The organism is Pseudomonas sp. PA-5-4B (assembly GCF_021606215.1).
GTDB lineage: Bacteria > Pseudomonadota > Gammaproteobacteria > Pseudomonadales > Pseudomonadaceae > Aquipseudomonas > Aquipseudomonas edaphica.
Map to the genome: position 1 here is coordinate 1 of NZ_WKDB01000009.1, position 57671 is coordinate 57671.

General features: G+C 60.9%; 46 protein-coding genes. 14 read left to right on the forward strand and 32 right to left on the reverse strand.

The genetic code is table 11. The features are described 5' to 3' along the window. Window positions 1–554 precede the first annotated feature (554 nt). Entirely contained in the window at window positions 555–1877 is a 1323-nt protein-coding gene (locus GIW28_RS06640; protein ID WP_017135620.1) for an OprD family porin, read from the forward strand. Here the strand turns inward: GIW28_RS06640 and GIW28_RS06645 are convergent, their stop codons facing one another. Further along, window positions 1878–2354 carry a winged helix-turn-helix transcriptional regulator gene (locus GIW28_RS06645; RefSeq protein ID WP_017135619.1) on the reverse strand — a complete coding sequence of 159 codons (477 nt, stop codon included), beginning with the start codon at window positions 2352–2354 and terminating at the stop codon, window positions 1878–1880. Between the two features lie 106 nt (window positions 2355–2460). On the opposite strand from GIW28_RS06645, the gene fabF reads away from it, so the two are divergent. From fabF to GIW28_RS06660, 3 genes are all read left to right on the forward strand, one after another. Beyond that, window positions 2461–3729, forward strand: coding sequence for a beta-ketoacyl-ACP synthase II (gene fabF, locus GIW28_RS06650; protein WP_236448166.1), 1269 nt, complete (start codon window positions 2461–2463; stop codon window positions 3727–3729). Window positions 3730–3794: 65 nt separating this feature from the next. Continuing rightward, window positions 3795–4175: a RidA family protein gene (locus GIW28_RS06655; protein ID WP_017135617.1), complete on the forward strand. Its 381-nt coding sequence runs from the start codon at window positions 3795–3797 to the stop codon at window positions 4173–4175. A gap of 195 nt (window positions 4176–4370) precedes the next feature. Next, on the forward strand, window positions 4371–6350 hold the full coding sequence (locus GIW28_RS06660) for a peptidase U32 family protein (protein WP_058420323.1): 1980 nt from the start codon (window positions 4371–4373) through the stop codon (window positions 6348–6350). Here GIW28_RS06660 and GIW28_RS06665 read toward each other — a convergent pair. Continuing rightward, window positions 6328–7233, reverse strand: coding sequence for a DMT family transporter (locus GIW28_RS06665; RefSeq protein WP_138449487.1), 906 nt, complete (start codon window positions 7231–7233; stop codon window positions 6328–6330). The genes GIW28_RS06660 and GIW28_RS06665 overlap by 23 nt on opposite strands. A 109-nt stretch (window positions 7234–7342) precedes the next feature. Here GIW28_RS06665 and GIW28_RS06670 point away from each other — a divergent pair, with 109 nt between their 5' ends. The 3 genes from GIW28_RS06670 (at window position 7343) to GIW28_RS06680 (ending at window position 9276) form a co-directional block, all read left to right on the forward strand. Continuing rightward, a complete protein-coding gene (locus GIW28_RS06670; protein ID WP_099549775.1) occupies window positions 7343–7783 on the forward strand; it encodes an Lrp/AsnC family transcriptional regulator in 441 nt (146 codons plus the stop codon). 101 nt (window positions 7784–7884) lie between these two features. Next, window positions 7885–8742 carry an NmrA family NAD(P)-binding protein gene (locus tag GIW28_RS06675; protein WP_236447933.1) on the forward strand — a complete coding sequence of 286 codons (858 nt, stop codon included), beginning with the start codon at window positions 7885–7887 and terminating at the stop codon, window positions 8740–8742. A 225-nt stretch (window positions 8743–8967) separates the two neighbouring features. Next, entirely contained in the window at window positions 8968–9276 is a 309-nt protein-coding gene (locus GIW28_RS06680) for a hypothetical protein (protein ID WP_138449488.1), read from the forward strand. Between the two features lie 43 nt (window positions 9277–9319). Here the strand turns inward: GIW28_RS06680 and xylB are convergent, their stop codons facing one another. The 6 genes from xylB to GIW28_RS06710 all read right to left on the reverse strand — a co-directional run bounded on the left by xylB (window position 9320) and on the right by GIW28_RS06710 (window position 15986). Continuing rightward, entirely contained in the window at window positions 9320–10780 is a 1461-nt protein-coding gene (gene xylB, locus GIW28_RS06685) for a xylulokinase (protein ID WP_017135611.1), read from the reverse strand. 7 nt (window positions 10781–10787) lie between these two features. Continuing rightward, on the reverse strand, window positions 10788–11789 hold the full coding sequence (locus tag GIW28_RS06690) for a LacI family DNA-binding transcriptional regulator (protein ID WP_026013574.1): 1002 nt from the start codon (window positions 11787–11789) through the stop codon (window positions 10788–10790). Window positions 11790–11807: 18 nt separating this feature from the next. Further along, window positions 11808–12740: an ABC transporter substrate-binding protein gene (locus GIW28_RS06695; protein WP_069787533.1), complete on the reverse strand. Its 933-nt coding sequence runs from the start codon at window positions 12738–12740 to the stop codon at window positions 11808–11810. Window positions 12741–12773: 33 nt separating this feature from the next. Continuing rightward, complete coding sequence (locus GIW28_RS06700; protein ID WP_236490387.1) at window positions 12774–13751, reverse strand: ABC transporter permease subunit; 978 nt, start codon at window positions 13749–13751, stop codon at window positions 12774–12776. Further along, entirely contained in the window at window positions 13744–15276 is a 1533-nt protein-coding gene (locus tag GIW28_RS06705) for a sugar ABC transporter ATP-binding protein (RefSeq protein WP_017135607.1), read from the reverse strand. The genes GIW28_RS06700 and GIW28_RS06705 overlap by 8 nt, the downstream gene beginning before the upstream one ends. A gap of 215 nt (window positions 15277–15491) precedes the next feature. Then, window positions 15492–15986 carry a hypothetical protein gene (locus tag GIW28_RS06710; RefSeq protein WP_236459001.1) on the reverse strand — a complete coding sequence of 165 codons (495 nt, stop codon included), beginning with the start codon at window positions 15984–15986 and terminating at the stop codon, window positions 15492–15494. Window positions 15987–16157: 171 nt separating this feature from the next. Here GIW28_RS06710 and GIW28_RS06715 point away from each other — a divergent pair, with 171 nt between their 5' ends. Beyond that, window positions 16158–16850, forward strand: coding sequence for an aspartate/glutamate racemase family protein (locus tag GIW28_RS06715; RefSeq protein WP_017135605.1), 693 nt, complete (start codon window positions 16158–16160; stop codon window positions 16848–16850). Here the strand turns inward: GIW28_RS06715 and GIW28_RS06720 are convergent. The 3 genes from GIW28_RS06720 to GIW28_RS06730 form a co-directional block, all read right to left on the reverse strand. Then, on the reverse strand, window positions 16847–17359 hold the full coding sequence (locus GIW28_RS06720) for a GNAT family N-acetyltransferase (RefSeq protein ID WP_017135604.1): 513 nt from the start codon (window positions 17357–17359) through the stop codon (window positions 16847–16849). The two genes, GIW28_RS06715 and GIW28_RS06720, sit on opposite strands and share 4 nt — an antisense overlap. 81 nt (window positions 17360–17440) lie before the next feature. Further along, on the reverse strand, window positions 17441–18586 hold the full coding sequence (locus tag GIW28_RS06725; RefSeq protein WP_170037169.1) for a glycerate kinase: 1146 nt from the start codon (window positions 18584–18586) through the stop codon (window positions 17441–17443). A gap of 91 nt (window positions 18587–18677) precedes the next feature. Next, complete coding sequence (locus tag GIW28_RS06730; RefSeq protein ID WP_017135602.1) at window positions 18678–19784, reverse strand: sugar diacid recognition domain-containing protein; 1107 nt, start codon at window positions 19782–19784, stop codon at window positions 18678–18680. Between the two features lie 196 nt (window positions 19785–19980). On the opposite strand from GIW28_RS06730, the gene GIW28_RS06735 reads away from it, so the two are divergent. Then, the gene (locus GIW28_RS06735) at window positions 19981–21291 is read left to right on the forward strand and encodes an MFS transporter (protein ID WP_017135601.1); all 1311 of its coding nucleotides are present in this window, start codon (window positions 19981–19983) and stop codon (window positions 21289–21291) included. 151 nt (window positions 21292–21442) lie between these two features. On the opposite strand, the gene GIW28_RS06740 is transcribed toward GIW28_RS06735, so the two are convergent. Continuing rightward, on the reverse strand, window positions 21443–23704 hold the full coding sequence (locus tag GIW28_RS06740; RefSeq protein WP_236447194.1) for an ATP-dependent DNA helicase: 2262 nt from the start codon (window positions 23702–23704) through the stop codon (window positions 21443–21445). Further along, complete coding sequence (locus tag GIW28_RS06745) at window positions 23701–25344, reverse strand: VRR-NUC domain-containing protein (RefSeq protein ID WP_236447193.1); 1644 nt, start codon at window positions 25342–25344, stop codon at window positions 23701–23703. The genes GIW28_RS06740 and GIW28_RS06745 overlap by 4 nt, the downstream gene beginning before the upstream one ends. 187 nt (window positions 25345–25531) lie before the next feature. Here GIW28_RS06745 and GIW28_RS06750 point away from each other — a divergent pair, with 187 nt between their 5' ends. After that, complete coding sequence (locus GIW28_RS06750; protein WP_017135598.1) at window positions 25532–25756, forward strand: YgdI/YgdR family lipoprotein; 225 nt, start codon at window positions 25532–25534, stop codon at window positions 25754–25756. Between the two features lie 127 nt (window positions 25757–25883). Here GIW28_RS06750 and GIW28_RS06755 read toward each other — a convergent pair whose 3' ends face one another. Further along, window positions 25884–26048: a hypothetical protein gene (locus tag GIW28_RS06755; protein ID WP_164487936.1), complete on the reverse strand. Its 165-nt coding sequence runs from the start codon at window positions 26046–26048 to the stop codon at window positions 25884–25886. 189 nt (window positions 26049–26237) lie between these two features. Between GIW28_RS06755 and GIW28_RS06760 the strand changes: the two genes are divergently transcribed. Beyond that, window positions 26238–26510 carry a hypothetical protein gene (locus GIW28_RS06760; protein WP_017135597.1) on the forward strand — a complete coding sequence of 91 codons (273 nt, stop codon included), beginning with the start codon at window positions 26238–26240 and terminating at the stop codon, window positions 26508–26510. On the opposite strand, the gene GIW28_RS06765 is transcribed toward GIW28_RS06760, so the two are convergent. The 10 genes from GIW28_RS06765 to GIW28_RS06810 form a co-directional block, all read right to left on the reverse strand. Beyond that, entirely contained in the window at window positions 26511–27941 is a 1431-nt protein-coding gene (locus GIW28_RS06765) for a polyurethane esterase (protein ID WP_017135596.1), read from the reverse strand. A gap of 192 nt (window positions 27942–28133) precedes the next feature. Then, window positions 28134–31241, reverse strand: a complete 3108-nt coding sequence (locus tag GIW28_RS06770) for an autotransporter outer membrane beta-barrel domain-containing protein (protein WP_236447192.1) — start codon at window positions 31239–31241, stop codon at window positions 28134–28136. A 169-nt stretch (window positions 31242–31410) separates the two neighbouring features. Further along, window positions 31411–34368, reverse strand: a complete 2958-nt coding sequence (gene eprS, locus GIW28_RS06775; RefSeq protein WP_236447191.1) for an autotransporter serine peptidase EprS — start codon at window positions 34366–34368, stop codon at window positions 31411–31413. A gap of 30 nt (window positions 34369–34398) precedes the next feature. Continuing rightward, window positions 34399–35733 (reverse strand): TolC family outer membrane protein, encoded by a 1335-nt coding sequence (locus GIW28_RS06780; protein WP_017135593.1) that lies wholly within the window; start codon window positions 35731–35733, stop codon window positions 34399–34401. Between the two features lie 2 nt (window positions 35734–35735). Further along, a complete protein-coding gene (locus GIW28_RS06785) occupies window positions 35736–37049 on the reverse strand; it encodes an HlyD family type I secretion periplasmic adaptor subunit (protein WP_186616909.1) in 1314 nt (437 codons plus the stop codon). Continuing rightward, window positions 37046–38803, reverse strand: coding sequence for a type I secretion system permease/ATPase (locus tag GIW28_RS06790; protein ID WP_017135591.1), 1758 nt, complete (start codon window positions 38801–38803; stop codon window positions 37046–37048). Before GIW28_RS06790 ends, GIW28_RS06785 begins: the two co-directional genes overlap by 4 nt. A 102-nt stretch (window positions 38804–38905) precedes the next feature. Continuing rightward, window positions 38906–39274 (reverse strand): protease inhibitor Inh/omp19 family protein, encoded by a 369-nt coding sequence (locus GIW28_RS06795; protein ID WP_026013573.1) that lies wholly within the window; start codon window positions 39272–39274, stop codon window positions 38906–38908. Window positions 39275–39323: 49 nt separating this feature from the next. Further along, window positions 39324–40772 (reverse strand): serralysin family metalloprotease, encoded by a 1449-nt coding sequence (locus GIW28_RS06800; protein WP_236459003.1) that lies wholly within the window; start codon window positions 40770–40772, stop codon window positions 39324–39326. Window positions 40773–41140: 368 nt separating this feature from the next. Continuing rightward, window positions 41141–42244, reverse strand: coding sequence for a DmpA family aminopeptidase (locus GIW28_RS06805; protein WP_099549790.1), 1104 nt, complete (start codon window positions 42242–42244; stop codon window positions 41141–41143). 9 nt (window positions 42245–42253) lie between these two features. After that, a complete protein-coding gene (locus tag GIW28_RS06810; RefSeq protein ID WP_017135587.1) occupies window positions 42254–43618 on the reverse strand; it encodes an APC family permease in 1365 nt (454 codons plus the stop codon). A 200-nt stretch (window positions 43619–43818) separates the two neighbouring features. Between GIW28_RS06810 and GIW28_RS06815 the strand changes: the two genes are divergently transcribed. Then, window positions 43819–44604 (forward strand): helix-turn-helix transcriptional regulator, encoded by a 786-nt coding sequence (locus GIW28_RS06815; protein WP_099549791.1) that lies wholly within the window; start codon window positions 43819–43821, stop codon window positions 44602–44604. Window positions 44605–44733: 129 nt separating this feature from the next. Here GIW28_RS06815 and GIW28_RS06820 read toward each other — a convergent pair whose 3' ends face one another. Genes GIW28_RS06820 through GIW28_RS06835 form a run of 4 tightly spaced genes read right to left on the reverse strand, consistent with a single transcriptional unit; the run spans window position 44734 to window position 48504 of the window. Beyond that, complete coding sequence (locus tag GIW28_RS06820) at window positions 44734–45813, reverse strand: polyamine ABC transporter substrate-binding protein (protein WP_236459005.1); 1080 nt, start codon at window positions 45811–45813, stop codon at window positions 44734–44736. 60 nt (window positions 45814–45873) lie between these two features. Further along, entirely contained in the window at window positions 45874–46215 is a 342-nt protein-coding gene (locus GIW28_RS06825) for a cupin domain-containing protein (protein ID WP_099549793.1), read from the reverse strand. Window positions 46216–46241: 26 nt separating this feature from the next. Beyond that, window positions 46242–47648: an NAD(P)/FAD-dependent oxidoreductase gene (locus GIW28_RS06830; RefSeq protein ID WP_236447103.1), complete on the reverse strand. Its 1407-nt coding sequence runs from the start codon at window positions 47646–47648 to the stop codon at window positions 46242–46244. Between the two features lie 49 nt (window positions 47649–47697). Further along, window positions 47698–48504 carry a helix-turn-helix transcriptional regulator gene (locus tag GIW28_RS06835; protein ID WP_017135582.1) on the reverse strand — a complete coding sequence of 269 codons (807 nt, stop codon included), beginning with the start codon at window positions 48502–48504 and terminating at the stop codon, window positions 47698–47700. Between the two features lie 256 nt (window positions 48505–48760). Between GIW28_RS06835 and GIW28_RS06840 the strand changes: the two genes are divergently transcribed. Next, window positions 48761–49033: a DUF1652 domain-containing protein gene (locus GIW28_RS06840; protein ID WP_026013572.1), complete on the forward strand. Its 273-nt coding sequence runs from the start codon at window positions 48761–48763 to the stop codon at window positions 49031–49033. Between the two features lie 139 nt (window positions 49034–49172). Here GIW28_RS06840 and GIW28_RS06845 read toward each other — a convergent pair whose 3' ends face one another. After that, the gene (locus tag GIW28_RS06845; RefSeq protein ID WP_236459006.1) at window positions 49173–51620 is read right to left on the reverse strand and encodes a UvrD-helicase domain-containing protein; all 2448 of its coding nucleotides are present in this window, start codon (window positions 51618–51620) and stop codon (window positions 49173–49175) included. A 220-nt stretch (window positions 51621–51840) separates the two neighbouring features. Here GIW28_RS06845 and GIW28_RS06850 point away from each other — a divergent pair, with 220 nt between their 5' ends. Further along, window positions 51841–52536, forward strand: coding sequence for a pirin family protein (locus GIW28_RS06850; RefSeq protein ID WP_169985964.1), 696 nt, complete (start codon window positions 51841–51843; stop codon window positions 52534–52536). A gap of 115 nt (window positions 52537–52651) precedes the next feature. Here GIW28_RS06850 and pgm read toward each other — a convergent pair whose 3' ends face one another. The 3 genes from pgm to GIW28_RS06865 form a co-directional block, all read right to left on the reverse strand. Then, entirely contained in the window at window positions 52652–54298 is a 1647-nt protein-coding gene (gene pgm, locus GIW28_RS06855; RefSeq protein ID WP_236447105.1) for a phosphoglucomutase (alpha-D-glucose-1,6-bisphosphate-dependent), read from the reverse strand. A 106-nt stretch (window positions 54299–54404) separates the two neighbouring features. Continuing rightward, window positions 54405–55811: an aminotransferase-like domain-containing protein gene (locus tag GIW28_RS06860; RefSeq protein ID WP_186616923.1), complete on the reverse strand. Its 1407-nt coding sequence runs from the start codon at window positions 55809–55811 to the stop codon at window positions 54405–54407. Further along, on the reverse strand, window positions 55808–57238 hold the full coding sequence (locus GIW28_RS06865) for a hypothetical protein (protein ID WP_236447106.1): 1431 nt from the start codon (window positions 57236–57238) through the stop codon (window positions 55808–55810). The genes GIW28_RS06860 and GIW28_RS06865 overlap by 4 nt, the downstream gene beginning before the upstream one ends. Window positions 57239–57671: the final 433 nt, after the last annotated feature.

Genomic DNA, 57671 nt, shown 5'->3' on the forward strand with positions numbered 1-57671 from the left:
CTGCTGCGCAGTCCAGCGGGAGCAAGCTCCCTCGCCACAGTGATGGTGTTGCGCCTTGAGTCAGTAATTGGCGTTGGGATTTCCCACGTCCACCTTCGCGCAGTGTGTCTTTCACGCCACTCTGGGAAGGATTATTGGAGCGCAACTGAAACTGTCTTGTTACAAACAAATAATTAGGCGCGCGCAAGCAAATCGCCACTACTGATGGCGACTTAAAAGTATCAACATGGATATATATTTATTGATATCAGCTTAAAAAATCCGCCGCAGAGCCTGCGGCGGCAAACCAAAGGTTTTGTCGAAGCAGAGCGGCTAAGACCCTGTCAACGCTACACCCATGGGACATTAAAAGAGGTGAAGTTTAATTAATCGAGTTTAATCCTCGGCACCGCTGCTGCCCTCGAAAAATATGATAAAAATCAGCTTCGACAACCACGTCGAGCACAATAAAAACAGCATTACGCTCACCTGAAACATCTGCCATACAACCTTAAGCACTATCCAAGCATGCGGTGTTTCTGTGCACGCGTTAATTATTCCGGGGAACTAACAACATGATCAAACAGTGGAGCCTGTTAACGCTGGCGGTGTGCGCCAGTATCAGCCAAGCGGCCCTCGCCGAGTCAGTCAGCGACCAGGCCGATTCCAAAGGTTTTATCGACGGCAGCAGCATTACCGGGTTATTGCGCAACTATTACTTCGACCGCGACCGCCAAAGTGGCAAGGCCGACAACCGCGACTGGACCCAAGGCGCGATGCTCAACTACGCCTCGGGCTTTACCCAGGGCACCATCGGTTTTGGCGTGGATGCCTACGCCTACGGCGCGATGAAACTCGACGCCACCCACGCCGATGCAGGCACCGGTGAATTACCGACCAACCGCAATGGCGACCCGGAAAATGGCTATGGCTCAGTGGGCGCTGCGGTAAAGATCAAGGTTTCCAAAACCCAGCTTAAATTCGGTGACATGCAACCCACCGCGCCGGTATTCGCCACCGGCGGCACGCGCATTCTGCCGCAGACCGCCACCGGGTTTGACCTGACCAGCAGCGAAATCGCAGGCCTGGACCTGGAAGCCGGGCACTTCACCAGCACCAACAGCGGCATGACCAGCAACCATGACCACGATATCTACGCGACCTACGCCAACGTGGCGGCCAACAGCGCAAGTTTTGTCGGCGGCAAATACACCTTTACCCCATCGTTGAGCGCGACCCTGTATGCCGGTCAGCTGGAAGACATCTGGCGCCAGTACTACACCAACCTCAACTACGTGATCCCACTGGGGCATGACCAGTCACTCGCGCTGGACGGCAACCTGTACCGCACCCTCGACACCGGCAGCGCCAAGGCCGGGGCCATCAACAACACCACCTACTCGGTGGCGGCGGCCTACTCGTTCCTGGCGGCGCATACCCTGACGCTGTCGTTCCAGAAAGTCCACGGCGACACGCCGTTCGACTACATCGGCACCGGCAACAATGGCGCGGGCGAAGGCGGCGACTCGGTGTTCCTGGCCAACTCGATCCAGTGGGGCGACTTCAACGGGCCGGGCGAACAGTCGTGGGGCATCCGTTATGACCTGAACATGGCCAGTTACGGCGTACCGGGCCTGAGCTTCATGACCCGCTACGTCAACGGCTCGGACATCAATGGCACCCACACCCCGACCAACAGTGCCTACGCCGGCGACTATGGCGCCGACGGCGACCACCACGAGACCGATGTGGAGGCCAAATACGTGCTGCAAAGCGGCCCGGCGAAAAACCTGTCGTTTCGTGTGCGTGACGCCATGGTTTCATCCAACGCCGACCAACGCGACGGCAAGTTGAATGAGCTGCGGGTGATCGTCGACTATCCGTTTACCCTGTTGTAATCATTCCAGGCTCAGCCGCTCGCGCATCCCTGCGCTGGCGGCTGGACCGGCCTGCACCACGCAGCGATCCCACCCCACTACCGAGCCTTCGGCGGTTGCCATCATCGGCTCCAGCAACTTCCCGGTCTCGCGCTCCACCACCTCCACGCTGCGGCCTTCTTCGGCGTAATGCCGATTGCCCCACGCCACCAATGCCATCAGCACCATACGAAAGTCCTCGCCCTTGGCTGTCGGCACGTATTCGTAACGTGGCGGCCGCTCGCTGTAGGCGCGGCGCTCAAGCATGCCGGCCTCCACCAAACCATTCAGGCGGCGCGTCAGCATGTTCGGCGCGATGCCCAGGCTGCGCGAGAACTCATCAAAACGCCGCAAGCCGTGCAGCGCGTCACGCATGATCAACATGCTCCACCACTCCCCTACCCGTTCAAGACTGCGGGCGATGGGGCATTCGTCGCTGATAAGGGATTTGCGTTGCATGGACGTTCCTGGCTGCGGGTGCAAAAGTGTGTGACCCCATGTTACTTTCATCATGATAGTGACGTCCACAGCTGTGTATCCCTCAAGCAACAGGAGTCGATTGATCATGAGTAAACGTATCGTCGTGACAGGCATGGGCGCGCTGACGCCGCTGGGGTCGAGTGTGGAATCCACCTGGCAGCGCTTGTTGAACGGGCAATCGGGCATTCGTCGCCTGCCCGAAGAATTGATCGGCGACCTGGCCGTCAGCATCGGTGGCCAGGTGCAAACTGTGCTGCAAGACCCCGAAGCCGGGTTTGATCCCGATCGACTGCTGGCCGCCAAGGAACAGCGCAAGATGGACCGTTTTATCCTGTTCGCCCTGGCCGCTGCGGATGAAGCCCTGAAGCAAGCCGGTTGGGCGCCAGAAACGCCGCAAGAGCAGGAACGCACAGCCACCATCATTGCCTCCGGCGTCGGCGGTTTCCCGGCGATTGCCGAGGCGGTGCGCACCACCGACAGCAAAGGCCCACGGCGGTTGTCGCCGTTTACCATTCCATCGTTTCTGAGCAACATGGCCGCCGGGCATGTGTCGATCAACTATGGCTTGAAAGGCCCATTGGGCGCACCGGTGACCGCCTGCGCGGCGGGTGTACAGGCGATTGGCGATGCGGCGCGAATGATCCGCGCCGGGGAAATCGATGTGGCGGTGTGCGGTGGCGCGGAAGCGGCGATTCATCGGGTCAGCCTTGCCGGCTTTGCTGCCGCACGGGCGTTGTCCAGCGACTTCAATGACACGCCGGAGCTCGCTTCGCGGCCGTTCGATCAGGCGCGTGATGGTTTTGTGATGGGCGAAGGCGCAGGGATCCTGGTCATCGAAGCGCTTGAGCACGCCCTGGCACGCGGCGCGCAACCCATTGCCGAACTGGTCGGGTATGGCACCAGCGCCGATGCCTATCACATGACCGCAGGCCCGGAAGACGGCGATGGCGCGCGGCGGGCAATGACGCAAGCATTGCGTCAAGCCGGTATCGAGGCGTCCCAGGTGCAGTATTTGAATGCGCATGCAACGTCGACACCCGTGGGTGACAAAGGCGAACTGGCAGCCATCAAGACCGTGTTCGGCGCCAGTGGCCACCCGGCCATCAGTTCGACCAAATCCGCCACCGGCCACCTGTTGGGCGCCGCCGGCGGCATTGAAGCGATCTTCACCGTCCTCGCACTGCGCGATCAGATTGCGCCGATGACACTTAACCTCGACAACCCGGATGCGCTGGCAGACGGCCTGGACATGGTGCGCGGTAAGGCGCGGCCCATGCCGATTGAATACGCGCTGTCCAATGGCTTCGGTTTTGGCGGGGTGAATGCCAGCGTGCTGTTCCGGCGCTGGGTGTAGTTTGCCCCTGCCGTAGATTTCGGGGACCATGGGCGCCTTTCTGCAACCGCCAACAAGAGGCGCCCATGGCCAACCACGACCTGTCCTTCACCCCCGACCCGGATGCCGACTCCATCTCCAGCGACGTCATCGGCTTCAATGGCATCCTGGTTTCCACCCAAATCCCGACGCACGCCGACGGCAGCCTGGAACTGGGCGATATCACCCTGCAAAGCGAATGCACCCTGCAAGCGCTGAAGGTCGCACTGGAGAAGGCCGGCAGCTCCATGGACCGGGTGATGCACCTGACTATCTACCTCACCGACATGGCTGACCGCGCGGCATTCAACGAAGTCTACAAACGCTTTTTCGCCAAGCCCTGGCCCGTTCGTGCCGCCGTTGGCGTGGCGGCTTTGGCGGTAGAAGGCATGCGCGTGGAAGTCACCGCGATGGCCGCCAAAGCCTGAGTTCCAAGCCTCAGCACACATCCACTGTGGGAGCTGGCTTGCCTGCGATGGCATCACCTCGGTATGCCTGATGTACCGGGTTGCCTGCATCGCAGGCAAGCCAGTTCCTACATGACAGCCCTGCGGTAGATGCCGGTCAGGCATTTCACAGCTACAATGCGCGCCTCAACCGTGACAAGCCTGACTAAAAAAACTATGTCCTTGCCCAAGCACCACCTGGAATTGCTCAGCCCTGCCCGTGATGTCGCCATTGCGCGCGAGGCTATCTTGCATGGCGCCGACGCCATCTACATCGGCGGCCCAAGCTTCGGCGCGCGCCATAATGCGTGCAACGAGGTGAGCGATATCGCTCAACTGGTGGAATTCGCCCGCCGTTACCACGCCCGCGTGTTCACCACCATCAACACCATCCTGCATGACAACGAGCTGGAACCTGCGCGCAAGCTGATCCATCAGCTCTACGACGCTGGTGTCGATGCCTTGATCGTGCAAGACCTGGGCGTGATGGAGCTGGATATTCCGCCCATCGAGTTGCACGCCAGCACCCAGACCGATATCCGCACCCTGGCCCGCGCCAAGTTTCTCGACCAGGCCGGTTTCTCGCAGTTGGTATTGGCCCGTGAGCTGAACCTGCAAGAGATCCGCGCCATCGCCGACGAGACCGATGCCGCCATCGAGTTCTTCATTCACGGTGCGCTGTGCGTGGCGTTCTCCGGGCAGTGCAATATCTCCCACGCACAAAATGGCCGCAGCGCCAACCGTGGCGACTGCTCCCAGGCCTGCCGCCTGCCGTACACCTTGAAAGATGACCAGGGCCGCGTCGTGGCCTTTGAAAAGCACCTGCTGTCGATGAAAGACAATAACCAGAGCGCCAACATCCGCGCCCTGGTCGAAGCCGGCGTGCGTTCGTTCAAGATCGAAGGTCGCTACAAAGACATGGGCTATGTGAAGAACATCACCGCCTATTACCGCCAGCGCCTTGATGATGTGCTCGAAGACCGCACGGACCTGGCCCGTGCCTCCAGCGGCCGTACCGCGCACTTCTTCCTGCCCGACCCGGAAAAAACCTTCCACCGTGGCAGCACCGACTATTTTGTCACCGACCGCAAGGTCGACATCGGCGCCTTCGATACCCCAACCTTTACCGGCCTGCCGGTGGGTGTGGTGGAAAAAGCCGGCAAGCGCGACTTGCAGGTGGTCACCCATGAGCCGCTGTCCAATGGCGACGGCCTCAATGTGCTGGTCAAACGCGAGGTCGTGGGGTTCCGCGCCAATATCGCCGAGCCTAAAGGCGAATTTGAGGAGGACGGTGAGAAGCGCTATCGCTACCGCGTCGAGCCGAATGAAATGCCGGCCGGATTGCATCAACTGCGCCCGAACCATCCGTTGAACCGCAACCTCGACCATAACTGGCAACAAGCGCTGCTCAAAACCTCCGCCGAGCGCCGCATCGGCCTGGCCTGGGTGGCACGTCTGCGTGAAGACCAGCTTGAAGTCACCGCCACCAGCGAAGAAGGCATCAGCGCCAGCGTCACCCTGCCCGGCCCGTTTGGCGTGGCCAACAAGCCGGAACAGGCGCTCGACACCCTGCGCGACCTGCTTGGCCAACTCGGCACCACCGAGTACCACGCCACGCACATCGAGCTGGATGCGCCGCAGGCGTTCTTCATCCCCAACTCGCAGCTCAAGGCCTTGCGCCGTGAAGTGATCGAAGCACTGACTGCCGCACGCGTTGCCGCGCACCCGCGTGGCGGGCGCAAAGCTGAAACCTCACCGCCGCCGGTCTACCCGGAAGCGCACCTGTCGTTCCTGGCCAACGTCTACAACCAGAAGGCCCGTGATTTTTATCACCGTCACGGCGTCAAGCTGATCGACGCGGCCTTCGAAGCCCACGAAGAAACCGGCGAGGTGCCGGTGATGATCACCAAGCACTGCCTGCGTTTCTCGTTCAACCTGTGCCCTAAACAGGCCAAGGGTGTGACCGGCGTGAAAACCAAGGTGGCGCCGATGCAGTTGATTCACGGCGACGAAGTGCTGACCCTCAAGTTCGACTGCAAGCCATGCGAGATGCACGTGGTGGGCAAGATCAAGGGGCATATCCTTGGGCTGCCGCAGCCGGGCAGTAAGGTGGAGCATTTCAACCCGGAAAACATCATCTTTCAGGGCACGCACTAGCCCTTGGGGCGCGGGGCCACCACCAGCCCCGCTGCAACCCCGCTGCCGCCAGCAGGATTGCGGCCACGCCCAGCCATTGCAGCCAGCCCAGGCGATGGCCGAACGCAATCCAGTCGACGAAAATCGCCGCAATCGGATAGATAAACGACAGTGCCCCGGTGATGGCAGTGGGCAGTTTCTGGATCGCGCCGTACAACAACACGTACATCAAACCGGTGTGCACCACCCCAAGCGTCACCAGTGCAGCCCACGCATTGGTTGACACCGGCAGGCTGTTCCAGGGCACCAGCGGCGCGAGTAACAGTGCGCCGGTTGTCACCTGGATCAACGCCATCAAATGCGGCGGCACTTCCTTCAGGCGCTTGATGATCAGCGCGGCAATCGCATACAAAAATGCCGCGCCCAAGGCCAGCGCAATACCTGCCAAGTAAGCCTCGCCACCGCTTTGCTGCTCACCATGGGCGGTGACAATCGCCAACATGCCGAGGAACGCGACGCTCAACCACGCCATTTTCTGCACGGTGATTTTCTCACCGAGAAATACCGCGGCCAGCATCACCAACATAAACGGCTGCACGTTGTAGACCGCCGTGCTGATTGCAATTGAGGCGTGGGAATAGGATTCGAACAACAGCAACCAATTGCCGACGATGGCCACGCCACTGAGCATCGCCAAGCCGAACTTGGCCCAGGTGAGCAATTCAAGCCGCAGATAACCCAGCAGAGCGCAGACCAGCAACAAGGCCAGCGCGCCGATCACGCAGCGCCAGAACACCACCTCGATCACCGATACACCAGAGACCAATACAAACCAGCCGATGGTGCCCGAAATCAGCATGGCGGCGACCATTTCCCACGACCCGCGACGGATAGATGTGTCCACGATGAAAGCTCCTCAAGTGAGGCGCAATTATGGCAATCTGCTGGTCAGCGGCTCCAGCGACTAAAAAAGGCAAAACCCTTTATTCACCTTTTGTTATTAGGCAGGCAGCATGATTGACACCATCGACCAGCAACTGATCAGCGCCTTGATGGACGACTCGCGCCTGTCGCTCAAGGCCTTGGCGGGCATTACCGGGCTGTCATCGCCCAGTGTCGGCGAGCGCTTGCGACGCCTTGAAGAGCGCGGCGTGCTCACCCACTACACGGTAGATATTGACCCCAAACACTTCGGCTACCTGCTGCAAGCCATCGTGCGTATCCGCCCCCTGCCCGGCAAGTTGCAGGAGGTGGAGCGCCAGATCCAGGCAATCCCCGAGTTCACCGAGTGCGACAAGGTCACCGGCGACGACTGCTTTATCGCACGCTTGCATGTGCGCACCATGGACCAGCTCGACAGCCTGCTCGACCGCCTTAACGTGTATGCCGAAACCAACACGGCCATCGTCAAGAAAACCCCGGTAAAACGCCGTTTGCCGCCTCTCGCCGATTAGTGATTTTGCGTCATTAAAGCAGTGACGCAATCGCTATTCTGTCATCACTGGCCGATCTTTATGCTGGGCTCCACTCAATGGAAACCACAGGTATAAAGCTCATGTATGTGATTACGGGTATTACCGGCAAAGTCGGCGGCGCACTCGCGCGTAACCTCATCAAAGCTGGCCAGCCGGTGCGCGCGGTGATTCGCGATGCGGGCAAAGCAGCTTTTTGGGCCGATCAAGGTTGCGAATTAGTGTTTGCGCAGATGGACGACGCACAGGCATTAACCGAAGCGTTCATGGGCGCAACCGGCGTGTTTATCCTGCCGCCTCCCGGGTTTGATCCGCAGCCGGGTTTTCCCGAAGCCCGTGCGGTGATTGCCGCAGTCAGCCAGGCGTTGCAGGCAGCTGCGCCGAACAAGGTGCTGTGCCTCTCGACCATCGGCGCCCAGGCTACTGAGGTCAACTTGCTGACCCAGCGTACCCTGATGGAACAGGCCCTGAGCGCACTGGACATTCCGGTGACCTTCCTGCGTCCCGCGTGGTTTATGGAAAATGCGGCGTACGACCTGATTACTGCGCGGGAAACCGGCGTGATCCACAGCTTTCTGCAACCTCTGGACAAGTCGGTGCCGATGATCGCCACGGCGGATATCGGCACCCTCGCCGCGCAGTTGCTGCAACAGGCGTGGGCCGGCCATCGGGTGGTTGAACTGGAAGGCCAGTGGGTCAGCCCCAACGACATCGCCCAAGGCTTGTCACAGGTGCTCGGCCGCGACGTGCACGCTGAAGGGGTGGCGCGTGACACCTGGGAAGCCTTGTTGCGCGCCCAGGGCGCTCAGAACCCACTGCCACGTATGCGCATGGTCGATGGGTTCAATGAAGGCTGGATCTGTTTTGAGCATGAGCAAGTGCTTAAGGGGGAAACATCGTTGCTGACGGTGCTGCGTGAGTTAGCCGATACAATCGTCTGAAACAGCGACGCTTATTGCCTTTGAATATAAAAAACTGTCAATTTTCACAGGTGCTCAGCTGAGTACGACTTGTTAGCGTTGTGCATCACTGGAGAGAATCCAATGCTCATAACTACGCTAAGGATGCGAGCTTTGAAGCACAAGTGCTCAAATCTGGCGGGCCTATGCTGGTGTATTACTCAACGATAGCCACAATGATCTATAACGCTGCAGAGGACGATCAACATGTCAAATCCTATCAACGGTTTTTACGACAGCGGTGTCAATGATGAATACACCTTGGAAATCGACTACTTTCGCGAGAAGGACGGCTATTTCAGTGGCTATTTTAGTGATCGGACCTTGGGGGAAAAGCAAAACGTGAATGGGCACTATCATTTTTATAGCGACGGCAGGCAGGAGACTGTACTTGAATTTTCAAGTAACGCCGGTTCCTGGAGGTTGGAGGCGGACTTCGTTAATGGCGAACCCTCTTTTACTGAGTGGAGTGCAATGTTGAGCGATGTGCAAAAAAGAAATTTTTATCGACGTTAATATCGGGGGCAACAAAGGAGTGCGTAACTACGAGACTCTTGAATCAAACGTTCAAAAATTTTGCAGCATCCAAGAGCCCCCTGAATTTACAGTGCCGAGCCTCTAACAGTTTCTGTTGCAGAGGGTTCGGCAAATACCTCGCCTTGACCGGCATCCCCGCCGTAAGCAAATCCGCGCCCTGCCCAATCGCCATAAACCCCAGCTTCGCCGCCCCCACAGACGCGCTCAATTCACTGCCGTGCAGCGTGAAGATCTCCCGCTGGAGGATATTGGCCAGCAACTGCGCCCAATACGCACTCCGTGCCCCGCCGCCGACCAAGGCGCAGGCGGTCACGTCGGCACCGGTCGACTGCACCGCACGCAGCGCATCGAGCAAGCCGAAACCTACGCCTTCCATCACCGCATAACCGAGCATCGCCGGGGTGCAGTCATGCCCCAGGTTCATAAACCCACCGCGCAATAACGGGTCGTTGTGCGGCGTGCGTTCACCGGCCAGGTACGGCAGAAACAACGGCGTCGACAGCGGCACCGGCTGCTCGATGGGCAACTGCGCCTGCACCTGATCCAGTAATGTTTGTTCATCCGGCTGGCCGGTCAAGCGCGTCACCCAGCGCAAGCAACTGGCCCCGGCGAGCATGGCGCCCATGGTGTACCAGCGGTTGGGCAAGGCGTGGCAGAAACTGTGCACGGCACTGGCCGGGTTGCCGGCGGCGTGGTCGGTGATGGCGACGATGGCCGCGCTGGTGCCCAAGGTGATAAAGCCGTCACCGGCATTGATCGCACCGATGCCGACCGCCGCCACCGGGTTATCGCCACCACCACCGGCAATCACTACCTCGGGCGACAGGCCTAACCCGCTTACATTCAGTACACCGCTCGCCGCACCGCCCTCCACCAGCCGGGGCATGTGGGCCAGCGTCAGGCCGGTGGCGTGGAGCATCGGCGCAAACCATTCACGCTGCGCGACGTCCAGCCACAGGGTGCCGGCGGCATCCGACATATCGCTGATGCGCTCGCCTGTCAGGCGTAACCGCAGGTAATCCTTGGGCGACAGCACACACTCAATCGCCTTGAATACCTCGGGTTCATGCTGTTGCAGCCACAGCAGTTTGGGCGCCGTCAGCCCGGCCATTGGCAGGCTGCCGGTGGTTTCGGCAAACCCGCTGCCCAGTTGCGTGGCCTGGGCCACTGCGCGCGCGTCATCCCACAGGATGGCCGGGTACAGCACGCGATCATCGTTGCCCAGCAATACCGCGCCATGCATCTGCCCGGACAGGCCGATGCACGCCACACGGGCAAACGCCGCATGCTCGCGCAGCTGCGCCAGCGCTTGCAAACAGGCTTGCCACCAGTCTTCGGGGGCCTGTTCGGACCAGCCGCTGTGGCGCCGTGAAACGCCAAGTCGCACACCGACGTGGGCCAGCACGCTGCCGTCGACGTCCATCAAAATCGCCTTGAGCTCTGAAGTGCCGAGGTCAATGCCGAGGGAAACAGGGTTGCGCATACGTCAGTTATTCCACTTCAATACAGCCACAGGAGTCACGCCGTTGCAGGCTCGGCGCCAGGCGCACGCTTTGGGTGGGTGCGCCGGGCGTGGCCATGCGTTGCAGCAGCATATGCACCGCGCGGGCGCCCAGTTCCTTGACCGGCTGGGCGATCAAAGTCAGGCGTGGCACGAAGAAATCCGCCCAGTCAAAATCATCAAACCCCACCAGGCCCATCTGGCCGGGCACCTCAATGCGTGCATCACGCAGGGCGTGCATGGCGCCCAGCGTCATCAGGTTATTGCCGGCCATGATTGCCGTGGGTGGCACCGGTAACGCCAACAACTGCGCGGTTGCTTGTCGCGCAGGCGCGCTGTTGGAACCGCCGTTGACCAGTAACTGTGGGTCGAACACCAGCCCCGCTGCCTGTAACGCCGCACGATAACCGGCCACGCGTTCATCGGTAGTGCTCAGCCCTTCGCGCCCGGCAATAAAGCCGATGCGCCGGTGCCCATGTTCAATCAAGTGTGCGACCAGCGCCTGGGTGGACTGGGTGTTCTCCACCCCAACCTGATCAAACTGCTCGCTCATCATGCGGTCCACCAGCACCGTCGGCATCTCGTTGGCCTGCAGATATTCCAACGCGCTGGAGCCGGTCGACGGCGCCAATAAAATCCCGTCGACCCGCCGGTGATGCAGCGCCGTGACCACCCGCAATTCCTGCTCCGGGTCGTCGTGCGGGTCGGCAAACAGCATCATGTAGCCGTGGCGGACGCACTCGGTTTCAATCGCTTGCACGGTTTCGCTGAAGTAATGGTTGGACAGCGCCGAGATCGCCACGCCAATGGTATTGGTGCTCGAACGCGCCAGCGAGCGCGCCAGGGTGTTGGGGATATAGCCCAACGCCTGGATCGCGCGCTGCACCGCCTGCACCGTGGCCGGGCTGACCTTGCGAGTGCCGTTCAACACGTGGGACACGGTCGAGGTGGACACCCCGGCCCGGCTTGCCACGTCATCCATGGTGACCACGACGCTTTCCCCTTTAACTCAATGTTTACTCGACCAGCCGCTGTACGTCGCAACGTTGTCGCGGGTAATCAGTTTTGGCGTGAGCAGGGTAACCGCTTCGGCCGGGGCTTTGTCATTGAGAATGTCATTGCCGACGTTGACGGCAGTCTGGGCCATGGCCCAAGGGTCCTGGCTGGCGGAGGCCTGGATTTGGGTGTCGGTCTTCAGCGCGTTTTCGATATCCGGCGCACCGTCCACCGAAGTAATAATGATGCCGCTGCGCTTGAGCTGTTTGGCCGCCAGGTCGCTGCCGATGGCTTGTGGGTCATTGATCGCGAACAAGCCGTCAATTTTCGGGAAGCGCGTGAGGTAACCCTGCATCACATTCAAGCCACCTTCGCGTGAGCCTTTGCCGTCCTGGTCATCGGACAGCACCTTGATGTCCGGTGCACCGGCCAATGCCGCTTTGCAGCCTTTGACGCGGTCGGTCACGGCGGTCACTTGCGGGCCGTTCTGGATAATCACATTGCCCTTGCCCGCCAGCTTGTCCACCAGGAACTGGCAGGCCAGCTTGCCAGCTTCGACATTGTCAGTTTGTACCGTGGCGTTTACGCCTTTGGCGTCCACATCCACCGCCACTACCACAATGCCGGCATCCCTGGCTTTCTTGATCGCCGAGGCCATGGCCGATGGGTCGACGGCATTGAGCAGGATCAGGTCAACCTTGGATGAGATGAAGTTGTCGATCTGGGAAAACTGCTTGCTCAAGTCATAGTCGGCCGACACCGAGGTGACCTTCACAGCAGGGTTCAGCTCTTTGGCCCGCGCGGCGGCGCCGTCGGCCAGGGTCACGAAATACGGGTTGCCGAGCGAGCCCATGCTGATGCCCAGGGCTTTGAGTTCGCGGGCTTCGACGCCATGGGACATCAGGGCAGCCAAGGCCATAACGGGAAAGATACGTTTGAAGTTCATACCGGTCTCTCTTGTGATTGTTGTTGAGGTGTATCAGGTTCGTGCGCCGGACTGGCGATAGCGATCCAGCGCCACCGCGCCGATGATCACGATGCCCTTGATGATGTACTGCCAGATATCCGATACCCCCAGCAGCACCAGGCCGTTGGTGAGTACCGCGATAATCAGTGCGCCGATCAGCGTGCCGCCGATAGTGCCCACGCCGCCGGTAAAACTGGTGCCACCCAGGATCACCGCCGCAATCGCATCCAGCTCATAGGATTGCCCCAGTTGCAGGCCGTTGGCGGCGAACAGCCGCGAGGCGCTCATCACGGCGCCAAGCCCGGCCAAAGCGCCGGACATGGCGTAGACAAACAGCAGCACTTTCCACACCTTGATGCCCGACAGCCGCGCCGCCTCCGGGTTGCCGCCCACCGAATAGATCTGCACGCCCATCACGGTGCGGCGCAATATGAACCAGGACAGCAGCACCACGGCCACGGCGATGATCACCAGCCACGGCACGCCGAGCACGGAGTCATTGCCGATAAACGCAAACGGCAGGTCGGGGTTGAACACGGTCTTGTCATCGGCCAATAACCGCGCCAGGCCACGCATGGCGGTCAGCGCACCCAGGGTGACGATAAACGGCGGCAGCCGCATGAAAGCGATCAGCCCGCCGTTGACCAAGCCCCGCAACAGGCCAAAACCAATGCCCGCCGCAATCCCGAACATGCCGAACTGCGGCGACATCGATGCCTGCAAGGCCACCACTGCAGACGCCGCCAGAATCGCGCCCACCGACAGGTCAATACCCGCCGTCAGGATCACAAAGGTCATGCCCGCCGCCAACACCACATTCACCGAAGCTTGCTGGGTGATGATCGACAGGTTCTGCACCGTGAGGAAGTTTTCGCTGGCCAGGGCAAAGCCCACCAGCAGCAAGACCAGCACGGGCAGCATGCCGACGGTGCGCATCAGCTCACGCACGCGTTCGGCCTTGCCAGTTGTTGCAATCATTGAATCAGCCATGGGCAGCCACCTGATCGCCACCAGTGGCGAGGTCGATAATTCGTTCCTGGGAAATGACGTGGCCCGAAGCCCCGCCGACTTCGGCCACTAACTGGCCTTCGCGCATGATCAGCACACGGTCGCAGGTGCCGATGATTTCCGGCAGCTCGCTGGAGATCACCACAATGCCCACACCGGCCAGCGCCAGTTGATTGATGATGCGGTAGATCTCGGACTTGGAGCCGATGTCCACGCCGCGAGTCGGCTCGTCGAGGATCAGCACATGCGGCTTGACCTCCAGCAGCCGCGCCAACAGCACCTTTTGTTGATTGCCGCCGGACAGTGCGCCGACATTGACCTTGCCCGACGCCACGCGAATCGACAGTGACTTGATCGCATCATTGGCACGTTGCGCCGCGTGCCCACGGTCCAGCACGCCACCGGCATGCGCATCCGGCACACAGGCGCACACGTTGATGTTGTCGGCCACGCTCATGTCCAGGAACAGGCCTTGAGCCTTGCGGTCTTCGGTGAGGTAGACGACACCTGCGCGAATCGCATCCGCCGGGTTTCGCAGTTGGGTGACGGTCTTGCCGACCACTTCCAGGGTGCCGCAGGTGCGCGGGTCGGCGCCGAAGATCAGCCGTGCCAGTTCCGTGCGCCCTGCCCCGACCAGCCCGGCAATGCCCAGCACTTCACCGGCGTGCAGGTCGAAACTGCAATTGCGCACGCGTTTGCCGTCGGCCATGTCGCGCACGCGCATCACCACGTTGCCGGGGTTGTACGCGGCGTGTTCCTTCTTGTAGAAGCCTGACAGATCGCGGCCGACCATCATCTTCACCAGCACTTCGGCCGACAGCGCATCGCGGGTCAGTTCGCCGATGTACTGGCCGTCGCGCAGCACCGACACCCGGTCCGACAGCTCGTAGATCTCGGCCATGCGGTGGCTGATATAGATGATCGCCAGACCCTGGCTGCGCAGTTGTTTGATCAAGGCAAACAGGCGGTCGGTTTCGCGCGATGACAGCGGCGTGGTCGGCTCGTCCATCACCAGAATGCGTGCGTGGGCATGCAGGGCGCGGGCGATTTCAACCAATTGGCGCTCGGCAATCGACAGGTTGCTGACGGGCGTGGCGGGTTTGAACTCGGCGCCCAGGCGTTGCAACACTTCGATGCAACCTTCCTGCATACCTTTGCGGTCGATGGTCCAGCCACGCCGCAGTTCGCGGCCCAGGTAGATGTTCTCGGCCACGCTGAGGTTTGGGCACAGGCTCAGTTCCTGGTAGATCACGGCGATGCCGAGGGTCTTGGCTGTGGCGGGGTCGAAGGTGGCGACGGGCTGGCCGTCGATGCGGATTTCGCCGCCGGGGTCGGCCTGGTAAGCGCCGGAAAGGATTTTCATCAAGGTTGACTTGCCGGCGCCATTCTCACCCATCAAGGCGTGGATTTCACCGGGGTAAACCTTCAGGCCGACATTCTTGAGCACGCGCAAACCATTAAAGGTTTTGCTGATGCCCTGCATCTCAAGCAAGGGTTCAAGGCTCATGGATGAGCTCCTGGATTTATTATTTTTGTAATCGAGTGTTGCCGACTCTATGCCAGATGCATTTCCGTACGCAAGCGCTTGCGCGTGCATTTTTTTGTTTGATTAAACGTTTCATCAAGCGCAAAACGAAGAAATTCGCCCTGCGCGCCCGAAAATGATTACCCGATCACGTCGACGCTCCACGCCCACATTTGACCGGGTCGAGCCAATAGCCTTCAGCCGCGCTCACGCGGGATCAGGCTCTGCAGTTGCGTGGCCAGGAAGTTGGCATCGAAGGCAAAGGTGTCCGGGTCTTTCAAACCATTGGTTTTCTTCCACAGCCAATCGTTTTTATCGGCCGGCAACACCAGCGACACACTGCCGTGCCGAGCAGCGGTAAGGCCCATCACCGACACCGATATCAAACCACCGGCCCCCATCACTTCCGGGACAAACTCCACGGGCTTGCCGGTGATATGCACGGTGAGCTTTTCGGTCTTGAAGGTCGAACTCTCGGCTGGCAAGCCCGGGCCGCTGACGACGTAGGCTTCACGCTGAACCTCGAGCAAACCAACGCGCTTGACCGGTTCCAGCCACTGTTCGATCTGCCCGAACAACTCACCGAGCTTTTGTGCCCAGCGCGCTGACTGCAGGTCAAATTGCTGTTTTTTATGCGCTTCGCTGTCGGCGTAATGACGAAGCATCTCGCCCAGTTGCTGTACATCGTCCATTGCCATTTTCCTTGGGTTAACCAGGTTGCGAGCGGTGATCATGGCAGATGCGGCGGCTGACCGTTTGATTAACGCCTGCGCAACTGCACCGGTAATTTCGCCGGCAACTGCGTATGACTAATCCGTGGCCTGTGGGTAAGGTGAGGCAACATTTCTGTTCCGGAGCATTGCATGCGCACCATCGGCCTTATCGGCGGCATGAGCTGGGAGTCCAGCGCCGAGTATTACCGCATCATCAACCAGCGGGTGCGCGACCAGCTCGGGCCGCTGCGCTCGGCGCAACTGTTGATGTACAGCGTGGACTTCGGTCCGGTGGAACAAGCCCAGCACGCCGGGCGCTGGGATGACACCGCGCTGATCCTTGAAGACGCCGCGCGCCGCCTGCAAGCGGGTGGCGCCGACTGTGTGGTGCTGTGTACCAACACCATGCATTTGGTCGCGCCGCGTATCGAGGCGGCGGTGTCGATTCCGTTCCTGCATATTGCCGATGCGGCGGGAGCGGCAGCGGTCGAAGCCGGCACCCTGACGGTCGGCTTGCTGGGCACCGCGTTCACCATGGAACAGGACTTTCTCAAGGCCCGTCTGGCCGCGCAGGGCTTGACCGTACTCGTGCCCGACGCGCGCGAGCGCGAGGCCGTGCACCGGATCATTTATGAGGAGTTGTGTGTCGGGGTGATCAGCGAGGCTTCGCGCCAGGTTTATCAACGCGTGATCGAGTCATTGGCGGCACAGGGTGCCCAGGCGATCATTCTTGGCTGTACGGAAATCGGCCTGCTGATCAAGCCACAACACAGCCACCTGCCGTTGCTGGACACCACCGAGCTGCATGCGCAGGCTGCGGTGGCGTTTGCACTGGCGGATTAGGCCGATTGGCGCAGGCGCGCCATGCTGACGGTGTCGACAAACTTGCCATCACGCAAAGCGTAATCGCGCAACAGGCCTTCGACTTCGAAGCCGAACTTTCGGTACAGGCCTTGCGCGGCTTGATTGTCGGCGTACACCGTGAGTTCCACGCGGTGCAGGTTCATCCAGTTATCCGCCACGTCCAGCGCGGCCGCCAACAACCTGGAACCCACACCCTTGCCCTGCCAGGCCGTGGCCACGCCCATGCCGAACGAGCCGACATGGCTGCGCCGCACCCGCAGGGTCTGCTCCAGGCCAAGCTGGCCGATGACCTCGCCGCCATGCACCGCCACCAGCTGTAGCCGCCGCTCATTATCCAACGCCAGCTTGTTGCGCCAGGCCTCCACCGATTGGTAAGGCATTTGCAGCACCTGACGGCACACGGCCGGTTCGTTATAGAGCGCAGCGACGCCTTCGAGGTGGGCTTCGGTAAAGCGCTGGATCACGATATGGGGTTCAGGTGTGTGCATTGCGTTTCATCCTATGAAAGACAAGTGGCCGGCCAGTGTAGGCGGCAAGGTTGCATGCTGGCTAGGGTGGGAGCTGGCTTGTTAACTGCGCTGGCTGAACGCTGTGCGCCATACCCGCGCTATGTCCGCCGCGCGCTCGCGCAACAGACGCGGCGCCTCGCTGCAAGCCTGTTCCAGGCTCATCGGGCCTGACGGCAAGGCGAAGGCGGCGTCAACACCATGGGCGTACATTTGCTCATAGCCTTCGCCCAAGGTGCCGGCAATCACGATGACCGGCACGCCATGACGTTGAGCAATCCGTGCCACACCAAAAGGTGTTTTGCCGCGCAGGGTCTGGGCGTCGAAGCGGCCTTCGCCAGTGATGACCAGGTCCGCACCACGCACGGCCGAGTCCAGGCCGACCAGCTCGGCGACCACCTCCACGCCTGCACGAAACTGTGCGCCGAGAAAGGCCTTGGCGGCAAACCCCAAACCGCCAGCCGCGCCGCTGCCCGGTTCATCGCGCACGTCTTTGGGCAGCACCTGGGCGCAGTGATCGGCAAAGTGCCCAAGCGCCGCGTCAAGCTGTTCGACTTGCTGTGGGTTGGCGCCTTTTTGTGGGCCGAAAATGGCAGAGGCGCCCTGCGGCCCGCACAGTGGATTGTTGACGTCGGCCGCGATTTCAAAACGCACCTGGGCCAAACGTGGGTCCAGTTGCTCCAGGCTGATCCGCGCCAGGCCTGCGAGAGCCAACCCGCCCGGTGCAAGTGCCTGGCCTTGGGCGTCAAGCAGCTGCACGCCAAGCGCCTGCATCGCACCCGCGCCGCCGTCGTTGGTGGCGCTGCCGCCAATCGCCAGGATGATGCGCTGCGCACCGGCATCCAGGGCGGCGCGGATCAGCTCGCCGGTGCCGAATGTGCTGCTGATGCAAGCATCACGCTGGCCCGTCGGTACACGTTGCAAGCCACTGGCTTCGGCCATTTCGATCATCGCGGTATGGCTGTCGGCAAGCCAGCCCCAGCGTGCCTCCACCGCCTCGCCCAGTGGCCCGCTCACCGTTTCGCGACGCAGCTCGCCATGGCAGGCGGCGAGAACCGAGTCCACCGTGCCTTCACCGCCGTCGGCCATCGGGCACTGGACTACCTGTGCATCCGGCCACACCTGCGCGAGGCCGTCGGCAATCGCCTGGGCTACGCCTTCGGCACTCAGGCTGTCCTTGAATGAGTCGGGGGCGATGATGATTTTCATGGGCTTTCTCCGGTTTTTATAACGCCCATGCTGCCAGTTGCCATCGACAATGACGCCGGTCCGATGCACAAGTGCGGGTGAGGTTTGTTGTTCATTGCGACAAAGCCTGGGGCAATAGCTGCACGCCAAGGTACAGCGCGAGCATGCCGTCAAGGGTCAGCGGGTCGACGCCGCTGAGTTCGGCAATGCGTTCCATGCGGTAACGCAGGCTGTTGCGATGAATGCCCAGGGCGTCGGCACAGGCCTGGCTTTGGCCATCGTGTTCACACCAGCTGCGCAAAGTAGCCAACAGCTGGCCGTTGGTGTCCCTGGCCAGGACTTTGCGCAAGGGGTTGAGCAGTTCGTCCAAGGCATCGTCGTTGCGATGACGCCAGAGCATCACCGGCAGGCGGTAGCGATTGAGGGTCAACAGCTGCGATTGCGGCAGGATATCGCGACCATAGGCCAGCAAATCCCCAACACGCCGGTAACAACGACGCAGCCCGGCGAGGCCATCGGCCTGCCCGCCGACGGCGACCCGCAAGATATTCCAGCCCAGACCCTGAAGCTTTTCCAGCAGCCTTGGGTTATCCACTTGAGCCAACGCAGGCCGGCACCACAACAACGAGAATTGTGCGGAACTCACGCACCAGCTATCCGGGTAACGGCTGGTCAGCCAGGCACTTAATGCCTCCGCCGATTGGCCTGCGCCCAACTCGAACAGGTAGGGCGTGCGGGCCAGCTGAGGCTTGAGCCCCAACTGCTGGGCTTCATCCACCAGGCGCGGCGAGTTACCGCTGTCGGCCAGCAGCAAGGCCAGCAGGTCATCACAGCGTTGGCGCCGCCATTGCTGCTCGGCTTGCTGATGGCGATGGCTCACCAGCATTTCGGCGGTCATGCGCACCAGTTGCGCGTAGGTGCGCAGCAACGCCGGCTCGCCGGTAATGCCCAGCACGCCGATCAGGCGCTGGTCGTGCATCAACGGCAAGTTGATACCGGGCTGCACGCCTTTCAGGTGTTTGGCGGTCTGGCCGTCGATTTCCACTACGCGACCATTGGCCAGCACTAACTGCGCACCTTCATGGCGAGTGTTGATTCGCTCCGGCTCGCCACTGCCCAGAATCAGCCCCTGGCTGTCCATGACGTTGACGTTATAGGGCAGGATCGCCATGGTGCGATTGACGATATCCTGCGCCAGGTCATGATCGAGCTCGAACATGAGGCTAAGTTCCTTGAAAGGCGCGGTTGTTCATGGGGTGTTCATGCTGTTGTTCATCCTGTTGTTCAGAGGCACAGCGCAAAGCCTGCTTGACTGTGCGCGGGCACAAAGACAGCACCCAGCAAGGTGGCCGAGACTCTTTGGGCGATCAACGTTACCCTCGCATCGCGAAAAATCATAATAAAGAGAGACTGCCATGTCACAGAGCGCCGCTGCCACACTGGCCACCGATGACGATAAAAACGCCATCTACAAGCGCATTACCCTGCGCCTGATCCCCTTCATTTTTATCTGCTACTTGTTCAACTACCTGGACCGGGTGAACGTTGGCTTTGCCAAGTTGCAGATGCTCGATGCGTTGAAATTCAGCGAGACCGTGTACGGCCTGGGGGCCGGGATCTTCTTTATCGGCTACGTGCTGTGTGGTGTACCGAGCAACTTGGCGCTGACCAGGTTCGGCCCTCGACGCTGGATTGCACTGATGATGATCGTCTGGGGCACGCTTTCCACCTGCCTGCTGTTCGTCACCACTCCCAGCCACTTCTACGGCTTGCGCCTGTTGACCGGTGCCGCAGAAGCCGGGTTCTTCCCCGGCGTGGTGCTGTACCTCTCGCAGTGGTTCCCGACCTTTCGCCGTGGGCGGATCATGGCATTGTTCATGTCGGCAATTCCGGTGTCCGGCCTGCTGGGCAGCCCATTTTCCGGCTGGATCCTCAACCACTTCGCCGCCGGCCAGGGCGGCCTTGCGGGCTGGCAGTGGATGTTCCTGCTGCAAGGCATTCCCACGGTGATCCTGGGCGCCCTCGCCTACTTCCTGCTCAGCGACAGCTTTGCCAACGCCAAGTGGCTCACGCCCCATGAACGTGCAGTGCTGGAAGCCGATCAGGCGACGGACTTGGCCAACAAACCGAAAACCACCACCGATTCGCTCGGCGAAGTGTTCAAGAACCCGGCGATCTGGGCGTTCGGCCTGATCTACTTCTGTATCCAGAGCGGCGTGTACGCCATCAACTTCTGGCTGCCATCCATCATCAAGAACCTGGGCTTCAGCGATAACCTGGTGATTGGCTGGCTGAGTGCGATTCCGTACCTGCTGGCCGCCGTGTTCATGCTGTTGGTGGGCCGCTCCGCCGACTTGCGCAAGGAACGTCGCTGGCACTTGGTGGTGCCGATGTTGATGGGTGCGATTGGCTTGGTGATTGCGGTGAACTTCGCCACCACCCCGGCGCTTGCGATTCTCGGCCTGACCATCGCCACCATGGGTGCCCTTACCGGCCTGCCGATGTTCTGGCCGGTACCCACTGCCCTGCTCAGCGCGGGTGCGGCGGCTGGCGGCCTGGCGCTGATCAACTCCATGGGGCAGATGGCAGGGTTCTTGAGCCCGTATATCGTCGGCTTTGTGAAGGATGCCACCGGGTCCACGGACATGGCGCTGTACCTGCTGGCGGCGGTGATTGTGGCCGGCAGTGTGTTGGCGTTGCGCATGACCCGTACCTTGAAGGTATAACGCAGTCTCTTTGAGGGCTGGCTTGCCTGGAATGCGCGTCGGTATCTAGGTAAGTCTTGGCCTCGGCTGGGCCGCTCTATCGCAAGAGCGGGAGGCATAACCGTTATTGGGGTGATGGCGCAACTCTACGCCGCGGTTACCCCAATACCAGTTATGCGCCTCGCCCGACCGCCCACCAGCGCGGCAACAACTGCCGCACACGGGCCTCGCCAAAGCGATCATCGATCAACATCACCACGCCTTGGTCCTGCTGGCTGCGGATCACCCGTCCCGCCGCCTGTACGACCTTCTGGATACCCGGATACAAATAGGTGTAGTCATAGCCCGCGCCGAAAATCGCGCCCATGCGCGCTTTCATTTGCTCGTTGACCGGGTTCAGTTGCGGCAAGCCCAGTGTGGCGATAAAAGCGCCGATCAAGCGCGTGCCGGGCAAATCGATGCCTTCGCCAAACGCGCCGCCCAGCACGGCAAAGCCAATGCCCCGGCTGTGCTGGGTGAACTGGTCCAGAAACCCTTGGCGTTCGGCTTCGGCCATGCCGCGTGACTGCAGCCACAGCACAATCTGCGGGTGCCGCTCGGCCATCAACTGCGCCACTTGTTGCAGGTAATCAAAACTTGAGAAAAACGCCAGGTAGTTGCCCGGTTGCGTGGCAAATTGTTCGGCAATCAGCTCGACAATCGGCGCCAAGGAGGCTTGGCGATGCACAAAACGCGTGGAGATCGCATCGACGATGCGCACCTGCAGTTGCTCGGCCTGGAACGGTGATTCCACATCGACCCACGCAGTATCGGCAGGCAATCCGAGCAAGTCGGCGTAATAGTGGCGCGGGCTCAGGGTGGCGGAGAACAGCACGCTGCTGCGGGCGGCGGTCAGCCTGGGGCGGATGAACTCGGCGGGCACCACGTTGCGCAGGCACAGGGTCGAGGCGCTGCGCTTGCCGAACTGGCGCTGGCTGATATCGAAGATGAAGTGTTCATTGAACAGCTCTGCCACCTTGGCAAACTGCAACGCCTCGAAATAGAAGGTTTGCAGGTCGCCGCTGAGGGCCAAGGGGTGGTCGTTGAAGTAATCGCCCATGGCGCTGGTGCACAGGCTTAAGGCCTGCAGCAGCTTGTCGGGTTTGCTGGCGTAGGCCTGGTACGGTGCGACTTGGTCCTTGTGCACGGCGTTCCATTCGCGGTTCAGGCGCTGCAACGGTTTTTTCAACGGCTCAGGGGCGCTGTCGCGCAGGGTCTTGAGGCTGTACTGATCAAGGCTGGCGCTGTACATCGAGCGGGCGCGCTCCACCAGGTTGTGGGCTTCGTCCACCAGCACGGCGGCGCGCCATTGGTTCAACTGGGCCAGGCCGAACAGCATGGCGCCGAAGTCGAAATAGTAGTTGTAGTCGGCGACCACCAGGTCGGCCCAGCGCGCCATTTCCTGGCTCAGGTAATACGGGCAGACGTCATGGGCCAACGCCACCTCGCGCAGGTTGCGCTGGTCCAACAGGCGCACCTTGGACGCCGCCACGCGTGCCGCCGGCAAGCGATCATAAAAGCCCTTGGCCAACGGGCAGGAATCACCGTGACAGGCTTTGTCCAGGTGCTCGCAGGCCTTGTCACGCGCCACCAGTTCGAGCACGCGCAGCGGCAAATCGGGGCTGCTGGTGTAGAGCACGTGCGCGGCGTCGAGGGCCAACTTGCGCCCGGGTGTCTTGGCGGTCAGGAAAAACACCTTGTCCAGCTGCTGCGGCGCCAGCGCCTTGAGCAGCGGGAAGATCGTGCCGACGGTCTTGCCAATGCCGGTAGGCGCCTGGGCCATCAGGCAGCGGCCCGTGCTGACGGCCTTGTAGACCGACTCGGCCAACGCACGCTGGCCGGTGCGAAACTGCGCATGGGGAAACGCCAGCGCCCGCGCGGCGTCGTTGCGCGCCTCGCGGTGCTGCATTTCCTGGCGCGCCCAGCCGAGGAACAGCGCACATTGCTGGTTAAAGAACTGCTCAAGGTCGGCCGCTTGAAAGCACTGGTTCAGCAAGGTTTCACCTTCGCCAACAATATCGAAGTACACCAGCGCCAGGTCGATCTCTTGCAGGCCGAGTTTGTGGCACATCAGCCAGCCGTACACCTTGACCTGCGCCCAATGCAATTGGCGATGGTTGGCGGGTTGCGCGTCGAGGTCGCCGCGATAGGTTTTGACTTCTTCCAGGCGATTGCTGTCCGGGTCGTAGCCGTCTGCCCTGCCCCGCACTTTGAGCTGCTGGTATTCGCCTTCCAGGGCCACTTCATTCTGGTAATGGGCACTGCGTCGTGAGGTCACCGTGCGATGGCCGATAATGCCTTCCTGGGCGCTGGGCGATGGCGTAAAGCGCAGGTCCAGGTCGCCGACCTTGGCCGTGAACTCGCACAGCGCGCGCACCGCAACGCTGTAGCTCAAGCGGTTTGCGCCCAGCGCACATAACAGACAGTCACCGGCATCTGGTATTCGCCGCAGAACTCCAGCCAGCGCAGTTGGTTGTCCTGCAGTCGGTCACCAGGGCCTTTGACTTCGATCATGCGGTAGGTCTTTTGCGCCGGCCAGAACTGGACCAGGTCCGGCATGCCGGCGCGGTTGGCGCGGATATCCAGCAGCAGGCGTTCAAACCAGTAACGCAGGTGTTCGGCCGGCAGGCACGTCAGGGCTTGCTCCAGCAGCTCTTCACTGAGCAGGTTCCAGAACACGAACGGCGACTGGATGCCCCATTTGTCCACGTAGCGCTGGCGGATGGTGGTTTTGTAACGCTCATCCGTAAGCTGTTCGAAGCACGCGGCGAACAACACAGCCCGACGTTGATGAAAGTCTTCGCTGTGCAGGTCCACCGGCCCGCGCTGGAACGGGTGGAAAAACGAACCCGGCAGCGGCGCGAAAATCGCCTCCCAGCACAACAGCCCGAACAGCGAATTGATCAGCCCGTTTTCGACGTAATGCACCGGCGCATCGGGCGCGCTCAGGTGCGCCTGCACGCAGGATTCCACCGACATCAGCGGCGCCTGCACCAGCGCCAGGTCCAGGCGCGTGACTTCACGTGGCTTGACCTTGGGCAGCGCCGGTTCACCGAGCTTGCGCCGCAGGCGTGGCAGCACGCGCAGCAGGTGCTGCTGTTCGGCAGCGCTTTGCGGTGCTTGCTGCGCCGCGCACGCCAGGGCCATGGCTTGCGCGTAATCCTCCTGGCGTTCGAGCACGCGAATCAACCGCGAGCGCGCGCCGGGATAGGTGCAATCACGGTAGATCTGCGCCGCCAATTCCAGCTCGGCACTGCGTTCGCAATAGTGGCCGATCTGGAACAGTAACTTGGCCCGACGTTTTTCCAGCCACGGGTTATCCGTGGCAAGCAGCACGATCTGCGCCAGTACCTCGTCCAACGCCTGGCCGGCTTCGAAGGCCTGCTGGCATTGGTGCAGATACAGAAAACCGTGCACATCGTCACGGCTGCGCAGGCCACGGGATTCGGCGCAGAACTCGACTTTTTCGTAGGTGTAGATGCCCAGGTCAGCCAGCACGAACTCCGACCAATCCTGGTGCAGGTTGCCGAAGAACATCAGCCGCAGGCGGTCGCACAGGTCCATCACGGTGAGGCTGTAGAGCGTGTCGCTCAGTTCGGGGCACCACTGGGCAAAGCTGCGTGACTCAGTGAACTGCGCCGCCAGCCCTTCCAGCCAGTCGGCCTTCTTGCCTTTGGGCTGGTCAATCCACGGCGCGAAGGCGGCGAGGATTTCGCCTTTTTGCAGCAGTGCGAACAATTCATCAAAACCCAGTTGGCTCTGCTGATCCACCCAGCCCTGCTGCACCAGTGCAAGCGCCGCCGTGTGGGTGCAGCCAATTTCGAGGTAATTGAGTTTGCTCGCACGAAAATGCGCGCCCTTGCGCATCACCATGCGCACCAATAACGCCTGGGACGGCTGCGGTAACCTGTCAAATTGCTGAATAAACTGCATTTCATCCGGGTCGAGCAAATCGGCATAACGCTGCCCCAGCCACAGCAGGACTTGGCGGAAGTTATGCAGGTAATACAAGGGATCGTCGAGGGGATTGGCCATGTCGCGCGCTGATCAAATACTGGTTATGCATACAGAGTGCCGCCAGCGGCGGGCTGTTGCAATCAGTAATAGATAAATGGCCCACGCAACTTTTTGTATAAAAGTGATCAGATAGGACAGTTGATGGCGTAACATTTGTGGCCCGAAGCCTTAGGCGCGGGACTTTTCAGGGTTAAAGGTAAGGGTAATGAACATGAAGAATTTGGGTCTGCCGCTGGTTGCACTCACTTTTCTGCTAATGGCCGGTTGCTCCACGCAAACCGTAGTGACATTGCAAAATGGCACGCAGTATTTGACCAAGGACACCCCCAAGACCAAGACAGCCGATGGGTTCTATGAATTCACCGACATCGCCGGCAAGCACATCCGCATCAAGGCTGATGACGTTGCGACGGTACGCAGCGAAAAGTGAAAGCAATCGCCTGAACATAAAAAGCCCCGCAATGCGGGGCTTTTTGTTTGATCGTTCCCTCACTCCGCGTGGGAATGCAGCCCAGGACGCTCCGCGTCCCAAAGCGTGACGCAGAGCATGGGAACGATCAGTACCGGTAGTACGGGTGGTAATACGGGTGATAGTAGGGATGGTAGTAATACGAGTGGTAGTACGGCCGGTAGCAGCATGGGCCAGGATAGGCCGGGTACACCGCGCACCCGCCCAAGCCCAGTAGCACCAAGGCGCACAGCAGCAATCGAAGTCGGGACATGTTCGGTTCCTCACATGACGCGCGAAACAGCTCGCGGGTAGTGATTAAACGCGTGAGGCCTGCCGGACCCGTCGCAGCGTTGCGCCGCTGGTCGGTGAAGATTTATTTACCGAAGGATTTTCGCCAACCCGGCGTTCAACCGATAAGCCGCCTTCATCTTCGAAGGCGGTAGAACGGAGAAAGACGGCCATGGCACTCATGTCCCGGACGGTACGCGCGCTGTTACTCATCCCCCTGAGCCTGGCGGCGCTGGCCAGCGCGCCGGCGTTTGCCGATACCATCATCATTCGTCAGCCGCCGCGGGTCATCGTGGTTGCTCCCCCGCCGCCGCCGGTTTATTACGGGCATTGGGGTTACGCCCCACGGCCTTATTACTACCCACATCATGTTTACAGCTATGGCTACGGCTACCCCCACCGGCCGTATTGGGGCGGTGGCTGGCGGGGGCAACACTGGCACTGATCAGCCGATGCTGACGCCATCCGCCCACAGGCCGCCGTGCCCGACGCCGACCAGGGTCACCGAGTCGGCGCCAAAGGTCAGCACCGTGTCTGCGCCGACCACTTTGGCATGGTCGCGCAGGTCGGTGCTGCCCTCCACATTCTGGAACACCAGCTTGTCCGTGGTTTGGTAGCCAATCACCCGATCATTGCCAAAATGGCCGCTGAACAGGAAGGTGTTATGCCCGCTGTTGTCGCGGATTGTGTCATTGCCTTTGCCACCTTCGATAAAGTCTGCGCCCTTGCCGCCCTGGATCAGGTCATTGCCGTGGCTGCCGATAATGAAGGTGTTGCCCTTGTGCGGTTCGGCATTGCGGTTAAGGTCCTGCACCCAGGTGGTAGCCCGCGCCGGGTCAGACAGGTTGGCGACAATCACTGTGGAGTCGCGGGTCATCTGGTCGTAGAAGCCGGACTCGAGGATGCGCGTCATGCCGTCGCCATAACCGGTGGGCAAATGTGAGACCCAGGTCGGCAGGTTGACGATCGAAAACGGCAGGATATTCCACAACGTCGAGGCGTAGTGGTCGTTGAAGCTGACGATATTGTCGGTGGTCGACTCGTGGGGTTTGTCGTGCACGCCCAGGGACGACAGGTTGAAGGATGAGCCGTCGAGCGCGCGGAACACCGGGTCGTTTTCGTAGCCGATATTGAGCACTTTATCGCCCGCGCTCTGGGTCGGTGAGGCATAGGCCACGTAGTTGGCGTCCTTGTAGAACCCCGACCATTTGTTGTTGCTTAAATCTGCCATGCTGTTGACCGCCAGCCCGCCCAGGCTGTGGCCGCTGACGACCACGTCCTTGCCGCTCAGGCCATGGGCGCCGGCATAGTCGGCGACATTCTTGAGCAAGCCGCCAAAGGCTTCGCCCGCATAGTTCTTTGCATAATCCTTGGGGCCGAAGGCCGCCAGCAGGTCGCTGATTACGTCGCCGATGGAGTCTGTGATCAAGCTTTCCCGTGGCCCCGACGTGCCGCGGAAGCCGATGCCGATTTCGAGCAGTTTGCCGGCGTCATCGTACTTGCCCAGCACCTCGACCTGGGCGGTGGTGTAACCGGCTTTTTCGCCAAAGAAGGTGCCGCGCGCATCGACCTTGCCGCCATAGCCCAGGTCACTGGCGCTTATAGGCGTCCAGCCGGCTTTTTGCACCGCATCAAGCGCGGCCTTTTCCGAGTCGGGGTTCCAGGGAATCCCCGGGATCACCCCTTGCGAATTAGTACTGCCCAGCAACGCCCCCACCAGCGTGGCCGGCAAGCCAAGCCCCAGGCCGTTGTGCTGGTAACCCACGGCAAAGCCGTTGTCCAGGTTGTGGTAGGAATACAGCGTGATCGCCATGGCATCGGCGAACAGTGTTTTGGAGCCCTCGGTGCCGAGGTTTTTATAGTCAAAGATACCCATGGTAGTGCCTCTCTGTTGTTGGATTTGTAGAGAAAGCGAAAACACGTGTGGCCCTCGTGGTGAGTGAGCCTATGTGGGAGCTGGCTTGCCTGCGATAACCTCACCTCGGTACAACTGACCGACCGAGGTGTCTGCATCGCGGGCAAGCCCGGCTCCCACATAAGCCCAAACCCATACAAGGTGTGAAGCCTTTTAGAACGCCCAGTCGAGGCTCAACCCCACCCCGTGGACCTTGTCCTTGCTGGCCAACAGGCCGTTGTAATCAAAATTGACCCGCGCATCCTTGCTCAGCGCCAGGCTGACCCGCGCACCGACCAACGCGGCGTCGCGCACCATCGGCGCACTTTCCACTGCGAACGCAGGGCCGCCCGAGGCGAACGCCAGGTGCTGCTCGGAATCGGTGCTGCTCAGGTTGTGCTGCCAGCCCAGGGTGCCGGACACTTCCAGTTGCTGGTGATCGTTCACGTTAAAGGTCTTCAAGGCGCGCACGCCCAGGGTGCTCAGCACCACATCGCGGGTGTCGTCATGGCCTTTGAGCGCGGCGGCGTCACCCTTTTCGGTGAACCCATCAGTGTCCAAATGCACATAGGCCAGGTTGGCGAATGGCTCCAGGGCCAGCGGTTGCAGGTTGACGCGGTAAGCCGCCTCACCAAACACCTGGGTGCTGCTCGCGTCCACTTTGACCTTCTGCTTGCCGGCCACATCACCGTATTGCAGGTCACGCTTCACATCGGCGCGATGCCAGCTGTAGGTCGCCCCACCGCTCAGGCGCAAGGCACCGATTTCATGCCCGGCATAGGCACCGAAGTGGTAGCTGTCGACCGAGGCACGGGAATGGGTGTCGTTGCCCATGTTCAAGGAGGTGTCACTGTAGCCAGCGACCAAACCGATACGCGTCGAGTCATCCAGTGCGCCATCCACACCGGCGAGCATGCCGCCCAGCGACGTGGTGTAGCCCGCGGTGTCGCTGCGGCTGTCGGTCTTGCCCCACGCGCCCAAGGCCTTGACCCACACGTTGCCACGGCTGTCGATGGTTTCGCTGCTGGCGCCCATCTCGCCATTGCGCAGGCGTTCGCCAACGGCTTCGCGCACGTAACGGCTGTCGTTGATTAACGCACTTTGCAGCGCCGGGTAGATTTCGCCGGAGAGCTGCTGGAACGCGCCTTGGGCCGAGGCCGCATTGGGCGCCAGCAACAGGCTTTCATACACCGCATTGCCGGCGCCCAATTGGTCCGCCGCCGTCGCGACCGCACGCTGGTTCGGCGTGACCGCCACACTGGCGAAGCTGTTGGTGCGTGCCACGTCCAGTTGCACGCCGTTGGCGGCATAGTTCAGCGTGCCGCCGATAAACAGGTAGTTCGGCAGCACCGCGCCGAAGCTGCCGGTAATACCGCCTGCGGCTTGCAGGATGTTGTACTGGCGGCCAATCAGGCTTTGCGCCTGGGCGTTGGTTAGCAGCGTCGGGCTGTTCTCCAGGGCCAGGGTCACAGTACCGCCATTGAGCGTGGCGGTGCCGCCGGCCACAATGCGGTCGCTGCTGGTGGGCGACAGCTCAACCGCGTAGGTCGAACCCGCATCAAAGGTGACATTGCCTGCCACATTCAAGGTGCCGATGGAGTTGCCCGGCGCCACGGTGCCGCCGCTTTTGGCAGTCAGCGAGCCGATACGGCCCGAGCCACCGAGCACGCCGGCCTGGCTGACGGTGACGTCGGAAGTGACCGAACCATTAATCGCCAGCAAGCCCTGGTTGACCAGGGTCGGCCCGCTGTAGGTGTTGGTGCCGCTCAGCACCAGCGTACCGATGCCCTGCTTGGTCAGGCCGCCATGGCCGGAAATGTCATTGCTCCACACATCCAGGCCGCAATGCACGTCGGTGCACAGACGCTGGGTCGGTTTACCGGCATCCACCACCGCACCAATGCCTGGCAGGTCGGCGACAAACTGGCTGCTACCATAGGCGCCGTCGATACGGAACTCAGCAGGAATATCCTCAGCGGTCACGAACATCCCTGGCCCGTTGACTGCTTTGCCCAGGTTGATCATGCCCCAGCCATACAGCGCGTCGATGCCCGGCGCGCCAAGGTCGGTGGCGGTGGTTTTGAGCACGGTGGCGACCTGCTCGCCGCTCATGTACGGGAAGCGCTCCATCAGCACCGCCGCTGCGCCGGCCACATGGGGCGCAGCCATGGAGGTGCCGTTTTTGTTGGCCCAGTCGGTGGTCAGGTTGCTCAGGTCGGTGCCGTTGATGATCGAGCTGAAAATTTTGGTACCGGGTGCCGACACACAGAAGCTCGCCGCATAACCGCAACGTGACGAGAAGGTGCTGATCACATACGGGTTGGCACTCGCGGTGTCCGGGTTTTGCTGCAAGGCGGCTACCGACAGCCAGTTCGGTGCAATTTCCGGCACAAAGTACGCAAGACCCGACATCGCGTCCGGGTTGTTGCGGTTGTAGTCGTTACCGGCGGCAAAGATGGTCAGCACGCCGCTGCGGGCCGCATCGATTGCGCCTTGGTAGGCGCCGCCGGCAAGCGTGCCGAGGATCGGCCGGATGTTGTTGAACTGCGCCTGGGCTTCATTGACCGTGAAGTTGGGGTACGCCGGATCGCGGCCGCCCTTGGCGTATTGATCGCCAATGCCGATGCCCCAGCTGTTGTTGATGATGCGTGCGCCGCTGGCCACCAGCCCATCCCAACCGGCCTTGTACACCGCGCCGTCGTTGCCGAGGATGATCCCGTCTTCCGGGCCTGGGTCGCCGTTTTCGGCGCTGAGGATCTGCGCATTGAACGCCACGCCATGCATCGGCCCGCCGTCACGGTTACCGGCGGCAATCCCGCCGACGTGGGTGCCGTGGTTACCCAGCTTGCCGTTGGAGTCCTTGGACGGCGTGCCGTCATAGCGGAACGCATCGCCGGCCTTCACCGGGATATACGGGTCGGTGTATTGGCGGATGCCCTCGGTGACAATCGTCACCACCTTGTTGGGGCTGGCGAACTCCGGGTGCTGCGCATACACCGGCTGGTCAAAGATGCCCAGCTTGACGCCTTTGCCGGTGTAGCCGGCGGCATACGCAGTGTCTGAATGGATGGCGCCCAGCCCCCAATCGGCCTTGAACTCGTTGCTGCGCCAACTGGCGGCATCGCCCAGTTTGCCGGTTTCCACATAGGGTGCGGCCTGGGCGGTCCCCAGACTTGCCAGGCAGCACAGCAACGCGCCGTATGGCACGCAGCTCAAAGCCTTGAGCGGGTAGCCCGGGCCTGTGTGAGTGGCGGTATTTAACCCTGGTTTGCGTTTGTTCACGGTGACCTTCCTTAGTTTTCTTATTGCACTTTTTTGGAAATCCAACCTGATCGTTCCCACGCTCCGCGTGGGAATGCAGCCCAGGACGCTCTGCGTCCAAAGCGTGACGCAGAGCGTCACAAGAGGCATTCCCACGCAAAGCGTGGGAACGATCATCGCTGCGGCGTGTTTAGAACTGCCAGTTAAGGCTCAGCCCCACGCCTTGGGTTTTCGCACGCCCACCCAACTGGCCGTTGTAATCCAGGTTGACCCGCGTGGCCTTGCTCAGCGCCAGGCTGGCCTGCACACCGACCAGCGCGGCATCGCGCAACAACGGCGAACTGCGCACGGCAAAAGACGGCCCGCCGGCGACAAACGCCAAGTGTTCTTCGGATTCAACCGCCGTCAGGCTGTGCTGCCAGCCCAGCGAACCGGACAGTTCCAGCTGCTGATGGTCATTCAGAGGCAGGGTTTTCAAGGCCCGCACACCGAGGGTGCTGAGCACCGCATCGCGCCGATCACTGCCACGTTCCAGCGCCGCCGCAGCGCCTTTTTCATGAAAGGAATCACTGTCCAGGTGTACATAGGCCAGGTTGGCGAACGGCTCCAGCGCCAGCGGTTGCAGGTGAATGCGGTAGGCAGCTTCAGTGAACAACTGCGCCGTGCGCGCATCCAGCTTGGTCTTTTGCTTGCCGCTGACTTCGCCGTACTGCAGGTCACGCTTTACGTCGCCGCGATGCCAGCTGTAGGCACCACCCACGCTGACGCGCCAGTCGCCCAGTTCACGCCCGGCATACGCGCCGAAGTGGTAACTGTCGATGGACGCCGACGAGTGCGTGCCACTGCCCATGTTCAGCGAACTGTCGCTGTAGCCGGCAACCACACCCACGCGGGTCTGTTCATCCAGCGCGCCGTCCACACCGGCGAGCAAACCGCCAATCGAGGTGGTCGAGCCTGCCGTTTCGCTGCGGCTGTCGGTCTTGCCCCAGGCGCCAAGGGCCTTGATCCACAGGTTGCTTTCGCCCTTCACCGGCACATGGCGCAGGCGTTCACCTACAGCATCGCGCAGCTGCAGGCTGTCGTTGATCAGCATCGCGCCAATCGCCGGGTAGATCTCACCCGACAGTTGCTGCAAGCCCTGGCGGGCCGTGGCCACCGAGTCCGACTGCAACAGGCTTTCATACACCGGGTTGCCGGCGCCCAACTGCTCGGCCGCCGCCGCGACACTGCGCTGGTTACGCGTGGCGGCAACGCTGGCGAACGCCGCGTTGTTGCGCCCCACGTCCAACTGCACGCCGTTGGCGGCGTAATCAAGGATGCCGCCGAGGAACAGGTAGTTCGGCAGCACCTGGCCAAACTGGCCCTGAACGCCGCCCGCCGCCTGGAGGATGGTGTACTGGCGGCCGATCAGGCTTTGCACTTGGCTCTGGCTGAGCAGTGTGGGGCTGTTTTCCAGCGCCAGGGTCACGGTGCCGCCGCCCAGCACGGCTTTGCCGCCTGCGACGATGCGGTCGCTGCTGGTGGGCGTGAGTTCCACCGCATAGGTGGAGCCTGCGCCCAGGTTCACATCACCGGCTACCTGCAAGGTGCCTACCGAATTACCCGGTGCCACGGTGCCACCGCTGTTGACGCTCAAGGCGCCGATGCGCCCGGAACCGCCGAGGGTGCCGCTGTTGTTGACGGTCACCGCCGAGGTCAGCGAACCATTCACGGCCAGCAGGCCGCCATTCACGCTGGTGGCACCGCGATACGTGCTGTCGCCGCTGAGCACCAGGCTGCCGGCGCCGGATTTGATCAGGCTACCCTCATACACGCGGTTGGCCGCAGCCTGATCACGGGCAGTGCCAACGGCGTAATCGGTCTGGTCCTGCTGGCTGGCATTCGCGCCCACGCCGTTCTGCCAACCCTTGTCGATCAGGGTTTGCTGCCAGGCGCTGTGTTCGGCGCGGTCTTCGGCCTGGCGCTGAACCAAGGCCTGGTCGGAGATACCATTGCTCCACACATCGCCCTGCCCGGCCGCCAAGTTGACGTTCATTGCGCCGAGCAATTGCCCCGGGCCATGCATCGCTCGGCCAAGGTCCGGCACGCCCCAGCCGACGATGGTATTCGGTGCTTGAGTGACAGAGCCGTCGAGTTGCGTGGCAGTGGTCAACAGTACCTGCAACGCCTGTTCATTGGTCATGTACGGGTAGCGCTCCATCACCAGCGCCAGCGCGCCGGTGGCATGCGGTGCCGACATCGAGGTGCCGGACTTGACCCCATAACCGCCATCGGGAATGGTGCTGTTGATCAGCGCGCCAGGCGTAGAGATGCACCAGTATTTGGCGATTCCGCACTTGTTGTATTTCTGGTTATTGGCTTTATCCAGGCCGGACACCGCCAGCCAGTGGCCTTCCAGTTCCGGCTGGAAATACGGCAAGGCCGAGCGCACGCTGGCATTCGCATACCCGCTGTTGCCGGCGCTGAACACGTTGATCACCCCGGCCTTGGCCACATCCGCCGCGGCATCCAGCCAGGTGCCCTGGTTGTAATGCTGGGCATAGGCGGCGTGCAGGCCGCCGAGGGTCTGGTAGCTGACATCCTTGGGCTGGCTGCCCCAGCTGTTGTTGATGGCGCGCACGCCGGAATCCACCAGCGCGGTATACACCGCCTTGAAATACTTGGGGTCCGGGGTCGGGCCAAACAGGAAGCTGTCGTTGGCGTTGGTGTTGCCCACGTAGATTTGCGCGTTGTAGGCCACACCGTGCATGCCCACGCCATCACGGGCTGCGCCCATGGTGCCGGTGACATGGGTGCCGTGGGAATCATTGTTGGGGTTGAGTGCGCCGGTGGTGCTGAACGGCTTGCCATCGACGTAGGTGCCGCTGGCGGTGACAGCGTGGTAGCGGTCTTTGGAAGCTTCAGGGTGGTTGGGGTCAAAACCCGAATCCAGCGCGCCGACTTTGACCCCGCTGCCGGTGATGCCGGCCGCATAGGCTTCATCCGCCTTCATGCGCCCCAGGCCCCAGTCGCTCTGGAATTCGGCGGAGCGCCAACTGGCGGGGTTACCCGCTTGGCCGTTTTCGGTATAGGCCGCCTGTGCCGCAACGGACAACAGGAGTAACGAGCCTGCGGTAAACGGTTTGAAACGTGGTGAATGGGTGATCATCTAACCCCTCCTTATTCTTCTTATGGATGCTCATTTCACCGGGCCGAAAGCCTCATCGACTTTCGCCAGGTCGGTGTCGCGCAAGTTGCCCGCGTAGTAGTGCAATTTGGTCCAGGCCATCAGGTAGTCGTAGCGGGCCTGGGCCAGGTCGCGACGGGTGCTGTACAGCTGCTGCTCGGCGTTCAGTGCGTCGAGGTTGACCCGCTCGCCACCGAGGATGCTTTGCTTGGTCGACACCACCAGCGCTTCGGCCGAGGTCAGGGCCTTTTGGTACGCACGCAATTTGCTCACGCCCGACAGGCACGCACTGAACTGGCGGCGCAGTTCGATCAGGGTTTCGCGGGTCTTGCCTTCCAGCTCGTACTCGGCCTGCTCCATGCCACGGCTGGCCTGGCGAGTCGAGGCGGAGATCCCGCCACCGGCATACAGCGGCAGGCTGACTTCAACGCCGATGGTGTTGGTGTCGTAGCGCTGGTTGTAGGTGTTGCCGCTGTCGGACTCCTGTTTGCGCGAGCTGGCATACGCGGTGATCTTGGGCAAATGCCCGGCGCGGTTGCGCTCCACTTCATAACGCGCGACTTCCACGGCCTGGCGCTGGGACGCCAGCGTGGGGTTATTGCTCAGCGCCAGTTCATGCCAGGTGTCGTAGTTGGCCGGGGTCAGGGTGAAGGCAGCAAAGCTCTGGTTCAGCGGCGCCAGGTCGTGGATGTCGACGCTTTGTACGCCGATCAACGCCCCCAGCTCGCGCAACGACGCGTCCTGCTCGTCCAGCGCCTGGATCTCTTCGGCGGTAGCCAGCTCATAGCGCGACTCGGCTTCGAGAATGTCGGTGCGCGTGCCTTCGCCCTGTTGGAACAGGTGCTGGTTCTGCTGGAACTGCTGCTCGTAGGCCTTTTTCTTGGCGCGGGCGATGTCGATCTGGTCCTGGGCAAACAGCGCCTGGGTGTAATAGCTCAGCACCCGCACCAGCAGCGCCTGGCTCTTGTCGCGAAAGCTTTCATCGGCGAACAGCGCCTGGGCCACGCCCTTGCGATAGTTGGCATAGGCTTCGTAGTCGAACAACGGCTGTTGCAAGCTGAAGGTCGAGCCATAGCTGTTGTAGTTGCGGTCGTCGCGATAACTGCCGCCGCGCCCGTCCGGCAGGTGCGCCTCGGAGTTGTTGCGGCCCTTGTTGTAGTTGTACGACAGCCGCGGCAGCAGCCCGGCACGGCCAATGGTGCGGTTTTCCAGGCCCGCGTCGCGTTCCTTGATGGCGCCCAGAAACACCGGATCGTTACGCAATGCCTGCTCGTACACATCAAACGGCCCCATGGCTGCCTGGGAAACGCCGCACACCAACATCAACGAAATGAACACAACGCGCATGCTCATTCCTCAGTCAACGCAGAACCGGCGCGATCGAGCAGCGGTTTGAACAGGTAGTTGAGCAAGGAGCGTTCGCCGGTGCGTACAAACATCTCGGCGGGCATGCCCGGCTTGATCACCAGGCCGTGAAGTTTTTCCAATGCAGCCTCGCTGACCGTGGTGCGCAGCACGTAGTAAGGCTGGCCGGTCTTTTCATCGAGCATCTGGTCGGCCGAGATCAGGCTGACTTCGCCCGGTACACGCGGGGTGCGGCTCTGGTTGAAGGCGGTAAACAGAATGTCGACGGGTAAGTGCGTACCCACCTTGTCGACCAGGTGCACCGGCAAATGCCCTTCCACTTCCAGCCGCGTGCCTTGTGGCACGATCTCCAGCAGAGTCTCACCGGCGCGCACCACGGCGCCCTCGGTGTGCACACTGAGGTTGACTGCAATGCCATCGGCTGGCGCATTGATCTCGCTGTGCTGCAAATCAAAGCCCGCCGAGGTCAGTTGCTGCTCCAGGGTCAGGCTGCGCAGTTGCGCGTCGGCCAGTTGGCTGCGCACCTCTTTTTGATATTCCTCACTGTGCTGCTGCAATTTGAGGCGTGATTCGAGAATGCCCTGCTCCACGCGGCCACTTTCGCCAGTGTTTTGCGCCAGGTCCTGTTGCACCTGGGACAGTTGGCGCTGGTAGTCCAGCAAGCGGTTGCGCGGGATATAGCCGTTGTCGGCCAGGGGTTGCAGGTTGGCCAGTTGATCACGCAGCGATTGCGCCTGGGCAGACAGGTCGGTACGGGCGCGGCGCATGCCGCTCAGTTGCGAGGTGGCACCGTCGATGTTGGCGCGAATACCGGCTTGTTCACGGGCAAAGGCTTCACGGCGGCTGCTGAACAGCTGGCGTTGGCCTTCCAGCACCAGGGCCAGGGCCGGGTCGGGGTTGGCGCTCAGCTCAGCGGGAAAGGTAATCGCCGCTTGGTTGTCACGCTCGCTCTGCCAGCGTGCCACGCTGGCCCAGGCCATGCGGTACTGGGCTTGCAGCGACTGCACGTCGGCCTGGTTCTGGGTCTGGTCGAGGCGAAACAGCGGCTGGCCCTGTTTGACCAACTCGCCCTCCTTCACCAGGATCCGGCTGACCACCCCAGGGCTGAAGGTTTGCACGGCCTTGCGCTTGCCCGAGACCACCACCGTGCCTTGCACCGGGATGCCCTGGTCCAAGGGCGCGAGGCTGGCCCAAAGGAAAAACCCACCGGCGCCGACAATCGTCAACCACCAGCCCATCTTTACGAAAAAACCGGCATCACGTTCTTTAAAGCGGGGCTCTACAGTAAGGCTGCTCATGCGCCTGGATTCCTTCCGGTCTGGTACTGACGGCTAAGGCTCACACCGGCCTTTTCCCGTGGCGCTTCCTGCTGTTGCTGGCCCGACAACGCGCGCAGCACTTCCTGGCTGGGGCCGAAGGCCTGCAATTGACCTTCGCTGAGCACCAGCAACTTGTCGGCCTGGGCCAACGCCGAGGAGCGGTGGGTGACCAGCACCACGCTGCTGCCCTGGGCTTTCATCTGCACGATGGCGCTGGCCAGGGCGGCCTCGCCCACGGTGTCGAGGTTGGAGTTGGGTTCATCCAGCACGATCAAACGCGGCGCGCCATACAGCGCACGCGCCAGGGCCACCCGCTGCTTCTGGCCGCCGGAGAGGCCGCCACCGTTGTCGCCCAACACGGTGTCGTAGCCTTGCGGCAGACGCAGGATCAACTCATGCACACCGGCCTGTTGCGCGGCTTTCACCACCCGCTCCGGGTCGGCTTCACAAAAGCGCGCAATGTTGTCGGCGATGCTGCCGCTGAACAGTTCGATGTCCTGGGGCAAGTAGCCGATATGCGGGCCGAGGTCGTCGCGGTTCCAGCGATGGATATCCGCGCCGTCCAGGCGCACGGTGCCGGCCAGGGTTGGCCACACGCCAACCAGCACACGGGCCAGTGTCGATTTGCCCGAACCCGAAGCACCGAGCACGCCCAGCACTTCACCGGCGCCGAGGTTGAAACTGACCTGTTGCAAGGTCGCCACACGCCGCCCCGGCGGGCCGGCGCTGACGTGTTCGAAACTCACCTGGCCCTTGGGCGCCGGCAACGCCATTTGCTCGGCTTCGGGTGGGAATTCACGCAGCAGATCGTCAAGGCGTTGGTAAGCCAGCTTGGCCGAACTCCACTGCTTCCACACCGCAATCAATTGGTCGATAGGGCTGAGTACACGGCCCATCAGGATGGACCCGGCGATCATCATCCCGGCGGTCATCTCGCCTTTGATCACCAGGAAGGCGCCCAGGCCCAGCACCAAGGATTGCAGGCACAGGCGCAGGGATTTGCTCAGCGAGGTAATCACCGAGCCGGTGTCGCTGGCCCGGTTCTGAAACCCGAGGAACTGCGAATGCACCGCGAACCAGCGTTTACGCAACGCACCGAGCATGCCCATGGCCTGGATGGTCTCGGCGTTGTGCAAGTGGCTGGTAGCCAGCTGGGTTGATTGTTGGGAAAAAACACCCGCCTCGCCCAGTGGTTTTTTGGTCAGGTATTCATTCAGGCACGCCAGCGCGATCAACAACACAGCGCCCGCCGTGGCCAACACGCCCAGCCACACGTTGAACAGGAAAATCACAAACAGGTAGATGGGAAACCACGGCGCATCGAAGAACGCGAACAACGCAGGCCCGGTGATGAATTGGCGGATCACGGTCAAATCGCCCAGCGATTGCCCGGCATGCCCCTGCCCGCGTTGCAGGTTGCGTTCAAACGCGGCTTTGTACACGCGCAAGTTGAAGCGCCGCTCCAACTGGCTGCCGATGCGAATCACGACAAAACTGCGCAGTACTTCCAGCGTGCCGATGAAGACAAAGAAACCCACGACCATCAGCGTCAACATCACCAGGGTGGTTTCATTCTGGGAGGACAACACACGGTCGTACACTTGCAGCATGTAAATCGACGGCACCAGCATCAACAGGTTAATCAAGGCGGTAAAGCAGCCGATGCTGATCAAAATACCCTTGTATTCACCCAGCGCCCTAAATAAGGGCGCAACCACATTGGACTTCGCCATAGTGTCTGTTCTTCCCCGAAGCCAATGACGCGCAATAGTTGCCCGTGCCCTGAAGTGGGCGGCCAACTATTAAACTCTTGTTATAAGCTTATAACTTTTTAATTAAGGTGTTCGTTGCAGCACAACTTCCGGTATTGAAGGCGTGCGCCCTTTGTATTCACCGTCTTTCTCGCGATTCAAATGAATAATCCCGCTGCCCTCTGCATTAAAAAGCCAGATACCGTCCGGGGTCGGCGACCAAGTCAGGGGCTTTTCCCTCAGCCATAGCTCGGCGCAGGCGACATCACCGGCCACGGCGTTGGGCTCATCCAACAGGTCGAGTGCACACACCTGGTCCTGTTGCTGCAATTGCCAATGGCCGGCCAATTGCGCGGTGGTGGGTAAAACCAGACTGCTCGCCATGACGTGGGCTCCTGCCGAAACGAACAACACCTGTGAAGCACAGGCGATCAAATGGGAAAAACGCGGCATCTGCTGCTCCATCCTGAGAGCGCGGCGCCGGGGCGCCGCGCGCTTTACATCAGGCTACGATGTCGCTGGAGACTGCCTGGCCGACGGTGGTGACGAGGAAGTCCGCCACGCCGTGCCCGGAGAAGTCCACCGCCAAGGTGCCCAGGTTGGTACCCGAGGCATAGCTCAGTACAGCATCGCCGGCATGCCCGGTGAATGCATTGACGAAGCTCAAGCCTGCACCTTTGGTGATGCCGGACAGGTCGATCTTGTCCGAACCGGAGGTGAAGTCAAAGATCTTGTCCGCCGCACCCGGCTTGGAGTCGGAACTGGCACCGTACACGAAGGTGTCATTGCCGGCGCCGCCCCATAGTTGGTCCGCACCGCCACCGCCGTAGATGATGTCGTTGCCGGCACCGCCTTTGATGATGTTGGCGGCGTTGTTGCCGATGATCAGGTCATTGCCCGAACCGCCGAACGCGTTCTCGATGGTAACGCCCTTGGCGATGGACACGTTGCCCACCAGGCCGCCAACATCGGAGAACGAGGCCTCATTGAGGTTGATCTTCTGGTTTTGGGTGAAACCGGAGAAGTCCAGGGTGTCGTTGCCGCCACCGTCCCATACCGAGAACACCAGCTTGTCGGCATTGGACGTGGCGCTGAGGAAGTCACGCCCGGTGTTGGAGTTGAAACCGTAGGTGGTGTCGCCGGCGCGGGTGGCGTAGTTGGCGCCGTAGAGCTTCTGGATCGCGGCAATGTCGTCGATCAGCGGGCCGGACGAATAGGCTTCGACCCCGCCTTTACTGAAGTTCTGGTTGGTGTTGCTCTCGCTCCAGTAACTCATGACGCTGTAGCCACGCGTGTCCTGTCCATAGTCCGCGTCTTTGTACGAAGGGTTGCCGGTCCCGGCGTTGTAGTCGCCAGGGTGATCCAGGCCCAGGGTGTGCCCGATTTCGTGGGTCAGGGTCTGCCGGCCATAGTTGTTCAGGTCCGGGGTCTTGTTCGGTGTGTAACTGTTGTTGGTCAGGTACCAGGAAGTACCGTCCAGCCCGCTCTCGTTGTACTTGGCATTGGTGCCAGGCAGGTAAGCGAAGGCCGCTGCGCCATCCTGGCCGCTGCTGTAGTTGCCGAAGGTCATGTGGAAGTCACCGCCCGAGGCTTTCTCGGTGAAGGTGACGTTGGCCACATCCGCCCAGGATTGCATGGCCAATGCGGCCTGTGCTTTCTGCTGTGTGTTGAACTGGCTGAACCCGGAGATGCCATGTTTGTTCATGGTGGCCGAGGAAGCCGAGGTCAGGAAGGTGTAGGTGAGGTCGATCTTGCCGTTGCCATCAATGTCCCGATACGCAGCATTCTCGCGCAACAGGTGGTCGGCGGCCTGGTCCACTGTGAACGAGGGCTTCCCATTGACCGTGAGGTTACCGCCACGGTCATACAGATGGCTGAAGCTATCGATTTGCGAGTAAGCAGTGCTGGCTTGCGCGGCAGATACAATAGCTTTGTCTTTTACTTTTGACATAAACGTACTTCCTTGTTTGCAAGTGCATCAGTCTTTGTTCGATAGGAACCTCGCGGGCGAGGATCGTCCTATCACTCGCCTCTTTTGAAGGCGTATCGAAACTGACACAACTTGAAATCTTTCGTCTACAAATATTTCCGCAACAAAAATGTGACGTAGATTCAACTTAAGGAAGTCGCACACAGCGTTTGCTGGGGGTAATTGCGCTAGCGCGGCAAATCGCCGCCGACTGTTATTTAAATATTAAATAGCGGTAAAGCCGCTCTTGCTGAGCGGCCCTCTTTAATAATGGATCCAATATATTGACACGGTGTCATAGTTCAATATTAAAGAGCCACCACCCGCACTATTAAAGTGCGTGTCCCCCATTACCGGGACAGACTCCAGCCGCACTTGTTTAACGCGCCGATTAATACTTCGTCGGCAAGTCCGGGCACCGTGATGCCGTCTTCCGTCGTCATGTCCTCGCCCGCCAGGATCGCGTTGATAATCGCCTCCTCCACCGCCTCTGCGGCGGCACTGAACAAGGGCGAAATGTGGTCGTTGTTGACCATGCGCAATACGCTGCTGAGTGCCAGGTCCTTGCGCCCGTAATCGGCCGGTGGCAGGCCGTGATTGCCGGTGGCGAAGGCCAGGAACAGGTCGCCACTGGAATCCTCGGTGCCGCCGCCGGTGCGCGCGATACCGATGGAGGCGCGTTGCGCCAGGCGCTGGCATTGATGGGGCAGCAACGGCGCGTCGGTGGCGATGATCACCACGATCGAACCCATGCCCGGCGTGCCGCGCTCGGCGAAGGGTGATGGAATGTCCATCAACTGGCGCCCGACCGGGTAGCCATCCACGCGCAGCTCCTGGCGCTTGCCATGGTTGGCCTGCACCAGCACGCCGACGGTCCAACCGCCCTGCTCCTCTGGCACACGCCGGGATGCCGTGCCGATGCCGCCCTTGAACTCATGACAGATCATACCGGTGCCGCCGCCGACGGCGCCCTCTTGCACCGGGCCGCCCTCGGCCGCGTCCAGCGCCTGGCGCACATGTTCAGGCTTGACGTGCTGGCCCCAGATATCGTTGAGCAGGCCGTCGTAGGTTTCCATCACCACCGGCATGCACCAGTACACCGCCGGGTCCGCCAGGCGCTCGCGCTCTAGGGCAATCAGGCTGTCACGCACAATCCCGATGCTGTGGGTGTTAGTGATAGCGATGGGTGTGGTCAGCAGCCCCGCTTCGCTGATCCACTCAAGGCCGGTGGCGTCGCCATTGCCGTTGAGCACGTGGTAGCCGGCGAAACACGGTTGCTGTCGCGCCTCCCCGGCGCGCGGCTGGATCACGCTGACGCCGGTGCGCACCTGCTTGCCGTCGATGCTGGTCTTGAGCGTGGCGTGCCCCACCCGGACACCGGGAACATCGGTGATGGCGTTCAATTTGCCGGGCGTGCCCAGCCCCAACGTAATGCCCAGTTGACGTGCTCGCATACCCACTCCTTACAATTTCTGAAACGCCGGACTCGTCCGGCCAGTGATGCAATACAAAATCACCGACAAGGCCAGCAAGCCGATGATGATCATGATGTCGCGCACCGACGCCGCGGCGATCAGGGTCACCAGCAGGTAACCGGCGCCCAGTACCGCCAGCACTGCCGGCAGCGGCCATAACGGCATGCGATACGGGTGCTCGCGATCACGCAGCAGCACCCGGCTCATCAGCGCGCTCAACGCCACCACCAGGTACACCAGGATGATCAGCAATACACTGAAGGACGTCAGGTCCGCCAGGTTCGAGCTGAAACTCAACAGCGCCGAAGGCACCGCCAGGAACAGCGTTGCCAGCCATGGGGAATCCCAGCGCGGGTGAATACGCGTGAACAGCGCGTTGATGCGCGGCGTCCACAGCGCATCGCGGCCGCTGCTGAACACCACTCGACCAATCTGGATGACGATAGCGACAATCGCGTTGAACACCGACAGGAAGATCCCGGCACTGACCAGGCGTGACAGGGTTTCATTGCCGTGGCTGGTCAGCAGATAGCCAATCGGGTCAGGGCTGCTGATCATCGCGCTCAGCGACGGCGCGCCGATCAGCAGTGCCGTGATCGGCACCAGCTCGATCACCACCACCAACCCCAGCGACCACAGCACCGCTTTGTGCACGCCTTTGCCACCGCACTTCATGTCTTCGGCCAGCAATACCGCAGGACCATACCCATTGAACGAGAACAGGCCGATGCCGACGGCGCCAATTACCAGGGCCCAGGGCGCCAGGTGCAGCACGCCGTTTTCGACGATCTGCGGCTGGAACAGCACGCTGGCAGGCTGCACGGGATTACCAAAGCCGATAAACACGATCACCAGCAACGCCGCCACTTCCAACAGCAGGCAGGTGCCGGTAATCCAGGCATTGAGCTTGATATTGAGGATGCCCAGGGCGTAGCTGCACACCACGATCACCAGGGCGACGGTTTGCGAGTCGAATTTTGTGCCCAGGGCGTTATTCAGGTACGTCGCGGCCCCTGTGGCCAAGACCGGCGGGATAAACAACAGCATCACCAGCACCGTCAGAAACGTCGCATAACCGGCCATGCCGCCAAACACTCGCTTGGCATACACATATTCACCACCGGCGCTGTTATGGGCGCGACCGAGTTCGGCGTAACAGAAGGCGAACATCAGCGCGAGCAAGGCCGCCATCACAAACGCCATGAACACACCACTGCCCGCCTGCTGGATGGCAAACGGCGCAATCACGAATACGGAGCTGGCCGGCGTGACCGCCGAAACCGTGATGGCCACCACATCGAAAACACTCAGCGTTGGCTTGAGCACGCCGTCTGGCGCGGGGGAAGCACTCATATCGTTATCCTCTGTCGTTATTTTTGGTAGGAGGCAGAAACGAAAAAAGTCGGGCGGTTGCGAGATATGTTTCTCGCTGGATGACGGCAAAGTAAACGCTGTGTTTATGCGGGCCAATTCCCCTATTGGCGTACTCCCCTTGACGATACTCGGCAAAAGCCGAACCCTTGGCTGATCTATTGAGGGCTGGAGCCGTGTTTATGAGCCTGTTCAGAGAGGTCGGCATGCACGCAGGCCTGGGCCGCACCGTCGCACACCTGGGCACCGAGCACTTCTGGAAGCAGTTGGTGCTGTTGCTGCACCAATGCCTGCCGTTCGATAACGCCCTGGCGATTTTTTACCCCCTCGATGGCCCGCCCGTGGCCCTGGAAGAATACGACGCCCAGCCCAGCAGTAAACCGGCCTCGATGCTGGTGTACCTCAATGGCCTGTACCTGATCGACCCGTTTTACCAGGCTTACCGCGAAGGTTATGCCAGCGGCGTGTATCGCCTGGAGGAAGTGGCACCGGACCATTTTCGCCAGAGTGAATACTTCCTCAACTACTTCCACGACAACGTGTTGGAAGACGAGGTGCAATTCATTCTGCAGTTACCCGGTACAGGCACGCTGTCTTTGTCGCTGGGCATGCAGCGACGCTTCAACTTTGAAGAGACCGGGTTGATGACCACACTGGCGGCCTGGGTGCTGCCGTTGATGCAGCAGCACTGGCAGCAAAGCACCCAGCGTGCGCCGGCGATGGACACGCAGATTCGCGATGCGCTGAGCCATTTTGGCAGCGGTGTACTGTCGGAGCGCGAGCTGGAAGTGGCGCGCCTGGTGCTGCGTGGGTTCTCATCCAAGGCCATGGCCGAGCGTTTGAAAATCTCGCCGGACACGGTCAAGGTGCATCGGCGGCACCTGTACGCAAAGCTGGATATTTCGTCGCAGCCGGAGCTGTTTTCGTTGTTTATCCAGTCGTTGGGGCATGATCTGGAAAACCCCTGAAAACCGGCATTGCACAGTCAAAATGTGGGAGCGGGCTTGCCCGCGATAGCGGTGTGTCAGTCACCCACTAGCCGACGGACAGGTCGCAATCGCAGGCAAGCCAGCTCCCACAGGGGCTCGGTGTAACCCCTAGCGTCCGGTACGAATGGTGTTCCACACCCGCGTGCGAATCCGGTCGATGTTCAGCGGCATTGCTTCCAGGGCAAACAACTTGCCCATCATTTCCGGGCTTGGGTACACCTTGGTGTCGGCCTTGATTGCAGGGTCTACCAGGCTGTCAGCCGCCGCGTTGCCGTTGGCGTAGTGCACGTAGTTGGTGATGCTGGCCATCACCTCCGGGCGCAGCAGGTAGTTCATGAACGCGTAACCGGCTTTTTCATCCGGGGCGTCGGCGGGCATGGCGACCATATCGAACCAGATCGCGGCGCCTTCCTTGGGAATGTTGTAGCCGATATTCACACCGCTCCTGGCTTCCTTGGCGCGGCTTTCGGCCTGCAGGATGTCGCCGGAGAAGCCGACAGCCACGCAGATGTCGCCATTGGCCAGGTCGGCGGTGTACTTCGAGGAATGGAAGTAGGCCACATACGGACGCACTTTCATCAACAGGCCTTCAGCCTTTTTGTAGTCCTCGGCCTTCTTGCTGTGGGGCGGCAGGCCCAGGTAATTAAGCGCCGCCGGCAGCAGTTCCGGGCCGTTGTCGAGAATCGCCACGCCACATTTTTGCAGCTTGGCCATGTTCTCGGGTTTGAAGATCAAGTCCCAGGAATCCACCGGCGCGTTGTCGCCGAGCACCGCCTTGACCTTGTCGATGTTGTAGCCGATGCCGGTGCTGCCCCACAGGTACGGGAAACCATGCTCGTTGCCCGGGTCGTTGTTTTGCAGAGCCTTGAGCAGCACCGGGTTGAGGTTTTTCCAGTTGGGCAGCTGGCTCTTGTCGAGTTTTTTAAGGGCGCCGCCCTGGATCTGCCGAGCCATGAAGTGGTTGGACGGAAACACCACGTCATAGCCGGATTTGCCGGTCATCAACTTGCCGTCGAGGGTTTCGTTGCTGTCGTATACGTCGTAGGTAAAACCGATGCCGGTTTCTTTCTGGAAGTTCTTGGTGGTGTCCGGCGCGATGTAGTCCGACCAGTTGTAGATCTTCACCGTCTCGGCGGCCTGGCTGATAGTGGCCACCAACATCAAGGGCAACAGGGCAATGGCTTTCATGGTTCGATTTCCTGGCGGTTTTAGGGCTGTTTTTATGGCAGGCGATCAAGGATCAAAGCGTTACAGAATCAACACGTAGGTCTTGCGCACGGTCTCGTGGATGTCCCAGATACCGGTGCTGTTGGCCGGCAACATCAGTGCATCGCCGGCGTGTAGGTGAACGACTTCACCGTTGTCGGGGGTGAAGGTGCAGCGGCCCTGGATAAAGTGGCAAAACTCCTGGGATTTGATCTGCCGACGCCAGCGGCCTGGGGTGCATTCCCAAATGCCGGTTTCGACGCCATCGTTGCGCTCAACGCTTAAGGTCGAGGCTACGGCGATCGGCTCGCCCAAGGGCACGGCCACCGGTGACGAGTCCGGCAGGTGGGCGTTCAGCGTGTCTTTGAAGTGAGTGATGCTCATGGGTTTTCCCGTGTGAGTGAAACGGCCTAATGCATGAAACCTTCCATGAACCCGGCCACGCCGGTCGCCAATTTGCGCCGCCACGGCGCGCTGTTGGGGTTGGCGAGCACCTGGTCTTCATGGACAAAACTGCGAATGATCGCGTTGTAACCCAGCCAGCGGCAGGGTTCGGGCTCCCAGGCCTTGAGCGCGTCCAGGCCACGCTCGCGGATCACCCAGGGCTGGATGGTCAGCGGCGTATCGAGGCCGAGAATCATGTCGGCCAGGGTGCGGCCTCCGAGGTTGGTGGCACCTACGCCCTCCCCGCCATAACCACCGGACAGCGCGATGCCGGTGGTGTGATCGCAGAGCATGTGCGGCCGGAAGTTGCGCGACATGCCGAGGTTGCCGCCCCAGGAGTGGGTAATCCTGACGTGTTTAAGCTGTGGGAAGAGTTCGCTGAACAGGTAGCGGCGCAGCTCCACTTCGCTGGTGGTCAGGTCGAAGTTGTGGCGCAGCTTGCCGGCAAACTGATAGCCGCCACGGGCGCCGAATATCAGGCGGTCATCCGCCGAACGCTGGCCGTAGGTGACCTGGCGGCTGCTTTCGCCAAAAGCCTGGCCTCGGCTCAAGCCAATTTCATCCCAGGTGCTGGCCGGCAACGGCTCAGTGGCGACAATCAGGCTTTGCACCGGTAACTGATAGCGCCCCAGCGGCGGCAACGTGGTGGCGTAGCCCTCAACCGCCGGCACTACCCACGCGGCGCGCACGCTGGCATTGGCCGTGCGCACGCTGCCTGACTGCCAATGGGTGACCGGGCTGTTCTCATAGATCGTCACGCCCATGCTCTCCACCACCCGCGCCAGGCCGCGTACCAGTTTGGCGGGGTTGATGGTTGCGACATGGGGCGCATAGATACCGCCATACGGCTTGGCGATGCGGATTTGCTCGGCCAGCTGTTGCGGGCTCAGCCAGCGGTAGTCCGCTTCGGTGAGGCCCTGGGCGTGGAGCGTGTCCAGGTAACGGCGCAGGCTGCCTTCCTGCTCCGGGTAACGCGCCGCGCAGTACAGCACGCCGCCTTTGCGGTAGTCGCAGTCGATGCCTTCACGGGACAGCACCCGGGCGACCTCGTCGGGGATGCCATGCAACAGGTCAAACGAGGCGCGCCGTTGTTGCGCTGACAGGCCGGCCAGCAGGCGGTCTTCGCCCAACAGGTTGCCCATCAGCCAGCCGCCATTGCGGCCAGACGCACCGAAGCCTGCTGTCTGCGCTTCGATAATCGCAATCTTCAGCTCCGGGGCCTGGTGCTTGAGGTAGTAGGCGGTCCACAACCCGGTGTAGCCGGCGCCGATAATCGCCACATTGACGTCCAGGTCGTGCGCAAGGGACGGCCGCGCCACCAGCGGGTCGTCCAACTGGTCCATCCATAAACTGATGTTGCGCCATGCCGGCATGCCAAGCTCCCCAACCTCATTTCGATAGGCTGGATCCTAGAGCGCGGCGTTATGGGCTGTCTTGCGCGCGTGCACGCAGAGAAATTTGTTTGACGTAGGCCTTGGGCGATTGCCCGGTGTGCTGGCGGAACGCGCTGTAGAACGCCGACAGCGAATTAAAACCGGCGGCAAAGGCCAGGTCATCGACCTTTATCGGCGGCACAGCCTTGTCCAGCGCAGCCAGCAGGTGTTGGAGCCGGGCCTGGTTGACGTAACGGTAGAAGCTCTGCCCCAGCACCTGGTTAAGCAGGTAGGAAATCTGGTTGCGGCTGTAGCCACACTCATTGGCCACACGTTGCAGGTCCAGCTCCGGGTCGAGATAGGGTTGCTTGAGTTCGAAGTACTGCTGCAGATCTTTGGCCATATGCCCCAATTGTTGGGGCGACAGGCCCAGGCGGCTGACTGTCGGGCGCAGGGTTTGGGTCGGCTGCTCATGCACCAGGGAGGCGTACTCGTTGACGCGCCAGATCAACCCATCGCGCACGGTAATCGCCTCACTGGTGCGAAATGACACCAGGCCCTGGCCGCCGCGCAGCGTAATGCGGTACTGGATAAACGCGGTATCGCCGTCGGCGCGAATACGGTCGATGTGCTCAATCGCCTCGTCGGCGCCACGCGGCATGCTGGCTTGCAGGTACTCGCGCAACTCGGCCTGACCCACCACGCGGTTTTGGAAAAAGTCGTGGTACTGAATGTCGGGGTGGTAGTAGGACATCACGCCATCCAGGTCGCGATGGCGCCAGCACAGGTGATGGCGCAACACCAGATCGCCGGTGGCTTGGGTTTGTTCGTACTCTTCACTCAAGACGGGCTGCATGGAAGGCTCTGCGGCGGGAATGCCTGGGAGATTGCCGAATTTGCCGGCGGCATTCAATGGTCAATTGGAACTTCTGACTAATGGCCTTTTGCCTGGTTTTGAGTAAGAAATGATCCACGTCATATGATCGCTAAAGAACTGCCGAACGGCCCCTAAAAAGTCACCGCGCGCTTGCGAACGAATGCTATTTTGAAGGTCTTGATGCCACGACCAGTGAAGGTCATGGCCCCCTGCCGCGAGCTAAAGGAAGCGCTCAATGAACAAGGTGGGCAACATGAACAAAGTGACATTTCCCAACGCCTGCCAGCTGATGCGCTGGCATTTTCATCCGATGGGCTTCGAGGGGAGTATGGACGCCCCCGGCAGTATGGTTGCGCGCCTGTTCGACAGGGCCAGTGGCGAGACGTTGATCGCGATTGCCGGCATTCCTTGCGCCACGGTGATGAATGCGGCCGATGTGGAGCGCATCATCGAAGCGGTGGAGGATGAGCTGGAGTGTTTTGTGCCGCCGCTATCGTTGCGGGCGTGAACCCTATTTAACAGGTAAATCTTAACCAATGTGGGAGCGGGCTTGCCCGCGATTGCGGAGTGTCAGTTTGCAAAGTTGCCAACTGATCTACTGCTATCGCGGGCAAGCCCGCCCACACATTGGGTACTGTGTTTAGCTGCTAGCTGCGTTGGTCATCAAAAAACGCCTTTCGCCCATCGACCCGCTCCGAAGCCCTTGGCACGTTCACGCCCTGGCCTTCCGGCTTCTCCACATACCAGTAGCAATGGCTCACCGCCCGGGTAATCCCGACATAGGCCAGGCGCAGCACTTCGTCTTTCTGCGCGCTGTCGTAGGGCTCGCTGTCGCCGTCCTTGCCCAGGCCCGCCATGCGGTAAACCTGGTTTTTGTAAGGCGAGCTGGTGACGTGCTGGCAATCCCCGAGCAGGAATACCGCGTCTGCTTGCAGGCCCTTGGCACTGTGATAAGTCAGCTGTTTGAGTCGGCGATCCTGTGGCTGCAAGCTAGAATCCACATTAACTACAGATTGAATATGCTCCTGTATCAATAACTTATCGCTACTTTTTCGATAAAGCATTAGCACTGTATTACCGCGTTGATAGTGCTCCAGCAACTGCCGCCCCAGTGCGGCGTCGTCCCGTTCCAGCACCACGACGGGCACCAAAGCCTTGGGCTCGCCACTGGCCTTGGCCTTCTTGCCGGGGATCGCCGGGGCTGCGCGCACCACATGTTCGGCGGCGTCGATGATGTGCTGGTGGCTGCGGTAGTTCTCGCTGAGCATCACGCGGGTGGTGCTGGGTGACGGGAATTCCTGGTTGAACGCCATGAAGTACTTGGGTGAACTGCCGCGCCAGCCGTAGATCGACTGCCAGTCATCACCCACGCACAGCAACGACGAGCGTTGCGCCCCGCGCCCTACGTGCATCGCCGGGCCACGGCTGCGAATCTCGCGCAGGCTGGCGCGGATCCACGAGACGATCTGCGGCGATACGTCCTGGAACTCGTCGATCATCAGGTGCGACATCGGCCGTAGCAGTGAATCGCTGAGCAGCTTGAGGTTCTCCGGGGTGTTCTCACCGAACAGCGAAAACATGCGGTTATAGGTCATGATCGGCGGCGATTGATCGAGCAAATGATCTTCCAGCGCCTTCCAGAAAATGCTCAAGGCTTCAAAGTAGCCCCGGTCCGGGTCGTCCTTGGCGAAGCTCATTTGGCCCACAGCCGTTGGCACATCCAACCCGAGATTCTCGATAAACCCGGCCGCCATCACGAAACTGTCCAACAGCGGCGCCGAGGCCAGCTCGCCCTTGACCTTGTAATCAAATCCAGGCCCGGCGCTGGCATCGCCCGCCAGGCTGCTTAAAAGGCGCTTTGATGATTCGTAGTTATCGATCCATATCAATGGCTTGCGACAGAAAGCTTGAAACAAGGTGCGCTTTACCGCCCACTCAGCGCGCACTGAAAGCTTTGAATTTGGCCGGCTGATCTGAGCGTTTTCCCGCGGATCAAAACCCAGTACTACCCAGGCATCCAGTTCCGGGATGTAGCCGTGGCAGTGGAATAGCGCACCATTGATTTCGAAAGTCTGGCGACTGGGCTCTATGCCTTTGATCGGCCAGGCGCCGGCGCGAAACCACAGGTCCTCGATCACGTCACAAAGTTCTTCATCGCGCTTGGCTGCCAACTCGGTGACGGCGATGCGTTTCTGCACGTCGGGGTGGTCGCGCTCCAGTTCCTTGAGTTGCAGGCCATGACGGGCCAGTGGTGCGATCAGCTCGCGAAAGCGCGCATGGCGGCCATGCAGCCGGTGATAACAAGTGTTCATCTGTTGGCGCTGGGCGTCGCTGATACGCAGGTCGAAGGGGTTGCTGTCGGCATCGTCGAAACCGCTGCTGAGGTTTTCAAACGCTTGCAGCCGCTCGAAGCCCGGCAGGCTGCGCACCATCGGCAGAATGCGCGAATGAAAGGTACGCACCACGGCCTGGGCTTCTTTGAAACCAAGGGGCTGGCCCCACAGGCCGAGAATTTCCATGAGCTTATTGATGAAGTCTTTGCGCGATTCGCGGGTGAAGGTCACCACGGTCATCGAACTCAGCTCAAAGCCCAGATAGTGGTTAAGCAAGAGGATGCGCAGCACCAGCGAGGTGGACTTACCCGCCCCGGCACCGGCAATCACTGAGGTCGAGGGGGTGTCACTGAAGATCATCTTCCATTGCGCGGCACTGGGCTGGGCGTGGGCCGGTAGCAGACGTGCTACGTCAGCCTTCATGCGCTTCTTCACGTCGGCCGTGAGTGGCAAGCGCCAATCGTCGAACAAGCTGTCATCCACCCCCGGTGCGCGGTGCTCGTCGGGGCGAAAGTCGCGGATCAGCAACACCTGCCGACCTTCCTCGAGGCCGTCGGCCTTGCCTTCGCGATAGCCATATTCCACGCCGGCTTCGTGCCCGCTGCGAAAGCCGTCCGCCTGGCCGTGCAGCCAGGAAAACCGATGCTGGGCACGCAAACGCGTCAGGCCATGGCCAAACAAACGGGCGGCGAGCCGTTTCAGCAGGGGCATTTCTGCCAGGGGACGCAGTTCGGGGGGCAGATCGGGGGTTTGTTGCGGCACGCGGACTCCAGCGATGAGGTTGGTTCTGGCGAAGGTGCCATGGTCGCCGGAATCGGCGCGCAGTTCCAGCCAATTGCTTTGTTGTCATGCAGTTAGGCGATGAAGTAAAAGTCAAAACGCCAGCAATCAATCGAATAAACAGATTGGAATCCGGCATTTTTTACGCTTTTTATCGATCATGTACTGCTGGATGATAGCCACCATCCACAGGAGACCCATCATGCTTGAACTTCGACCTTTCACTACCCTGGGCGGCGCCCATCATGGCTGGCTCGACGCCCATCATCACTTTTCCTTCGCCGAGTACCACGACCCCAAGCGCATGCACTGGGGCAACCTGCGGGTGTGGAACGACGACATCATTGCGCCCGGCACGGGCTTCCCGCAGCACCCGCATCGCGACATGGAAATCATCACCTATGTGCGTGAAGGTGCCATCAGCCATGCCGACAACCTTGGCAATAAAGGCCGCACCGAAGCGGGCGACGTACAGGTCATGAGTGCCGGCACCGGGATTGCCCACAGCGAATACAACCTGGAAGCCATGCCCGCCAAGATTTTCCAGATCTGGATCATCCCGAATGAAGCCGGGCTGCCGCCATCATGGGGTGCCAAGCCGTTTCCCAAGGGCAATCGCGAGGGTTTTGTGACCCTGGCCAGCGGCAAGGCCGGTGACACTGAAAGCTTGCGCATTCGGGCGGACGCACGCCTGGTAGCGGCTAACCTGAAAGCTGGGGAAAGCGCCGAATATCGGCTGGACAGCGGGCGTCGGGCGTATCTGGTGCCGGCGACGGGGGTGATTGAAGTCAATGGCCTGCGTGCGCAAGCGCGAGATGGGGTGGCGGTTGAAGATGAGCAGGTGTTGCGGGTAACCGCGGTTGAAGACAGTGAAATCGTCCTGGTAGACCTGGCCTGACCTACAGACTGAACCCAATCAACTGTGGGAGCTGGCTTGCCTGCGATGCGCACAACTCGGTACATCAGGTACACAGAGTTGATGCAGTCGCAGGCAAGCCAGCTCCCACATTGCGTCAGTTAGAACTGATGGCGCCGTCTACCAGCACCTGCGCCTCTTCCACCAACTGCTTGAGGTGGTCTTCACCCACAAAGCTTTCAGCGTAGATCTTGTAGATGTCCTCGGTGCCCGATGGCCGTGCGGCGAACCAGCCGTTTTTGGTCATCACTTTCAAGCCGCCGATTGCCTGGTTATTACCCGGCGCGTGGCTGAGGATCTGCTCGATGCTCTCCCCGGCCAGTTGCGTGGAGGTGACCTGCGCAGGCGACAGCTTGCCCAGCAACGCTTTCTGCGCCGGGGTCGCCTTGGCGTCGACACGAATCGCGAACGGCTCGCCCAGCGCGTCAGTCAGGCCACGGTAGATCTGGCTGGGGTCCTGGCCTTTGCGCGAGGTCATTTCGGCGGCCAGCAAGGCCGGGATCAGGCCATCTTTATCGGTGCTCCACACCGTGCCGTCCTTGCGCAGGAACGACGCGCCGGCGCTTTCTTCGCCGCCAAAGCCCAGTGAGCCTTCGAACAGGCCATCGGCAAACCACTTGAAGCCCACTGGCACCTCAAACAGGCGACGGCCGATACGCGCTGCAACACGATCAATCAAGCCACTGCTGACCACGGTCTTGCCCACCGCAGCATCGGCGCGCCACTGCGCACGGTTCTGGAACAGGTAATCAATCGACACGGCGAGGTAGTTGTTCGGTGCCAGCAGGCCACCCGATGGCGTAACGATGCCGTGGCGGTCGTGGTCCGGGTCACAGGCGAAGGCGACGTCGAAACGGTCCTTGAGGCCGATCAAGCCTTGCATCGCATAGCTGGAGGACGGGTCCATGCGGATCTGGCCGTCCCAGTCGACGCTCATGAAGCGGAAAGTCGAGTCGACCTCGGTGTTCACCACGTCCAGGTTCAAACGGTAGTGCTCGGCAATCGCCGACCAGTAGCGCACCCCTGCTCCGCCCAACGGATCCACGCCCAGGCGCAGGTCGGCGCTGCGGATGGCGTCCATATCGATCACATTGACCAGGTCGTCCACATAGCTGTTGAGGTAGTCATGGCGATGGGTGGTGTCGGCCTTGAGTGCCTGGGCGTGGGTAATGCGTTTAACCCCGGCCAGTTTGTTGGCCAGCAGTTCATTGGCCTTGGCTTCGATCCACTTGGTAACGTGGGTATCGGCCGGGCCGCCATTGGGCGGGTTGTACTTGTAACCGCCACTTTGTGGCGGGTTGTGCGACGGCGTAATCACGATGCCGTCTGCCAGGCCGCTGGTACGGCCACGGTTGTAGCAAATGATGGCGTGGGAGATGGCCGGGGTCGGCGTGTATTCATCACCTTCAGCCAGCATCACGTGCACGCCGTTGGCGGCCAGCACTTCCAGGGCACTCGCGCCCGCTGGAGTCGACAGTGCGTGGGTGTCCAGGCCGACGAACAAGGGACCATTGATGCCCTGGGCTTCACGGTACAGGCAAATAGCCTGGCTGATAGCAAGTACGTGCCATTCGTTGAAACTCAGCTCGAACGAGCTGCCACGGTGCCCGGAAGTACCAAAGGCCACGCGCTGGGTGGAGATCGCTGCATCAGGCTGGCCGGTGTAATAGGCCGTGACCAGTCGCGGGATATCCACCAGCAACTGAGCTGGCGCCGGCTTGCCCGCAAAAGGACTGATTGTCATGCATAAACCTCGAGAAAGAAGGATTCGGAAAAAATGACAGTTTACTGAGAGTTGGACTACTGCGCGACGGTATTGATCCTACAAGACACAGAGAAATTTCATGCATCTAGCTGATCTGTGCATCACGCAACGCCTCGCCCACCAAGGCCAGGGCAATGTCCAGGTTGGGCTGCCCATGGAAGGTGCTGCTCAACCGCAGATGCTGGTGATGCAGGCCGCACAGGCTGAACAACTCACCGGGCGCCACGACTACCTGACGGGCCAGCAAGGCGTGGAAAGCCTTGCGCATGTCCACCGCCCGGGAGGCGCCCAACCAAAAGGTGGCCCCGCCCGCCGGCATTCGGTAAGTCACTTGATCACCCAGGTGCCGACCCACAAGTTCGCCCATTTCGCGCGCCTGCTCACGCAGCAGAAGGCGTAAGTGGTGCAAGTGCTGGTCGATCTTGCCGCTGTGGTACAGGCGCGCAATCGCGCGCTGGCGAATTGAGGATAGCCGGAACGAGCGCAGCAAGAACTGGCGCTGCAACTCACCGCTTAAGTGCCGCGACAATGCGTAGCCAAACGGCGCCTCTGGCCCGAGTATTTTCTCGAAAGAGGCAAACACCACCAACCGCTCAGGGTTGACCAGATCGCGCAGGGCAACCGGTGCCGGCTTGAATCCCAGTTCGCCGCAGGTATCGTTTTCCAATAGCCAGCAATCGTACCGATCGAGCAGTTGCGCCACCTCGAGGCGGTCTTGGGGCTGCAAGGCAAAGGCTGACGGCAAGCTGATCGACGATGACAGCACGACCAATTGCACTGATTCTTGACGCAGCATCCCTTCAAGCAATGCCAGCTCCAGGTGGCCATCCTCGCCCCAGGGCAGTTCAAGGACACGTACCCCGGCATCCTGCAGCAGCCGCAGGATCGACCACTCGCAGGGTGACTCGACCACCACCGAGGCACCGCGCAAGCCCAATACCTCGATAAGGATGTCGAGCACACCGCGCAAGTCCGCGCCGATGTACACGTCATCAGCATGCCAGCAACGGGTGGGTGATGAGGTGTAGCGAGCCGCCAGTGCGGCTCTTAGTTCCCACACCCCGCAGGGCTGTGACCAAGGCTGCAGATGCCCAGGATACTGGCGCACCAACTCGCGCTCCAGGCGCAGCAAGGTGCCGTCCAATGATGCCAGCAAGGCCGGTTCATCGCCGCTGAGCACTGTCATGCCCGGGCGCCGGGACGCCACATAGAGACGCTCGAGCAGATCCCCGCTGGGACACGCCACGGGTCCACCGGCGAGCGGCCAGGCGTAGTACCCCGACTTGGCCACCGAATACACCCTGCCCTCCTTTTCCAGCAACGAATACGCATATTGAATGGTGGAGATCGACACGTTGAGTCGCTGGGATAACTGGCGCAATGACGGCAGCTTTACGCGCGTATCCGTGCTCACCTCGTTAATCAGGCTGATCATGTAGCGGTAGACCGCCTGATAAGCAAAGTCAGCCTGCCGTGCGCCCCGCAGCGTCATCGCCCAGACAGCTGAAAGGCCATGCCATCACGGGCTTGAGACCTTTGCACAGGCGCGCTGCGGGCACCGCCGAGGGCCAGGTTCATCGGCCGCTTGCGGTACAGATGCTGGAGCAAAGGCAACGGCAACCCACTGGCATCGGCGACCCATTGCTGCAGCATCTCGGCTGCCGGTTTACCCTGCAAAACCTTGTGCAGCTCGGGCAACGCCACCAGCATGCCAGGGTGGCACTGACGCAAATAGCCTTCCAGCCGTTCGCCATGATGAATGAAAGGCGAAAACAGCAGGCAGACCAACTGGTTCTCGTCCAGACCGAAAAATTGTTGGGCAAGGTTGCTCGACAACGCACGCTCCCCGCGATTGGCGACCTGGTTCACCAGCTCTTCGGGCACCTGCCGACGCCGCAGGTAATTGCGCGCCTGCCCGAGGAACTCCTCCACGCCCTCCTCGTAATGCAACTCGCGCAGGCATTCGGCCTGCAGGCCGCGCAGGTGCGCCATCAACGGTGGGTTGGCAAAGCTTGGGTGGCTAAAGTGAAAGCCCAACGGATCTGGCGTGTAAGCCATGAAGTCGATGAGCAACGGCGCAGTCGCGCGGTCGATGCCTTCGAGCAAGTCGGCAATGCCGATATAGGCCAGGTGGCGATACCCGCCTGGGCTGACGTCAGCTTTGGGCACATAGTGCTCGCCGTACAGGTCACGGTAGAAGTCGCCGCTCCACTCATCCATGCGCGTGAACAACCCGCCAAGCGACGTCGGTATCCCCTTGGCGGCCTTGACGCTTTTGGCCTGGGCGGCTTTTTTCAGCCACGCCAGCAGTTGGCTCTGTTTGCGCGCGGAATCGCCGCTGACCAGCGCGTGCACGCCACCGTTCCAGGCGGTGACACGCTGATAAAAGTCCCCCAGTGCCAGGTAGGCATCGTTACACAGCGTGGCGCGAACATCGCCGGAGGTCAGGTGCCCCACCATCAACATGTTGCGCTGGTGAGCTTCACAGCCACGGCTGGAGGCCGGACGCTGATGGTTGAAGGGCAACACCTGTTCGTTTTCGACCATCAACAACTCGACCCGCTCGTCATCATGGAAAAACAGCCGGCTATAACCGCGATGAATCGCGTCGAGGGTTTCTTGCGTCATACCCGCGTGGCGTAACGTTGCCACCCGTAACTGGAAGGTCCTGGGCGCACGTGCGGCAATACTCAACTGTGCGGCACGCAGTAGCGCCAAGGTGTAGCTGCTGACTTCGCCACCGCCATGGGCCACCAGCACTTTGTAATCGCCTACTTGTTCCATGCCGCCGGCGGCCACGACAATACGCTGAATCAACAATTGCAGTGCGGTGCGCTCCGCGCGTGTGAAATACCCAACCAAGCGTTGTTGAACTTGCTGGTAAACATAATTCATGGCCTGCTCGTGAATAGCGCTCATAGTTCTACTACCTGAGTTGAAATATCAGTTCAAAACAACTACCGAGCGTAGTTGTCCGATCTATTGCATGTGTAAGAACGTTGCCTGCGGCGCAGTGTGTGCGACAGATAAACACTAGCACCCGGTAACAAATCGATAAGGACCGCGCACGGGCTCCTTGCACGACAGCGCAGGAGTCGAATGGCCGTACCACAAGCATCCCAGCGATTTGCGGCAGCGCTCCTAGGAATATTCAGACAAGCTCCTACAGCTCTTTAACCTCGAATTTAAAGATCCATCTGACAAATAAAACTTGTCAATTTTCAATCTCCGGTCATGCATCGATCGGAACCAGTCCTTGGCGTGCCGATCACCTCGCGTCCTGATAGCAATGGCGTAACGCGTAGTTGCAGGAAGTACCTGCTGACGAATCAGACAATCATTCATTACTCAG

Bases quoted from the DNA above. Each gene is read 5' to 3' on its own strand.
- GIW28_RS06655 (WP_017135617.1), top strand. From the start codon at position 3,795: ATGGCCAACCACGACCTGTCCTTCACCCCCGACCCGGATGCCGACTCC.
- GIW28_RS06785 (WP_186616909.1), bottom strand. From the start codon at position 37,049: ATGAGCAGCCTTACTGTAGAGCCCCGCTTTAAAGAACGTGATGCCGGT.
- GIW28_RS06765 (WP_017135596.1), bottom strand. From the start codon at position 27,941: ATGGGTATCTTTGACTATAAAAACCTCGGCACCGAGGGCTCCAAAACA.
- GIW28_RS06710 (WP_236459001.1), bottom strand. From the start codon at position 15,986: ATGGACGATGTACAGCAACTGGGCGAGATGCTTCGTCATTACGCCGAC.
- GIW28_RS06790 (WP_017135591.1), bottom strand. From the start codon at position 38,803: ATGGCGAAGTCCAATGTGGTTGCGCCCTTATTTAGGGCGCTGGGTGAA.
- GIW28_RS06670 (WP_099549775.1), top strand. From the start codon at position 7,343: ATGATTGACACCATCGACCAGCAACTGATCAGCGCCTTGATGGACGAC.
- GIW28_RS06640 (WP_017135620.1), top strand. From the start codon at position 555: ATGATCAAACAGTGGAGCCTGTTAACGCTGGCGGTGTGCGCCAGTATC.
- GIW28_RS06865 (WP_236447106.1), bottom strand. From the start codon at position 57,238: ATGAGCGCTATTCACGAGCAGGCCATGAATTATGTTTACCAGCAAGTT.
- GIW28_RS06735 (WP_017135601.1), top strand. From the start codon at position 19,981: ATGTCACAGAGCGCCGCTGCCACACTGGCCACCGATGACGATAAAAAC.
- GIW28_RS06850 (WP_169985964.1), top strand. From the start codon at position 51,841: ATGCTTGAACTTCGACCTTTCACTACCCTGGGCGGCGCCCATCATGGC.
- GIW28_RS06815 (WP_099549791.1), top strand. From the start codon at position 43,819: ATGAGCCTGTTCAGAGAGGTCGGCATGCACGCAGGCCTGGGCCGCACC.
- GIW28_RS06800 (WP_236459003.1), bottom strand. From the start codon at position 40,772: ATGTCAAAAGTAAAAGACAAAGCTATTGTATCTGCCGCGCAAGCCAGC.
- GIW28_RS06725 (WP_170037169.1), bottom strand. From the start codon at position 18,586: ATGAAAATCATCATCGCCCCCGACTCATTCAAGGACAGCCTGAGTGCC.
- GIW28_RS06760 (WP_017135597.1), top strand. From the start codon at position 26,238: ATGGCACTCATGTCCCGGACGGTACGCGCGCTGTTACTCATCCCCCTG.
- GIW28_RS06645 (WP_017135619.1), bottom strand. From the start codon at position 2,354: ATGCAACGCAAATCCCTTATCAGCGACGAATGCCCCATCGCCCGCAGT.
- GIW28_RS06840 (WP_026013572.1), top strand. From the start codon at position 48,761: ATGAACAAGGTGGGCAACATGAACAAAGTGACATTTCCCAACGCCTGC.
- GIW28_RS06680 (WP_138449488.1), top strand. From the start codon at position 8,968: ATGTCAAATCCTATCAACGGTTTTTACGACAGCGGTGTCAATGATGAA.
- GIW28_RS06715 (WP_017135605.1), top strand. From the start codon at position 16,158: ATGCGCACCATCGGCCTTATCGGCGGCATGAGCTGGGAGTCCAGCGCC.
- GIW28_RS06750 (WP_017135598.1), top strand. From the start codon at position 25,532: ATGAACATGAAGAATTTGGGTCTGCCGCTGGTTGCACTCACTTTTCTG.
- GIW28_RS06695 (WP_069787533.1), bottom strand. From the start codon at position 12,740: ATGAACTTCAAACGTATCTTTCCCGTTATGGCCTTGGCTGCCCTGATG.
- GIW28_RS06795 (WP_026013573.1), bottom strand. From the start codon at position 39,274: ATGCCGCGTTTTTCCCATTTGATCGCCTGTGCTTCACAGGTGTTGTTC.
- GIW28_RS06780 (WP_017135593.1), bottom strand. From the start codon at position 35,733: ATGCGCGTTGTGTTCATTTCGTTGATGTTGGTGTGCGGCGTTTCCCAG.
- GIW28_RS06675 (WP_236447933.1), top strand. From the start codon at position 7,885: ATGTATGTGATTACGGGTATTACCGGCAAAGTCGGCGGCGCACTCGCG.
- GIW28_RS06755 (WP_164487936.1), bottom strand. From the start codon at position 26,048: ATGTCCCGACTTCGATTGCTGCTGTGCGCCTTGGTGCTACTGGGCTTG.
- GIW28_RS06835 (WP_017135582.1), bottom strand. From the start codon at position 48,504: ATGCAGCCCGTCTTGAGTGAAGAGTACGAACAAACCCAAGCCACCGGC.
- GIW28_RS06820 (WP_236459005.1), bottom strand. From the start codon at position 45,813: ATGAAAGCCATTGCCCTGTTGCCCTTGATGTTGGTGGCCACTATCAGC.
- GIW28_RS06705 (WP_017135607.1), bottom strand. From the start codon at position 15,276: ATGAGCCTTGAACCCTTGCTTGAGATGCAGGGCATCAGCAAAACCTTT.
- pgm (WP_236447105.1), bottom strand. From the start codon at position 54,298: ATGACAATCAGTCCTTTTGCGGGCAAGCCGGCGCCAGCTCAGTTGCTG.
- GIW28_RS06860 (WP_186616923.1), bottom strand. From the start codon at position 55,811: ATGACGCTGCGGGGCGCACGGCAGGCTGACTTTGCTTATCAGGCGGTC.
- GIW28_RS06805 (WP_099549790.1), bottom strand. From the start codon at position 42,244: ATGCGAGCACGTCAACTGGGCATTACGTTGGGGCTGGGCACGCCCGGC.
- GIW28_RS06810 (WP_017135587.1), bottom strand. From the start codon at position 43,618: ATGAGTGCTTCCCCCGCGCCAGACGGCGTGCTCAAGCCAACGCTGAGT.
- GIW28_RS06700 (WP_236490387.1), bottom strand. From the start codon at position 13,751: ATGGCTGATTCAATGATTGCAACAACTGGCAAGGCCGAACGCGTGCGT.
- GIW28_RS06660 (WP_058420323.1), top strand. From the start codon at position 4,371: ATGTCCTTGCCCAAGCACCACCTGGAATTGCTCAGCCCTGCCCGTGAT.
- fabF (WP_236448166.1), top strand. From the start codon at position 2,461: ATGAGTAAACGTATCGTCGTGACAGGCATGGGCGCGCTGACGCCGCTG.
- GIW28_RS06730 (WP_017135602.1), bottom strand. From the start codon at position 19,784: ATGTTCGAGCTCGATCATGACCTGGCGCAGGATATCGTCAATCGCACC.
- GIW28_RS06720 (WP_017135604.1), bottom strand. From the start codon at position 17,359: ATGCACACACCTGAACCCCATATCGTGATCCAGCGCTTTACCGAAGCC.
- GIW28_RS06745 (WP_236447193.1), bottom strand. From the start codon at position 25,344: ATGGCCAATCCCCTCGACGATCCCTTGTATTACCTGCATAACTTCCGC.
- eprS (WP_236447191.1), bottom strand. From the start codon at position 34,368: ATGATCACCCATTCACCACGTTTCAAACCGTTTACCGCAGGCTCGTTA.
- xylB (WP_017135611.1), bottom strand. From the start codon at position 10,780: ATGCGCAACCCTGTTTCCCTCGGCATTGACCTCGGCACTTCAGAGCTC.
- GIW28_RS06825 (WP_099549793.1), bottom strand. From the start codon at position 46,215: ATGAGCATCACTCACTTCAAAGACACGCTGAACGCCCACCTGCCGGAC.
- GIW28_RS06830 (WP_236447103.1), bottom strand. From the start codon at position 47,648: ATGCCGGCATGGCGCAACATCAGTTTATGGATGGACCAGTTGGACGAC.